This is a genomic window from Erwinia mallotivora, assembly GCF_000590885.1.
GTDB lineage: Bacteria > Pseudomonadota > Gammaproteobacteria > Enterobacterales > Enterobacteriaceae > Erwinia > Erwinia mallotivora.
Window position 1 is genome coordinate 115,344 of record NZ_JFHN01000053.1, and the last position, 57,671, is coordinate 173,014.

The 57,671-nt window shown below is 51.3% G+C and carries 50 protein-coding genes and 2 pseudogenes (2 of these 52 cut by a window edge); 16 read left to right on the forward strand and 36 right to left on the reverse strand.

The genetic code is table 11. From position 1 onward, the window contains the following. Positions 1 to 625, reverse strand: partial view of a uracil permease gene (gene uraA / locus BG55_RS13075; protein WP_034938318.1) — the start only. 659 nt of this gene lie to the left of the window's left edge; 625 of the gene's 1,284 nt are visible here — the first part of the coding sequence; it begins with the start codon at positions 623 to 625; the stop codon falls past the left edge of the window. 252 nt (positions 626 to 877) lie between these two features. Then, positions 878 to 1,504: a uracil phosphoribosyltransferase gene (upp, locus tag BG55_RS13080; protein ID WP_034938320.1), complete on the reverse strand. Its 627-nt coding sequence runs from the start codon at positions 1,502 to 1,504 to the stop codon at positions 878 to 880. A 233-nt stretch (positions 1,505 to 1,737) separates the two neighbouring features. Between upp and purM the strand changes: the two genes are divergently transcribed. From purM to tehB, 5 genes are all read left to right on the forward strand, one after another. Further along, positions 1,738 to 2,778 (forward strand): phosphoribosylformylglycinamidine cyclo-ligase, encoded by a 1,041-nt coding sequence (gene purM / locus BG55_RS13085; protein WP_034938321.1) that lies wholly within the window; start codon positions 1,738 to 1,740, stop codon positions 2,776 to 2,778. Then, positions 2,775 to 3,413, forward strand: coding sequence for a phosphoribosylglycinamide formyltransferase (purN, locus tag BG55_RS13090; RefSeq protein ID WP_034938323.1), 639 nt, complete (start codon positions 2,775 to 2,777; stop codon positions 3,411 to 3,413). The genes purM and purN overlap by 4 nt, the downstream gene beginning before the upstream one ends. 344 nt (positions 3,414 to 3,757) lie before the next feature. Then, the gene (gene ppk1 / locus BG55_RS13095) at positions 3,758 to 5,818 is read left to right on the forward strand and encodes a polyphosphate kinase 1 (protein ID WP_034938324.1); all 2,061 of its coding nucleotides are present in this window, start codon (positions 3,758 to 3,760) and stop codon (positions 5,816 to 5,818) included. A gap of 6 nt (positions 5,819 to 5,824) precedes the next feature. Beyond that, positions 5,825 to 7,357 carry an exopolyphosphatase gene (gene ppx, locus BG55_RS13100; RefSeq protein ID WP_034938326.1) on the forward strand — a complete coding sequence of 511 codons (1,533 nt, stop codon included), beginning with the start codon at positions 5,825 to 5,827 and terminating at the stop codon, positions 7,355 to 7,357. After that, a complete protein-coding gene (gene tehB, locus BG55_RS13105; RefSeq protein WP_034938328.1) occupies positions 7,354 to 7,959 on the forward strand; it encodes a tellurite resistance methyltransferase TehB in 606 nt (201 codons plus the stop codon). The genes ppx and tehB overlap by 4 nt, the downstream gene beginning before the upstream one ends. Here tehB and BG55_RS13110 read toward each other — a convergent pair. After that, positions 7,949 to 10,147 carry a sensor domain-containing phosphodiesterase gene (locus tag BG55_RS13110; RefSeq protein WP_235192757.1) on the reverse strand — a complete coding sequence of 733 codons (2,199 nt, stop codon included), beginning with the start codon at positions 10,145 to 10,147 and terminating at the stop codon, positions 7,949 to 7,951. The genes tehB and BG55_RS13110 overlap by 11 nt on opposite strands. Before the next feature lie 361 nt (positions 10,148 to 10,508). On the opposite strand from BG55_RS13110, the gene BG55_RS13115 reads away from it, so the two are divergent. From BG55_RS13115 to BG55_RS21455, 3 genes are all read left to right on the forward strand, one after another. After that, entirely contained in the window at positions 10,509 to 10,676 is a 168-nt protein-coding gene (locus tag BG55_RS13115) for a YfgG family protein (RefSeq protein WP_276551316.1), read from the forward strand. Positions 10,677 to 10,827: 151 nt separating this feature from the next. Next, a complete protein-coding gene (gene mgtE, locus BG55_RS13120; protein WP_034938331.1) occupies positions 10,828 to 12,264 on the forward strand; it encodes a magnesium transporter in 1,437 nt (478 codons plus the stop codon). Between the two features lie 93 nt (positions 12,265 to 12,357). Then, positions 12,358 to 13,428 carry a hypothetical protein gene (locus BG55_RS21455; RefSeq protein ID WP_152542770.1) on the forward strand — a complete coding sequence of 357 codons (1,071 nt, stop codon included), beginning with the start codon at positions 12,358 to 12,360 and terminating at the stop codon, positions 13,426 to 13,428. 320 nt (positions 13,429 to 13,748) lie between these two features. Here BG55_RS21455 and BG55_RS22860 read toward each other — a convergent pair whose 3' ends face one another. Both BG55_RS22860 and BG55_RS23520 read right to left on the reverse strand, forming a co-directional pair. After that, positions 13,749 to 13,922 carry a hypothetical protein gene (locus BG55_RS22860; protein ID WP_160170856.1) on the reverse strand — a complete coding sequence of 58 codons (174 nt, stop codon included), beginning with the start codon at positions 13,920 to 13,922 and terminating at the stop codon, positions 13,749 to 13,751. Continuing rightward, complete coding sequence (locus tag BG55_RS23520; RefSeq protein WP_368859602.1) at positions 13,900 to 14,073, reverse strand: putative T6SS immunity periplasmic lipoprotein; 174 nt, start codon at positions 14,071 to 14,073, stop codon at positions 13,900 to 13,902. The genes BG55_RS22860 and BG55_RS23520 overlap by 23 nt, the downstream gene beginning before the upstream one ends. Before the next feature lie 246 nt (positions 14,074 to 14,319). Between BG55_RS23520 and BG55_RS13130 the strand changes: the two genes are divergently transcribed. Continuing rightward, complete coding sequence (locus tag BG55_RS13130; protein ID WP_034938332.1) at positions 14,320 to 15,279, forward strand: zinc-dependent alcohol dehydrogenase family protein; 960 nt, start codon at positions 14,320 to 14,322, stop codon at positions 15,277 to 15,279. A gap of 241 nt (positions 15,280 to 15,520) precedes the next feature. Here the strand turns inward: BG55_RS13130 and BG55_RS13135 are convergent, their stop codons facing one another. Further along, positions 15,521 to 16,771 (reverse strand): type II toxin-antitoxin system HipA family toxin, encoded by a 1,251-nt coding sequence (locus tag BG55_RS13135; protein ID WP_160170857.1) that lies wholly within the window; start codon positions 16,769 to 16,771, stop codon positions 15,521 to 15,523. A gap of 37 nt (positions 16,772 to 16,808) precedes the next feature. Continuing rightward, positions 16,809 to 17,360, reverse strand: a complete 552-nt coding sequence (locus BG55_RS21460; protein WP_152542772.1) for a helix-turn-helix domain-containing protein — start codon at positions 17,358 to 17,360, stop codon at positions 16,809 to 16,811. Positions 17,361 to 17,689: 329 nt separating this feature from the next. On the opposite strand from BG55_RS21460, the gene BG55_RS13145 reads away from it, so the two are divergent. Then, complete coding sequence (locus BG55_RS13145) at positions 17,690 to 18,862, forward strand: hypothetical protein (RefSeq protein WP_034938334.1); 1,173 nt, start codon at positions 17,690 to 17,692, stop codon at positions 18,860 to 18,862. A 202-nt stretch (positions 18,863 to 19,064) separates the two neighbouring features. Here the strand turns inward: BG55_RS13145 and guaA are convergent, their stop codons facing one another. Next, positions 19,065 to 20,645, reverse strand: a complete 1,581-nt coding sequence (gene guaA / locus BG55_RS13150) for a glutamine-hydrolyzing GMP synthase (RefSeq protein WP_034938335.1) — start codon at positions 20,643 to 20,645, stop codon at positions 19,065 to 19,067. A 78-nt stretch (positions 20,646 to 20,723) separates the two neighbouring features. After that, positions 20,724 to 22,190, reverse strand: a complete 1,467-nt coding sequence (gene guaB / locus BG55_RS13155; protein ID WP_034938337.1) for an IMP dehydrogenase — start codon at positions 22,188 to 22,190, stop codon at positions 20,724 to 20,726. A gap of 169 nt (positions 22,191 to 22,359) precedes the next feature. Here guaB and xseA point away from each other — a divergent pair, with 169 nt between their 5' ends. Further along, positions 22,360 to 23,727, forward strand: a complete 1,368-nt coding sequence (xseA, locus tag BG55_RS13160; RefSeq protein ID WP_034938339.1) for an exodeoxyribonuclease VII large subunit — start codon at positions 22,360 to 22,362, stop codon at positions 23,725 to 23,727. Positions 23,728 to 23,868: 141 nt separating this feature from the next. On the opposite strand, the gene BG55_RS13165 is transcribed toward xseA, so the two are convergent. Continuing rightward, positions 23,869 to 24,279 carry a hypothetical protein gene (locus BG55_RS13165; protein WP_034938341.1) on the reverse strand — a complete coding sequence of 137 codons (411 nt, stop codon included), beginning with the start codon at positions 24,277 to 24,279 and terminating at the stop codon, positions 23,869 to 23,871. A 616-nt stretch (positions 24,280 to 24,895) separates the two neighbouring features. On the opposite strand from BG55_RS13165, the gene BG55_RS13170 reads away from it, so the two are divergent. Beyond that, entirely contained in the window at positions 24,896 to 25,909 is a 1,014-nt protein-coding gene (locus BG55_RS13170) for a M4 family metallopeptidase (RefSeq protein WP_034938342.1), read from the forward strand. Next, positions 25,906 to 26,241: a protealysin inhibitor emfourin gene (locus tag BG55_RS13175; RefSeq protein ID WP_034938344.1), complete on the forward strand. Its 336-nt coding sequence runs from the start codon at positions 25,906 to 25,908 to the stop codon at positions 26,239 to 26,241. The genes BG55_RS13170 and BG55_RS13175 overlap by 4 nt, the downstream gene beginning before the upstream one ends. Before the next feature lie 247 nt (positions 26,242 to 26,488). Here the strand turns inward: BG55_RS13175 and BG55_RS13180 are convergent, their stop codons facing one another. The 14 genes and pseudogenes from BG55_RS13180 to BG55_RS23260 all read right to left on the reverse strand — a co-directional run bounded on the left by BG55_RS13180 (position 26,489) and on the right by BG55_RS23260 (position 42,538). Next, positions 26,489 to 28,921, reverse strand: a complete 2,433-nt coding sequence (locus tag BG55_RS13180; protein ID WP_034938345.1) for a glucose/quinate/shikimate family membrane-bound PQQ-dependent dehydrogenase — start codon at positions 28,919 to 28,921, stop codon at positions 26,489 to 26,491. Between the two features lie 380 nt (positions 28,922 to 29,301). Continuing rightward, positions 29,302 to 29,514: a zinc ribbon domain-containing protein gene (locus tag BG55_RS21915; RefSeq protein ID WP_071995018.1), complete on the reverse strand. Its 213-nt coding sequence runs from the start codon at positions 29,512 to 29,514 to the stop codon at positions 29,302 to 29,304. A 166-nt stretch (positions 29,515 to 29,680) separates the two neighbouring features. Next, positions 29,681 to 31,168 (reverse strand): ribosome biogenesis GTPase Der, encoded by a 1,488-nt coding sequence (gene der, locus BG55_RS13185; protein WP_034938347.1) that lies wholly within the window; start codon positions 31,166 to 31,168, stop codon positions 29,681 to 29,683. A 253-nt stretch (positions 31,169 to 31,421) separates the two neighbouring features. Beyond that, positions 31,422 to 32,603 (reverse strand): outer membrane protein assembly factor BamB, encoded by a 1,182-nt coding sequence (bamB, locus tag BG55_RS13190; protein WP_034938349.1) that lies wholly within the window; start codon positions 32,601 to 32,603, stop codon positions 31,422 to 31,424. Positions 32,604 to 32,648: 45 nt separating this feature from the next. Continuing rightward, complete coding sequence (locus tag BG55_RS13195) at positions 32,649 to 33,269, reverse strand: YfgM family protein (protein WP_034938350.1); 621 nt, start codon at positions 33,267 to 33,269, stop codon at positions 32,649 to 32,651. 13 nt (positions 33,270 to 33,282) lie between these two features. Then, positions 33,283 to 34,572 carry a histidine--tRNA ligase gene (hisS, locus tag BG55_RS13200; protein ID WP_034938711.1) on the reverse strand — a complete coding sequence of 430 codons (1,290 nt, stop codon included), beginning with the start codon at positions 34,570 to 34,572 and terminating at the stop codon, positions 33,283 to 33,285. Between the two features lie 54 nt (positions 34,573 to 34,626). After that, the gene (gene ispG / locus BG55_RS13205) at positions 34,627 to 35,748 is read right to left on the reverse strand and encodes a flavodoxin-dependent (E)-4-hydroxy-3-methylbut-2-enyl-diphosphate synthase (protein WP_034938352.1); all 1,122 of its coding nucleotides are present in this window, start codon (positions 35,746 to 35,748) and stop codon (positions 34,627 to 34,629) included. 38 nt (positions 35,749 to 35,786) lie between these two features. After that, complete coding sequence (gene rodZ, locus BG55_RS13210; RefSeq protein ID WP_034938353.1) at positions 35,787 to 36,800, reverse strand: cytoskeleton protein RodZ; 1,014 nt, start codon at positions 36,798 to 36,800, stop codon at positions 35,787 to 35,789. Next, positions 36,790 to 37,518: a type IV pilus biogenesis/stability protein PilW gene (gene pilW / locus BG55_RS13215; protein WP_034938355.1), complete on the reverse strand. Its 729-nt coding sequence runs from the start codon at positions 37,516 to 37,518 to the stop codon at positions 36,790 to 36,792. The genes rodZ and pilW overlap by 11 nt, the downstream gene beginning before the upstream one ends. Before the next feature lie 82 nt (positions 37,519 to 37,600). Beyond that, a complete protein-coding gene (gene rlmN, locus BG55_RS13220; RefSeq protein ID WP_034938356.1) occupies positions 37,601 to 38,770 on the reverse strand; it encodes a dual-specificity RNA methyltransferase RlmN in 1,170 nt (389 codons plus the stop codon). 251 nt (positions 38,771 to 39,021) lie between these two features. Then, entirely contained in the window at positions 39,022 to 39,453 is a 432-nt protein-coding gene (ndk, locus tag BG55_RS13225; RefSeq protein ID WP_034938357.1) for a nucleoside-diphosphate kinase, read from the reverse strand. Between the two features lie 572 nt (positions 39,454 to 40,025). Further along, positions 40,026 to 40,743: pseudogene (locus BG55_RS13230) on the reverse strand (MgtC/SapB family protein). A 117-nt stretch (positions 40,744 to 40,860) separates the two neighbouring features. Continuing rightward, a pseudogene (locus BG55_RS13235) lies at positions 40,861 to 41,961 on the reverse strand (MFS transporter); the annotation flags it as partial. After that, positions 41,846 to 42,538, reverse strand: coding sequence for a hypothetical protein (locus tag BG55_RS23260; protein WP_235192759.1), 693 nt, complete (start codon positions 42,536 to 42,538; stop codon positions 41,846 to 41,848). The pseudogene BG55_RS13235 and the gene BG55_RS23260, both read right to left, overlap by 116 nt. A gap of 407 nt (positions 42,539 to 42,945) precedes the next feature. Here BG55_RS23260 and sseA point away from each other — a divergent pair, with 407 nt between their 5' ends. After that, on the forward strand, positions 42,946 to 43,794 hold the full coding sequence (gene sseA / locus BG55_RS13240) for a 3-mercaptopyruvate sulfurtransferase (protein ID WP_034938360.1): 849 nt from the start codon (positions 42,946 to 42,948) through the stop codon (positions 43,792 to 43,794). Positions 43,795 to 43,919: 125 nt separating this feature from the next. Here sseA and sseB read toward each other — a convergent pair whose 3' ends face one another. From sseB to trmJ, 5 genes are all read right to left on the reverse strand, one after another. After that, complete coding sequence (gene sseB / locus BG55_RS13245) at positions 43,920 to 44,693, reverse strand: enhanced serine sensitivity protein SseB (protein WP_034938362.1); 774 nt, start codon at positions 44,691 to 44,693, stop codon at positions 43,920 to 43,922. Between the two features lie 79 nt (positions 44,694 to 44,772). Beyond that, positions 44,773 to 46,056: an aminopeptidase PepB gene (pepB, locus tag BG55_RS13250; RefSeq protein ID WP_034938363.1), complete on the reverse strand. Its 1,284-nt coding sequence runs from the start codon at positions 46,054 to 46,056 to the stop codon at positions 44,773 to 44,775. Between the two features lie 152 nt (positions 46,057 to 46,208). After that, on the reverse strand, positions 46,209 to 47,372 hold the full coding sequence (locus tag BG55_RS13255; RefSeq protein ID WP_034938715.1) for an IscS subfamily cysteine desulfurase: 1,164 nt from the start codon (positions 47,370 to 47,372) through the stop codon (positions 46,209 to 46,211). Between the two features lie 110 nt (positions 47,373 to 47,482). Then, positions 47,483 to 47,980 carry a Fe-S cluster assembly transcriptional regulator IscR gene (gene iscR / locus BG55_RS13260; RefSeq protein ID WP_034938365.1) on the reverse strand — a complete coding sequence of 166 codons (498 nt, stop codon included), beginning with the start codon at positions 47,978 to 47,980 and terminating at the stop codon, positions 47,483 to 47,485. A 155-nt stretch (positions 47,981 to 48,135) separates the two neighbouring features. Beyond that, the gene (gene trmJ / locus BG55_RS13265; RefSeq protein WP_034938366.1) at positions 48,136 to 48,864 is read right to left on the reverse strand and encodes a tRNA (cytosine(32)/uridine(32)-2'-O)-methyltransferase TrmJ; all 729 of its coding nucleotides are present in this window, start codon (positions 48,862 to 48,864) and stop codon (positions 48,136 to 48,138) included. Between the two features lie 118 nt (positions 48,865 to 48,982). Between trmJ and suhB the strand changes: the two genes are divergently transcribed. After that, the gene (gene suhB, locus BG55_RS13270; RefSeq protein ID WP_034938368.1) at positions 48,983 to 49,786 is read left to right on the forward strand and encodes an inositol-1-monophosphatase; all 804 of its coding nucleotides are present in this window, start codon (positions 48,983 to 48,985) and stop codon (positions 49,784 to 49,786) included. Between the two features lie 52 nt (positions 49,787 to 49,838). Here the strand turns inward: suhB and BG55_RS13275 are convergent, their stop codons facing one another. Next, positions 49,839 to 50,840, reverse strand: a complete 1,002-nt coding sequence (locus BG55_RS13275) for a nickel/cobalt transporter (protein WP_034938369.1) — start codon at positions 50,838 to 50,840, stop codon at positions 49,839 to 49,841. After that, entirely contained in the window at positions 50,831 to 51,433 is a 603-nt protein-coding gene (locus BG55_RS13280) for a DUF1007 family protein (protein WP_034938719.1), read from the reverse strand. Before BG55_RS13280 ends, BG55_RS13275 begins: the two co-directional genes overlap by 10 nt. A 184-nt stretch (positions 51,434 to 51,617) precedes the next feature. Between BG55_RS13280 and csiE the strand changes: the two genes are divergently transcribed. Next, positions 51,618 to 52,886 (forward strand): stationary phase inducible protein CsiE, encoded by a 1,269-nt coding sequence (gene csiE, locus BG55_RS13285; RefSeq protein ID WP_034938370.1) that lies wholly within the window; start codon positions 51,618 to 51,620, stop codon positions 52,884 to 52,886. A 72-nt stretch (positions 52,887 to 52,958) separates the two neighbouring features. Here the strand turns inward: csiE and glyA are convergent, their stop codons facing one another. From glyA to BG55_RS13310, 5 genes are all read right to left on the reverse strand, one after another. After that, positions 52,959 to 54,212 carry a serine hydroxymethyltransferase gene (gene glyA / locus BG55_RS13290; protein ID WP_034938372.1) on the reverse strand — a complete coding sequence of 418 codons (1,254 nt, stop codon included), beginning with the start codon at positions 54,210 to 54,212 and terminating at the stop codon, positions 52,959 to 52,961. A gap of 339 nt (positions 54,213 to 54,551) precedes the next feature. Further along, positions 54,552 to 54,890: a nitrogen regulatory protein P-II gene (gene glnB / locus BG55_RS13295; protein ID WP_034938373.1), complete on the reverse strand. Its 339-nt coding sequence runs from the start codon at positions 54,888 to 54,890 to the stop codon at positions 54,552 to 54,554. Positions 54,891 to 55,032: 142 nt separating this feature from the next. Continuing rightward, complete coding sequence (glrR, locus tag BG55_RS13300; RefSeq protein ID WP_034938375.1) at positions 55,033 to 56,367, reverse strand: two-component system response regulator GlrR; 1,335 nt, start codon at positions 56,365 to 56,367, stop codon at positions 55,033 to 55,035. Continuing rightward, a complete protein-coding gene (qseG, locus tag BG55_RS13305; protein ID WP_034938377.1) occupies positions 56,364 to 57,107 on the reverse strand; it encodes a two-component system QseEF-associated lipoprotein QseG in 744 nt (247 codons plus the stop codon). Before qseG ends, glrR begins: the two co-directional genes overlap by 4 nt. A gap of 2 nt (positions 57,108 to 57,109) precedes the next feature. Beyond that, a protein-coding gene (locus BG55_RS13310) for a sensor histidine kinase (protein WP_034938378.1) crosses the window boundary here: on the reverse strand, positions 57,110 to 57,671 show its 3' portion. 866 nt of this gene lie beyond the right edge of the window; 562 of the gene's 1,428 nt are visible here — the last part of the coding sequence; the start codon falls outside the window, past its right edge — the gene reads right to left on this strand; it ends in the stop codon at positions 57,110 to 57,112.

Genomic DNA, 57,671 nt, shown 5'->3' on the forward strand with positions numbered 1-57,671 from the left:
CTTCTACCGCCGACCAGTTCACCATGCCCATGCCCCAGGAGAGGATATAGCCCACCAGAACCCCAATCAGGATCGGGATAATGGCGAGAAAGCCACGAAACAGCACCGAACCAAACACCGTCACCGCCAGCGTAACCAGCGAGATAAAAATGGTTTTACCCTCAACGGCCGCACCGGAAGCAGGCAACAGTCCGGCCATCTTTGCCGCCACGCCCGCCAGCTCCAGACCAATGACCGCCACAATAGCCCCCATCGCGGCAGGCGGAAACATCACATCCAGCCAGCCGGTGCCCGCTTTTTTGACAATCAGCGCGACCAGACAGAACAGCACGCCGCAGAGAATAAAGCCCCCGAGCGCTACCTCATATCCCAGCGGCAGCAGCAGTAACACCGGCGAAATAAAAGCAAAGCTGGATCCCAGATAAGCCGGAATTTTGCCCTTACAGATAAACAGGTACAGCAGCGTGCCGATGCCGTTAAACAGCAGCACGGTGGCCGGATTAATATGAAAAAGGATGGGAACCAGCACCGTTGCGCCAAACATGGCGAACAGATGCTGGAAGCTGAGTGGAATGGTTTGCAGCAGCGGCGGCCGCTCACTGACGCCAATCGCGCGACGTGTCATTGTGTTTACCCTTCTGTTTTGCCGAAAAAAAACCGACTCTCAGGTCGGCTTAAACTAAAAATTAAACTATCAGTCCTTGATGCAGGGCACCTTGTTGCTGATGGCGTACAGGCAATGCCGCCGGGCGCAAGCGAGATGACACAGCGCTGGCGCGGGACAACACGACAGGTGCAGCGCCTGTCAGCGCCTTTACCACGCCAGAACGGGCATTCTGAGCCCGGCGCAGCGTCAACATCCCCCGCCAGCAGACCATTATTTAGTACCAAAAATCTTGTCGCCCGCATCGCCAAGGCCCGGAATAATATAGCCTTTCTCGTTCAACCCCTTGTCCACGGCCGCGGTGTATAACTCCACGTCCGGATGCGCTTTCTCCAGCGCGGCGATCCCTTCCGGGGCCGCCACCAGCACCAGCACTTTGATGCTGCTGCAACCCGCTTTCTTCAACAGGTCAATGGTGGCAATCATTGAACCGCCGGTCGCCAGCATCGGGTCAACCACCAGCGCCATACGCTCTTCGATATTGGAAACCAGCTTCTGGAAATACGGCACCGGCTCCAGCGTCTCTTCATCGCGATACACGCCCACCACGCTGATGCGCGCGCTGGGGACATTTTCCAGCACGCCCTCCATCATGCCCAGCCCGGCACGCAGAATCGGCACCACGGTAATCTTTTTACCCTTAATCTGTTCGATGGTCACCGGGCCATTCCAGCCTTCAATCGTCACGGTTTCCGTCTCTAAATCGGCAGTGGCTTCATAGGTCAACAAACTTCCCACTTCTGAAGCAAGCTCACGAAAGCGCTTGGTGCTTACGTCATGCTCGCGCATCAGGCCCAGTTTATGTTTGACCAGCGGGTGTCTGACTTCCACGATCTTCATTGTTGTTCTCCCGGAGTGTTAAGCTTGAAAAAAAATCGGGCGATTATAGCCTTTTTTGGCTCCTGAGCCCTATCACTTAATCTCACTTCTGCACGTCCCGCCTCCACCGACAAAAACGACGCCCGGCACAACGATGCTGAAGAACGCACTCGCAAACGTTTGCCTGCACTGTTAGAATTGCCGCGCTTTATTTTCTATACCACCACAACCGCAAATCGCGTGGGGATTTCGCAGTGACCGACAAAACCTCTCTCAGTTATAAAGACGCCGGCGTTGATATTGATGCGGGCAACGCTTTAGTCGATCGTATCAAAGGCGTAGTGAAAAAGACCCGCCGCCCGGAAGTGATGGGTGGACTGGGCGGTTTCGGTGCCCTTTGTGCCCTGCCGCAAAAATACCGCGAGCCGGTTCTGGTTTCCGGCACCGACGGCGTCGGCACCAAGCTGCGTCTGGCGATGGATCTGAAGCGCCACGATACCATCGGTATCGACCTGGTGGCGATGTGCGTAAACGATCTGGTGGTCCAGGGTGCCGAACCGCTGTTTTTTCTCGACTACTACGCCACCGGCAAACTGGATGTCGATACGGCGGCCAGCGTGATTACCGGTATTGCTGAAGGATGCTCTCAGTCTGGCTGCGCGCTGGTTGGCGGCGAAACGGCAGAAATGCCCGGCATGTATCACGGAGAAGATTATGACGTGGCCGGTTTCTGTGTCGGCGTGGTGGAAAAATCAGAAATTATCGACGGCAGTAAAGTGCAGGATGGCGACGTACTGATTGCGCTGGGTTCAAGCGGTCCGCACTCTAACGGCTACTCACTGGTACGTAAAATCCTTGAGGTCAGCAACAGCAATCCGGAGTCGGTGATGCTGGAAGGTAAACCGCTTGCAGACCACCTGCTGGCCCCTACCCGCATCTATGTGAAAAACATCCTCAGCCTGATTGAGCAGGTTGATGTCCATGCAATAGCGCATCTCACCGGCGGCGGCTTCTGGGAAAATATTCCACGGGTGCTGCCAGAAAACACCCAGGCAGTACTGGATGAGTCCAGCTGGCAGTGGCCGGCGGTCTTTGACTGGATGCAGCAGGCCGGTAACGTCAGCCGCTTTGAGATGTACCGCACCTTTAACTGCGGTGTGGGCATGGTTATCGCTCTCAACCCATCTGATGCGGACAGAGCCGTGCAGCTGATGCAGGATGCCGGTGAGAAAGCCTGGAAAATCGGGGTGATCAACGCCTCTGACGCCACCGAGCGTGTGGTCATCAATCCATGAAACGTCTGGTAGTGCTGTTGTCCGGCAACGGAAGCAATCTTCAGGCAATTCTGGATGCCTGCCAGCAACAGCGGATCAACGGCAGCGTGGCTGCCGTGTTCAGCAATCAGCCCGCCGCTTATGGCCTTGAGCGTGCACGCGCTGCCGGTGTGCCCGCGTATGCTCTGCTCCCTGCGGAATTTGCTGACCGGGAGGCCTTCGACGCACAGCTGATGCAGGAGATCGATGCCTGTGCCCCCGACCTGGTGGTACTGGCAGGCTACATGCGTATCCTCAGCCCGGCTTTTGTTGCCCACTTCGCCGGGCGGATGCTGAATATCCACCCTTCTCTGCTACCGAAATATCCCGGCCTGCATACTCACCGTCAGGCTGTCGCCAATGGCGATCGGGAGCACGGTACTTCGGTACATTTCGTCACCGAACAGCTGGATGGTGGCCCGGTGATTTTACAGGCGAAAGTGCCGGTATTTAACGGTGATACAGAGGAAGAGGTTAAGGCCCGGGTGCAGCATCAGGAACATGCCATCTACCCACTGGTGGTGAACTGGTTTCTCAGCGGACGTCTGAAGATGCAGGATGATGCAGCCTGGCTGGATGGCAACAGGTTGCCGCCGGAAGGACATGCTCTGGACTGATACCGCGCCACGCGTAACCCTCTCCTGCACGTCACCACCACTTCAGAATGCAGGATGAGTATTTCATCTGAACCCGGAGCCCTTTACGCTGTGTCAGTTTGAAGAGCATAACGATTTTTCAGAAACAATCTGCAACCTTCCAGGGCGGACACTGACAGCGAAACCGCTGACCTCGCCCTCAATCCATCAGCATTCCACGGTGACAGAACATCGGCTCCCGCCCGAAGCCCGTATGTGGCTGATAAGGCATTCAACAATCGCCGTGGACATTGCTGCCATACTCTCGCCATAATGCTACGGAACAATGACCAGTTTCAGGCAGGTTCTGCTTAAACGGAGTAAAAATGGGTCAGGAAAAACTGTATATCGAAAAAGAGTTGAGCTGGTTATCGTTCAATGAACGCGTGTTACAGGAAGCGGCAGATAAAACCAACCCGCTGATCGAGCGTATGCGTTTTCTGGGCATCTATTCCAATAATCTGGAAGAGTTTTACAAAGTTCGTTTTGCAGATTTAAAACGCCGCATCCTGATCGGTGAAGAACAGGGCTCTCCCAACACCCCACGCCATCTGCTGAAAAAAATTCAGGCCAGGGTACTGAAAGCAGACCAGGAATTTGACGGTCTTTATAACGATCTGCTGTTGGAAATGGCCCGTAATCAGATCTTCCTGATTAATGAACGCCAGCTCTCCCCCAACCAACAAAGCTGGCTTCGTCATCACTTTAAACACCATCTGCGCCAACATATCACGCCGATTCTGATCAACCACGACACCGATCTGATTGAGTTTCTCAAAGACGATTACACCTATCTGGCGGTGGAGATCATTCGGGGTGAAGAGATTCGTTATGCGTTGCTCGAGATCCCTTCCGATAAGGTGCCGCGTTTTATCAATCTGCCGCCGGAAACCCCTCGCAGACGCAAACCAATGATTCTGCTGGACAATATTTTGCGTTATTGTCTGGGCGATATTTTTCGTGGCTTCTTTGATTATGATGCGCTGAACGCCTACTCAATGAAGATGACCCGCGATGCTGAATATGATCTGGTTACCGAAATGGAATCCAGCCTGCTGGAGCTGATGTCTTCCAGTCTGAAACAGCGCCTGACGGCGGAACCGGTACGTTTTGTCTACCAACGCGACATGCCGGACGCGATGGTATCCATGCTCAGCCAGAAGCTGAATATCTCTAATTATGATTCCATCGTACCCGGTGGCCGTTATCATAACTTTAAGGATTTCATCAGCTTTCCCAATGTGGGGAAAGCGAATCTGGTTAACAGGCCGCTGCCTCAGTTACGCCATATCTGGTTTGATCGCTTTCGTAACGGCTTTGACGCCATCCGTAACCGCGATGTGCTGCTTTATTACCCTTATCACACCTTTGAGCATGTGCTGGAGCTGTTACGCCAGGCGTCGTTCGACCCGGCGGTGCTGGCGATCAAAATTAACATCTACCGGGTGGCAAAAAACTCGCGCATTATTGATGCCATGATCCACGCGGCTTACAACGGTAAAAAAGTCACCGTCGTGGTCGAGCTTCAGGCGCGCTTTGATGAAGAAGCGAATATTCACTGGGCAAAACGGCTGACTGAGGCCGGCGTGCACGTTATCTTTTCCGCACCCGGTCTTAAAATCCACGCCAAGCTGTTTCTGATTTCCCGTCGCGAAAATGATGAGATCGTCCGCTACGCGCATATTGGCACCGGCAACTTTAATGAGAAAACGGCCAGGATATACACCGATTATTCGCTGCTCACCGCCGATGCACGGATCACTAATGAAGTGCGTCGCGTGTTTAATTTTATCGAAAATCCCTACCGCCCGGTGCACTTTGAACATCTGATGGTTTCACCACAAAATTCACGCCAGATGCTCTATCAACTTATTGATACGGAAATTGCCAATGCGCAGCAGGGCATTCCTTCAGGCATCACGCTGAAGGTCAATAACCTGGTGGATAAAGGGCTGGTTGACCGGCTTTATACCGCTTCAAGCGTTGGTGTTAAGGTCAATTTGCTGATCCGTGGTATGTGTTCGCTAATCCCCAATCTGGAAGGCATCAGCGAAAATATTCGCGTTATCAGTATTGTGGATCGCTATCTTGAGCACGATCGCGTCTACGTTTTTGAAAATGCCGGTGACAGTAAGGTATTTCTCTCCTCTGCCGACTGGATGACGCGCAATATCGACTACCGCATTGAAGTCGCCGTCTCGATTCTTGACCCCATTCTGAAACGCCGGGTGCTGGATATCATTGCCATTCTGTTCAGTGATACCCTGAAGGCACGCTTCGTGGATAAAGAACTCAGCAATCGTTATGTACCACGTGGCAACCGTCGTAAGGTTCGCGCGCAGCTGGCTATTTACGATTACATCAAATCTCTGGAACAACCTGACTAACTCACTATGCCAATATCCCAGAAAAAAATGCCTAAACCGCAGGAATTTGCCGCGATCGATTTAGGTTCGAACAGTTTTCACATGGTGATTGCCAGGGTGGTCGATGGTGCCATGCAGGTGCTCGGCAGGTTGAAACAGCGAGTGCACCTGGCTGACGGTCTGGACTACAACAACATCCTGAGTGAAGAAGCCATTCAGCGTGGTCTGGCCTGTCTGGCTCTGTTTGCCGAACGTTTACAGGGCTTCAGTCCCGCCAACGTCACCATTGTTGGCACCCACACGCTGCGCCAGGCGATCAACGCTGAGGAGTTTCTGCAACGTGCCGCCGAAGTCATCCCCTACCCGATTGAAGTCATTTCTGGCCATGAAGAAGCGCGCCTGATCTTTATGGGCGTCGAGCATACCCAGCCGGAAAAAGGCCGTAAGCTGGTGATCGATATCGGTGGTGGTTCGACTGAAATGGTCATTGGTGAAGATTTTGAGCCTCGCCTGGTGGAGAGCCGTCGCATGGGCTGCGTCAGTTTTGCGAACCTCTATTTTCCTGGCGGCGTAATCAGTAAAGAGAACTTTCGCCGGGCGCGGCTGGCGGCCAGACAGAAGCTGGAAACGCTGGCATGGCAGTATCGCCTGATGGGTTGGCAATATGCCCTGGGTGCTTCCGGAACCATAAAAGCCGCCTGTGAAGTTCTGCTGGCGATGGGCGAAAAAGAAAAGTTAATCACCCCAGAACGTCTGGATAAGCTCTACGATGAAGCCATCAAACACAAATCCTTTGATGCGTTGAGCCTGCCGGGACTGTCTGATGAGCGCAAGGCGGTGTTTATTCCGGGGCTGGCTATCCTTTGCGGGGTGTTTGATGCGCTGGCTATCCGGGAACTGCGCCTGTCTGATGGCGCACTGCGCGAAGGGGTGCTGTATGAAATGGAAGGCCGTTTTCGTCATCAGGATATCCGCAGCCGGACGGCGCAAAGCCTTGCTAACCACTACGCTATCGACAGTGATCAGGCCCGGCGCGTACTTGAGACGACCGAGCTGCTCTATGCGCAGTGGCGCGAGCAGAATCCGAAACAGGCTAACCCTCAGCTCTCTGCCCTGCTGAAATGGGCGGCGATGTTGCATGAGGTTGGGCTGACTATTAACCACAGCGGTCTGCAACGTCACTCGTCCTACATTCTGCAAAATACCAATCTGCCCGGCTTCAACCAGGACCAGCAGACGTTGCTGGCCACGCTGGTGCGCTACCACCGCAAGGCAATAAAGGTTGACGACATGCCGCGCCTGACGCTGTTCAAAAAGAAACAGTTTCTGCCGCTGGTATTTTTATTGCGCCTGGGCGCGCTGCTTAATAATCAGCGTCAGGCCACCACCACCCCCTCTTCACTGCAACTGGAAACCGACGACGGCCACTGGACGCTCACCTTTACTCGTGACTATTTCAGCCAGAATAACCTGGTGCAGCTCGATCTGGAGCGTGAGCAGAGTTACTGGAAAGAGGTGACCGGCTGGCAGTTGAAAATTCAGGAACAAACTGACGAATGAATGCCAGAGCAGATAATTACTACACGGAAAAATATCGGCTGACCGCCACGCACTCTGAAGTGGTGGAAGCGGTACGACAGATGGTTCCCGGACGGGCTTTAGACCTGAGTTGCGGTAATGGCCGCAATGCGCTGTATCTTAATCTGAAAGGGTTTGAGGTGAGCGCCTGGGATTGCAACCGAGACAGCCTAGCTCGCCTTGAGCAGATTATCAGGGATGAAGGGCTGAACGGCATCACCACCGCAGAAAAAGATCTCAATAACCTGCGTTTCAACGGCGCATGGCAGCTGGTTATTTCAACGGTGGTGATGATGTTTCTGCAGCCGACCACCATCCCACAGCTGATTGCCGATATGCAGGCCAGTACGGTTCGCGGCGGTTACAATCTGATTGTTGCCGCCATGGATACCCCGGACAGTCCCTGTCATGTCGGCTTCCCGTTTACCTTTAAATCCGGGGAGTTGAGCGCATATTACCGCAACTGGCATATTCTGAAGTACAACGAAGAGTTTGGTCAGTTGCACCGCACCGATGAGCATGGCAATCGCATCTCCATGCGCTTTGCGACTTTACTGGCGCAAAAAGAGCTGGTTAAAGACTGATGCCCTGATGATTTTTTTCCGATTTATCCGGGTTCTCACCGCTCAGGTCTTCCAGACTGAAGGGCTGACCAAAAAGTGGCCCCTGCAGGTAATCCACTCCCAGCTTGCGTAACACACCGGCGACTTCCTCAGTCGCCACGCATTTCGCCACCACCTGCATGTTCCTCAGTCTGGCAAGCGCACAGATTGATTCAATAATCTGGTTGTCGAGGCTGTTGTTCGCCATGTTGCAGACAAAGTTGCCGTCAATGGTCAGCATGTCAACCTGTACATCTTTCAGACTGGCGAAACTGGAGTAACCGCTGCCAAAATTATTAATCGCCACCCGGCTTCCCTGCTGTCGCAGTTGGGCTATGGAACGGTTTCCCCAGCTGTAGTCGGTGAGAATGGGTGATTCTGCCACCACCAGAATCAGCTGCCATGCTTCGACATCGAACTGCGCTAACAACGCTTTTACCTCGCCCGCCAGTTTGGGTCGACACAAACTGGCCGTATACAAATTGACTGAGACCCGCAGCCCCGGCATGGTTTCACGATGTCGGTCAATAAAAGCCAGCGTGGTAGCAATAACCCATCGGTTAATCGCCCAGTGCAAACCAAACTCATTGATCACCATAAAGAGTTCAGCGGGCTGCACCAGGCCGCCATTACGGTCCGGCATCCGCAGCGTGATTTCGTAATAATCATCACCCCGAATACCACAGTTTTTTTGCGCCATCAGCAGGAAACCATTCATCCTCAGCGCCAGCTGGATCTCATCTAACAATGCGATCTTTTTGGTGATCTGGTGCTGCACCGGCAGGTTGATATTTTGTTGCAGGTTTTCTGCCATGCCACTGGTCAGCGAGACTTCTGCCATACGTCCCATTTCCCCCAGCAATTCATAAAGGTGCAATACGGGTGGACGAACGCTGCAATAACTGACCCCCAACTGAGTATGGATGGGCAGGCCGTTCCAGCTCAGGTGATAATCTTTCAGCCTGGCCGCAATGTTTTCGATTCTTGCCGTATGCTCCCTGTCAGTCAGGCGCATAACCAGATCGAATCCCGGCAGTTGATAAACCTCCTCCCCCGGAAGTAACTCAGGCTTGAGATAGTTTGCCAGCCCACGTTTGTACTGAATGCGCACCCGTAAACCGTATGTCCGGGTGAGACGATCAAGATCGGGAATACTGATAAAACAGAGCGTGGAACATGGATGGCTGCTCAGTGCCTTATTCAGCGCCCGAAGATTGGGTAAGTTCATGACAGAATCATTCAAGGCTGCCGCCCTGACTCTGGCGATGGTACGCCGCTGTCGTGAACTGATGACGGAGATAAACAAAATGCTCAGGCTGAACACCAGCAGATTGGCCGACAGCACCGATAAATATCGGGGATCAACAGATATATTTATAAAACGATCGTGGAGCTGATACAGGACAATCAACAGTATCCCCCAGCTGAGCGAAGTAAACAGATAACCAAAACGCACCGCCGCCCAAAGCATCAGCGGCAGCAGTAAGGGTAGCCCGTAGTCGGTGTTCAGCAGATTATGCTGAGGTTCACTGACGCGGGTCAGCGCCACCAGAAAAAAAACGATCACCCCCCACCAGAGCAGATACTCCATCAGCCTGACATTGGGGGAAGACTGAGACCTGATGCGCAGGTAACAGAGATAAATAAATCGCGGGTTGCGAAGGCTGCGAATAAACAGATAGCAGATCTGAATCATGGTCAGACAGGTCAGCTGTAAGGACTGCAAATTGAGCAGCGTATGCAGGGAAAAAGGCTCACGCGAGAAGACGGACTGGTACAAGGGCAGCAAACCAAGAGAGGTCATCAGTTGCATCAGCGAGGTCAACAGGGTGGGCACAAAAAAAACCAGCCAGAATAAACGTGCCGGCATCACCTCCAGATTGCCATAATCCACACGCCATCTGCGCAACGTCTGCAGGCGATAACCCGTCCAGCCGCACAGCAGAGTCAGAAGGAATATGCCAACGATTATGATCGCCTGCATCATATCGTAACGGAAAAAATAGCTGCTGCTCAGACTGAGAATAATGCCCGGAACCGCTCTCCAGTCAAATACCAGCAGCATCGCTACCATCAGAGCCAACGGGAAATAGATCAGGTAGAAATAGCCGTCCGACATCCATAGCCTCACCGACAGCAGCATGGCGACAGGCATTAATAACAGAGGCAAAAGTAAAGCTAATCCCCAATTACTTCGGGAAAAACGGTTAAGCCATAGGGAGAGGTTCATTGAGCTGTTTACAGGTTTTCTGAGCTGGATATACCCAAACAAGGGTGGGTGTTCAGGCATGGCCAGATGGATAGTGCGCAATACTAAGCATAATGGGCTTATATAATTTGACTTAAGTCAATAACAGGTTTTTTTCTTTCGGAATGCCGGCTGTTCAGCCATCATTTATCATTGGCAATCTATCCTTTGTCAGCCATGTTGGCAGACGGCTGGCGGTTGACATTGACCCATTAGTCAAGCTGTGACTAAATGGCACTCTCGCCTTCAGGCTAATTTCGGGATTAACTGCGTGAACCACGCTATGCCATTCAAAAAACGCAAAACAACCAGCCGGATGACCCGCATTATATTACTGGTAAGCTTTATCATCTTACTGGGGCGACTGATTTATGTTGTGCCCGGTGCTATCGCTCACCATCAACAGAAAAAGCAGGATGTTGCCGCCCCCGTTACCGCCAGCAAAGAGTGAGGTTGACGGTCAGCATGTCTCACCTGGTTGTCCGTATCAGCACAACCTTTTTTGTTTCACCTGATTTAAATCATACTTAAAACCTGCTCCGCCAGCTGGTGGGACAGCCTCTAACTCCAGCGGCAGCCTTCGCAGGCACAAGGGAATTTTTATGTCTGTCATTCACTCACACGCCCAGCAACTCTCTGAAATCCGTGCCCGTATTCTTAATCTGTTGCTTAACGACAGTGACCTCGTTGATACCCTGCTACAACGGACTCCTGAAAAGAGTGAAACCGACAGCAAAGCACACGAGCAACACATTAAGGAGATAAAAAGCTATATCACCCTGCTTCATGCGGCTGACCTCGCAGACCTGCTGGAGGCACTGCCCGGGGATGAGCGCCTGGCATTGTGGCAGCTTATCGGGACCCGGCGGCGTGGTATGGTGCTGGTTGAAGCCTCAGAAAGTGTCTGGGAAAGTCTGACCGAAGAGATGAGCGACCGCGACCTGCTGCGGGCGATTGAACCCCTGGATATCGACGATCAGGTTTACCTTGCCAGATATTTGTCACGTGACTTAACCGGTCGGCTGCTGACATCGCTTGAGCCTGCGCAGCGCTCACGCGTACTTGAAGTGATGGACATTGACCGCGATCGGGTGGGTCGCATCATGGACTTCAAGCTGGTGACCATGCCTGCTGATGTCTCACTGGCGACCGTCCAACGCTACCTGCGGCGAAAAAAATCAATTCCTGACGGCACCGATAAGCTGTTTATTACCGATGAAAACAATATGTTGCTGGGCGAACTGTCACTGACTGATATTCTGCTTAACCAGCCAGAAATGTTGGTTGCAGAAGCAATGAATGATATGCCGGTGACATTCCGGATCGATGATAAAGCTGAAAACGCGGCGGGCGCGTTTGAGCGCTACAATCTGATTTCTGCTGCGGTAATCGATGCCAAAGGCAAACTGATGGGCCGGGTTACCGTGGAAGACGTCATCGACCTGGTCAACGAAGAGAATGACAGCAACATCCGTAAGATGGGCGGGGTGAATCCCGACGAAGATGTGTTTGCGCCGGTACAAAAAGCCGTAAAAACCCGCTGGACATGGCTGGCCATTAACCTGTGTACCGCATTTGTCGCATCCAGGGTGATAGGTTTGTTTGAAGATACAATCTCTCAACTGGTGGCGCTGGCAACATTGATGCCCATCGTTGCCGGTATTGGCGGCAATACCGGTAATCAGACCATTACCATGATTGTACGGGCGCTGGCACTGCATCAGGTTGAGCCCGGCAATTTTACCTTTCTGATTGCCCGCGAGCTGGGCGTGGCGTTGATCAACGGTCTGTTCTGGGGAGGGATTATGGGGGGCGTCACCTGGGCAATGTATGGCAATCCGTCACTGGGCGGTGTGATGATGCTGGCAATGATGCTGAACCTGCTGTTGGCTGCGTTGATGGGGGTGCTGATCCCGCTGATTATGATCAAACTTAAACGCGACCCGGCGGTCGGTTCCAGCGTGCTGATTACCGCACTGACCGACACGGGGGGCTTCTTTATTTTCCTTGGCCTGGCCACTCTTTTTCTGCTGCATTAAGAGAACCGCGCCATTTAACGGGGCAACCGCATTTCTGTGCCATGTTGACTCGCTGTCAGCAAGGTCATTGTGCTTATCTTTGAAGGTATTAACATGCGCGAAAACTTCAGCCAGGATACGATTGCAAAACTCGCAGCACGAGCTGGCTATGTCTGTTCCTTTCCGGGTTGTCATATTCCGACGTCCGGCCCTTCACTGGAGTCTGCCACTCAGACAGCCAATACCGGGAATGCGGCACATATTTGTGCCGCATCGCAGGGAAAAGGCGCGCGCAGACGTCTGGATATTTCAAAATTCGATAAAAGTCTGCTGTCAGACTACAGCAACGGCATCTGGATGTGCGAAACCCATGCCAAAACCATCGATACCGACGAGGTGCGTTTTACGGTGGAGATGCTGAATCGCTGGCGCGAACTGGCAGAACTTCGTGCCCACTTACAGCAGACAATCAAAAGCCCGCTCTGTGATTTTCTCCACAAGGGAAATGAGGTTCCACTGGCACAGGTTAATCGCTCTTTTATGCAAAACGACCTCGCTGCCATAAATGAAATCTGCGACGCGGTCGAGTTCAGTTATATTTATGACGTCTGGGGTAAAGACGTTGGCATTGCCATCAGGGACATCGCCGGTGAATTACTGATTAATGCCTTCAGGCATGGCGGCGCAACTGAATTCAAAATTGATATTAATTCCGATCGGGTATTGATCACGAGCGATGACAGGCCGTTCAGTTTTGAACAGTTACTCACCGATCCTCAATGTCATGGAGGACAGCAGGCTGCCGCATCGCTAATGAAGCGAGGTGACCGTCTGGTGACTGCATATCGCCGGGAAAATAACAGTAATATTCTGGAAATCACCTTTATTACCTCGCAGGAACAGATCATTAAGAGCAACAGTTGTGCTATCAGCTTCACCGACTTCTTTTCAGATCTGTCGCGTCGTAGTGAGCTACCCGATGTCTATATCAGTTGCGAAACCATCTATATTGTTGTGCCTTCGGGTTTTCATATTATTCCCAGCACAGGGCTTGAAATGGGCAGGCATTTAAAGGAGCTGGCGCAAACCGGTAAGAAAATGGTGTTAATTTGCTCCAGAACCTCAGAGGATGTTATCTCAAAGCTGGAGTCTTTCGTTCCGGGCCTTGAGGTCAGGCAGATTTGAAGCGCCGTAGCCAGAGCGATACAGCCCCTTCAGTAATCTGTGTATGAGAACAAGGTGACCCGTTTACCGGTCACCTCTCAGCTGTACAGGTGGAGTGCGGTAACTATCCATTGATGACTAAACAGCGGTGATAAAAGCAGGCTGACGTAGTTTCAGCTTTTGTTTTCGAGCTGGAGTAATGATCGCAGCGTTTATATTCTGAGACAGCCACTTTCTGCCACGAAGGCAGAAGAATTTATCTTATCAACAGATAAACTCGCTGAGAGACCGGTTAATATCCACCACCTTTAACGTCTCTTTATCCCGCCATAAATAAAATGTCACGCTATCGCTATTTCCGCTTCTGGCAATTTCACCTTCTCGTATTGAATTAACGGAAGCAACATACTCCTTACCATCCATAATTCAAAACCAAAAACAGAAATACATTTATCTGAATATATTTCAACAGCATTTTTCGCTATAAATTCCTTATCTAAAAAAAGGCTTGCCATTACCGATTTTCTTAATGGTTAATGACGATGTTTTTTCTCGTTCAGAATCAGGTAATTTGACACATAGCTGGTTATCAACGGTTGTGATATCAGCCCGATGAATTTGTGACCGTGGATCATTTATGTGACAGGATGTGATAAGTAAAACCAAAAAAATGCGCTTATGATTTTCATCTTATCGCCCTCTTATAAAATTGATGGGATAATGTTTTTCTGTAAAAAAATAACGTATCTCCACCCTGATAACCGGCCTGATGGCCGATTTATTTTCTCAATCCATTTACACCATAAGTCTTTAACAAAAATAATCAGCAATGCTCGTCAATAATTAAACTTGAATACTCACCACAGACCTCATTTAATAACCGTTTTATCCACCCTGTGTAAGGCTCCTGAAATGCGTAACGATGCCATCTGCTACAACGAGTTTGGTGTGCCAGAAAAAATCCTGAAACTGGAGAACAGAGACTTCAAACCCTACAGGCAGGGTGTGTTGCGAGTGAAAATGCTCTTTTCACCGGTTAATGCTTCCGATCTTATTCCGGTGACGGGCGCTTATCATCACCGGATCACACTTCCCATGGTTGCAGGTTATGAAGGGGTCGGTTATGTCACGGCAGCACCGGACTCCCACAGGTATCTTACAGGGCAGCGAGTACTACCGCTGCGTGGAGAAGGGACATGGCAAACACTGGTCGACTGCCCTGCTGAATACGCAATTCCTGTACCCGAAGAGATCAGTAACGAACTGGCAGCGCGGGCATATATCAACCCCGTTGCCGCATTAATGATGCTACGTCTGCATCCTCCTGCTGACAGACATATACTCCTGACCGCTGCCGCCTCAGATTGCGCACTCCTGCTCGGACAATGGGCGCTTCGCCTCGGCGCAAAAAAGGTAACAGGGATTCATCGGTCACCGCTTCACGCGAAAAGATTAAGTGAATGCGGCATTATCCCTGTTTCACAACACGACAGTGCAGCGGTGCAAAAAGCTATTGCAGCTTCCGATCTGGTTTTTGATGCCGTAGGTGGAGAACTTGCTGAAATTATCTTGCAACAACTTGTCTCGTCCGCAACGTTCGTTTGCTACGGATTGTTATCCGGCAAAACTTTCCGCCAGCGAGATCGTTTCCCGACTGTTCACTGGTTCCACATTCGAAATCAGCTGAATAATGTTGATGTGACTCAATGGCATGCCATGTTCAGGGATATATGGAAACTTATGAAATCAAGCTACTACAGTGAAGTGGTAAAATTTCCCTTCGACCACTGGGAAAGCGCAATAAATTATTACCGCCATTCAGGGCGTCAGGCTAAACCGCTTTTACAATGGGGACATATCCCGAATATCTGAGTCGACTTTCGCTTTCCGGACGTCATCGTTCTTCAGTTTTTTTAACCGCTCTGAATTCGCTGCATTTGAGGACAATAATCACCTCGGTGGAAAGGCCCGGTCCGCTAACCGGGCAAGGAAAAGCCCACACACAGGTGGGCTCAGCTATCATTTGAAATCGGTCAAACTTATACCATACCGCGAAAGCTATTTTTTATGGTGCTGACAACCGAGGTGATATAAGTATGCGGAAATTTGATCATCAAAGACCCAAAGCTTCCTTCACCTGCGGGCTTTCAAAGGCTGGTGCAAGCATCTTAATGTCTTTTGCCGTCATTCCCAACGCCGAAGCAAGAGGACGCCATCTATCTCTAATAATTTCCGCCATGACCTTAAGAGCCTCGCAAGCTTCATCGGTGTCGATATTGAAAAGCTGCGCCGCATCCAACACCTCCAAAATATTGAGTTCATTCCCGTGGATATCACTTATCGCGGTCTTTAGGGTGCCACCAGGTGACGGGTCGGGATTAATATCATAGGCGGGGGATAGAGCCCAGCGATTAGCTGTTCGGATGAAGCCGTGATTACGCAGATGATCGTCTGTATTCTGGATCAGCACAGAATAAGCCATTCGTGTCCAGAGCTCGACCAAATCATCACCAGCACCATTTATCATCATCTGCTCAGCTATAGAGACATAGTTTGATGGCTCGGTTCCCGCTAAGCCCATAAAAGTCTGTGCGGTAATAAAATGGATACGACGAGGGTTTTTAGCATCTTCATAAGACCGATCAAAACGCTTAATCAAGGCCACAGGAAATTGGCCAGCTACGACAAGTAGTCTGGCTTCAGAAACCGTCATTCCTATTTCCCCCGCGAGACGAAGAGTAAGAACTTCGGCACGCGCCATATCATATTCATCACCCTGCTTAGGCAACTTCGCTATCCAGATAGTCTGGTCCTCATCACGCACATTTACTTTTGGTCTCGCGCCGCCTAATGAGCCTGCCGCATCAAGCAATATTTGTCCGGCAAGCAATTTTGCCCGGTTTTCTCGATAATGAGTAGGATCTGCTTCTAAGGCGCGAACCTCATGAATCATAGTCTCGAGTTCAATGAGTCTTGGTATAGAATAGGCCTTTTCCCCGGTCCGGGGCTGGGCCAGAGGAAGCGCGTCCCATGCATCGCTCTCATAAAAACGAAGTGCTCCCGAACGCAGGAAATCATCGACCCCAATCAGGTACTCAAAATCATTCATTGCACGACCACCATTCGCTACACGCATAATAGCGCGCCCCCAGGAATCAGGCGTGCTATCGGCGATCGGCATCACAAGGGGAGATGAATTTCCTTGCAGGCTGGCCGACGCGACTATCTGGCTGCGCAGCATGAAGGGAGAGAGATCATAGCCCTCCGGATTATCGATCCAATTCGGCGCATAGGTGAAAACGGAGTTCTGTCGCACCCCGTCGACGTTAAAATCCAACTGCCCTACCAGACCTTGACCATCCATCCAAACGTAAAGTCTTTGCCTCATATCAATTCTCTAATTATGAGCCGGAAGAGTCTCGTGTAGCTTTTAAGCGAGAAAGCAATGATGAACTACGTCCTGAAGGGCTGACTACCAACGTCCCCTGATTGCCCAGCGCTTTTGCTTCAACACCAGATTTTGTCGATTTGTTAACGGTCGCTGTACCTGCCGCTCGTTGCATCTTCCCGGCCCCGGACCGGATCGTGACATTCGCACTAGTATCTTTACGGGGCGGCTTTGCGCCTTGCATAACATTTTCACGTAGCATAGAGAGACCAATGTCATCATTGCGCATGTCGATCAAATTACTCAAGAGGTCAAGTTTCCCAAGAATGGTGAGCACCATTGCGAGAGTGTTGAGTGAGATACCGGCACCATTGCCCCTCTCAAGTCGGTGTAAAGTAGAACGAGAGATTCCTGCGGATTTTGCAAACGTATCAGCAGGAATGCCTCTTACTCTACGTGCAAATTCGATGTCTTTGCCCAATTTGACCAAAGCTGTTTCGGTTGAAGGGCGTATAACCGAGCCTTTTGTCCGACGAAGCTTACTCATGTTTTTTTCTTCGGGCATTGCAACCTCATTCAGTAACGTCTCATCTGTGATACAAATAACTATAACATCGAAGGAGTAAACCTTGCAAAATAAGGCTAACCTTCTCTTCATTCGTCTCACTTGTGAGTCTGTGGCTATCATGCCGCCGTACCAAACTGAAAACACTCCTGAATATGTGGGGTCAAATTCTATTCGAGAGAAACTCATTGTGAGTAACTGTTATATCAACTCCGTAGGGGTATACTATCTTATTGAATCGATGAGGTTTATACGTATCTGTGATGCAGCAACAAACTGCTCCAGTTACTATTCCACTTTTAGCGATAAAGTTTGAGGACTAAACCTTAGTGAGAATTCATTACTTCGTCCCATTCAAACGCAAAATCATCATTGACGATCATTGGGAAATCCCAATGCAAGGCGGGAAGCTCCGCATCATTGAAGAGAGTGGTTACGCCAAAGCTATTGAACTTACTTTCGAAAAGCAGCCTCTGGAATATGCACCGAGCTTTCAGAAACGAGCCACTTATGAGGCTATGACAACGATAACCGGGCACGATGAACTTATAGCATTCGTGAAACGTCAACTCGATAACACAGCCACATTTCTCGAATGTTTTCATGATATTGAACTCATGACAGAGGAAATTGAGGCCAAATATGAAGGAGAAACCCCGGAAGAAGAAACGCGACTATCCATAAAGAGTATATCAATGGGCAGACATGATTCTGCATTGCCTCTCAGTTTCGATATGTTTACGCGGGCGCTTATGGCTGCTGAGAAATATGATGGTCCGAGATTTGAAGTTGCCTTTGTAAAAAGCGCTCGCAAAATGCTTAAAAATCAGGAATTCATAAATTCCTTCCGCTACTCATTCCTGTTGATCGAGTCACTGTATGGGAATGGTCAATTTAAAACACCAAGCTTGCAAGCTGCGCTAAAATCAAACCAAGAATTTCGTAATATTGTTGAGCTTGCCATCAAAGATCTGATTCCAGCAAAGAATGATCGGAATTCAGATTCGGCAAAGCTCATTTCGACGAAACCAAATGCAGATGACATTATTAATCATCTAGTCGAAAAGCGAGGTTTCTATTTTCACGGAAACATTAAACGGAAGGACGCCTGGAACCCCGATGAACAAGACTCGGCAGAATCCCTGGCGCTTCTCGCAATAGGTATTATCACAAAAATTACTATGAAGGCGGCGGAGCCAATATTCGTTGCAGAACTAGGGAAACGCCACTTTGAAGACGCAATACAGGCAGGAGCCAAAATCGTGTTTGAAATAAAATTCAGATTCCGTGAACCCGAAGAAAATTTCGACAGGCAACATCAAGTCAACATAACTATGCCAGGAACCAAAGTGACCCCTCGTACAGCTTTCGCTGTCGCTCAGCATTTTCTACATGTATTCCAGCATAATCAGCCTGTATCGGCTTTATGTGAAGCTGAATGCAAAATACAGGAAACCGGGGAAAAGGTATTTAACCTCACATTTCATTCCAAAGAAGAGTGAACTGAAAAGTCTGCGCTAAAAATATAACCACGGAAGCTATAAATAACATTATATCAAAAAAATATACAAATTATTATTCAGAATAATGACATCAGTTTTTTCCGCATCGCATGCATTCAACCTGCCAAAAAATGCCATTAATGATGAATTAACCATTAATGGCATGATTTTATCAAAAGAAAATCAGGTTGTTATAAAAAACCTACTCCCACTCAATGGTCGCTGGCGGCTTACCGCTGATGTCATACACCACGCGGGAAATGCCGTCGATCTCATTGATAATACGGTTAGAGACGCGGCCCAAAAACTCATAGGGCAGATGCGCCCAGTGCGCAGTCATAAAGTCGATGGTTTCCACCGCGCGCAATGACACCACCCAGTCGTATTTGCGTCCATCGCCCATCACCCCGACCGAACGCACCGGAAGGAAAACGGTGAATGCCTGGCTGACTTTGTCATACAGCTCCGCTTTGCGCAGCTCTTCGATGAAAATGGCATCGGCACGACGCAGCAGATCGCAATACTCTTTTTTCACCTCACCCAGCACGCGTACACCCAGCCCCGGCCCCGGGAACGGGTGGCGGAACAACATGTCGTAAGGCAGCCCCAGCTCCAGACCAATCTTACGCACCTCATCTTTGAACAGCTCTTTCAGCGGCTCAACCAGGCCCAGCTTCATCTCTTTTGGCAGACCGCCAACATTGTGATGCGATTTGATTACGTGTGCTTTACCGGTGGCAGAGGCCGCAGACTCAATCACATCCGGATAGATTGTTCCCTGTGCCAGCCAGGAAACGTCCGTCAGCCGGGTGGCCTGCTCATCAAAGACCTCGACAAATACCCGCCCGATGGTTTTGCGCTTGGCTTCCGGTTCGTCAATACCGGCCAGCGCATCAAGGAAACGCGCCTCGGCAGGAACGTGAACAATGTTCAGACCAAAATGATCGCCAAACATATCCATTACCTGCTCGGCTTCGTTCAGGCGCAGCAGACCGTTATCGACAAAGACACAGGTCAGGCGATCGCCAATCGCACGGTGCAGAAGCATTGCCGTCACCGAAGAGTCCACCCCGCCTGACAGGCCGAGGATCACCTTATCGTTGCCCACCTGCTCACGCAGACGCTCCACCGCATCTTCGATAATTTTTGCCGGTGTCCACAGGGCTTCGCACTGGCAGATATCGCGCACAAAGCGTTCCAGCAAACGCAGCCCCTGACGGGTATGAGTCACTTCCGGATGGAACTGGACGCCATACAGACGCTTTTCTTCGTTGGCCATAATGGCAAACGGACAGGTTTCGGTGCTGGCCACGGTAACGAATCCCGCCGGGATCCCCGTGACTTTATCGCCGTGGCTCATCCACACATCCAGCAGCGGCTTGCCTGCGGCGCTGAGAGAGTCTTCGATATCGCGGGTCAGCGCACTTTCGACGCCAACTTCAACCTGCGCGTAGCCAAACTCACGCTCGCTGGAGCCAGAAACTTTACCGCCCAGTTGCAGTGCCATGGTCTGCATTCCGTAGCACACACCCAACACCGGAATACCGGCATTGAATACGTATTCTGGCGCACGCGGGCTGTTAAGTTCAGTGGTACTTTCCGGGCCACCAGAGAGAATAATGCCATTCGGGTTGAACTGGCGGATCTGCTCTTCCGTGACGTCCCACGCCCACAGCTCACAGTAAACGCCCAGCTCACGCACACGGCGAGCAACCAGTTGCGTATACTGCGAACCGAAATCGAGGATCAGTATGCGGTGTTTATGAATGTTTTCCGTCGTCATTGGGTATTCCAGAGCAATAACATATTGAGGGTTCAGGATTAAAACGCCCGGCAGTGCCGGGCATATAAGCAGGGGTTATCAGGAACCCATACGGTAGTTCGGCGACTCTTTGGTGATGGTCACGTCATGGACGTGGCTTTCCGAAATACCGGCACCGCTGATACGGACAAATTCCGCTTTGGTGCGCAGGTCGTCGATAGTACCACAGCCGGTCAGGCCCATACAGGAACGCAGGCCCCCCATCTGCTGGTGAACAATCTCTTTCAGACGCCCTTTATAGGCCACTCGCCCTTCGATCCCTTCCGGAACCAGCTTGTCGGCGGCATTATCAGTCTGGAAATAGCGGTCAGAGGAGCCTTTTGACATCGCGCCCAGCGAGCCCATACCGCGATAAGATTTGAAGGAACGTCCCTGATAAAGCTCGATCTCACCCGGCGACTCCTCCGTACCCGCCAGCATGGAACCCACCATCACCGCAGATGCGCCCGCCGCAATCGCTTTGGCAATATCACCGGAGAAACGAATACCGCCATCAGCGATAACCGGAATGCCGGTGCCTTTCAGTGCGCTGACAGCATCAGCCACCGCAGTGATTTGTGGCACACCCACGCCCGTTACAATACGGGTGGTACAGATAGAACCCGGGCCAATACCGACTTTCACCGCGCTCACTCCGGCTTCGACCAGTGCCAGCGCACCAGCCGCCGTTGCCACGTTACCGCCCACAATTTGCAAATCGGGGTATTTGGCACGCGTTTCACGAATACGTTGCAATACCCCTTCGGAATGTCCATGAGAGGAGTCGATCAGCAACACATCCACGCCTGCCGCCACCAGCGCATCGACACGCTCTTCGTTACCGGCTCCGGCGCCCACCGCCGCACCGACGCGCAGACGGCCATGCTCATCTTTACAGGCGTTTGGCTTACGCTCGGCTTTCTGGAAATCTTTCACGGTGATCATGCCCAGCAGATGAAAGCTTTCATCTACCACCAGCGCTTTTTCAACGCGCTTTTCATGCATTTTCTGCAACACGACTTCGCGCGCTTCACCTTCACGCACGGTGACCAGTCGCTCTTTTGGCGTCATCACGGCGGAAACAGGCTGGTTCATATCGGTAACGAAACGCACGTCACGACCGGTGATGATGCCCACCAGCTCATTGTCGCCGTTGACCACCGGGTAACCGGCAAAACCGTTCTGCTCAGTAAGGCGCTGAACTTCGCTCAGGGTCGTGGTGGGCAGCACGGTTTGCGGGTCGGTCACCACGCCGCTTTCATGTTTTTTCACCTTGCGAACTTCTTCCGCCTGGCGTTCAACCGACATATTTTTATGAATAAAACCCAGGCCGCCTTCCTGCGCCAGAGCAATAGCCAGACCGGCTTCGGTCACGGTGTCCATTGCAGCGGAGAGCATGGGGATATTCAGACGGATGGTTTTGGTAAGCTGGGTGCTGAGGTCGGCGGTGTTGGGCAGAACGGTCGAATGAGCAGGAACGAGCAAAACGTCGTCAAATGTCAGGGCTTCTTTAGCGATTCTTAGCATGGCAATATCTCAACCTCAGGGTGAATGAGAACATATAAAATATTGCCGCGGCATTATACAGGCCGTAACCGATTGCCTCCAGCTTTATTTCTGAAAACTCTTGATCCCTGTCACCAGCCATGTAGTATCGGTCAATTAACCCTATGATTTAAAATTTGATCTTAATCACATGTCGCTACCGTCTTCAGCAAATATTTTTACCGTCAGCCGTCTCAATACCACGGTGCGTAAACTGCTGGAGATGGAGATGGGGCAAATCTGGTTAAGCGCTGAAATTTCGAATTTTTCCCAACCCTCTTCCGGTCACTGGTATTTCACCCTGAAGGATGATGCTGCTCAGGTGCGCTGTGCTATGTTTCGCAACAGCAACCGCCGGGTGACCTTCCGTCCACAAAATGGTCAGCAGGTGCTGGTACGCGCGACCATCACTCTGTATGAACCACGTGGCGACTATCAGCTGATCGCTGAAAGTATGCAGCCTGCGGGTGAAGGGCTGTTGCAACAGCAGTTTGAGCAACTTAAGCAGAAACTGCTGGCTGAAGGTTTGTTTGACCAGAGATACAAACAACCCCTGCCCGATCCCGCCCGTCAGGTTGGCGTTATTACCTCGGCCACCGGAGCTGCCTTACGTGACATACTGCACGTATTGCATCGCCGCGATCCGTCACTGCCGGTAGTGATTTACCCTACCCCGGTTCAGGGTGTGGATGCGCCGGATGCGCTGGTCCGTGCGATTGAACTGGCTAACCTGCGTGGGGAATGTGATGTACTGATTGTCGGGCGCGGCGGCGGTTCGCTGGAAGACTTATGGAGCTTTAATGTCGAACGGGTGGCGCGGGCGATTTTTGCCAGTCGTATCCCCATCGTCAGCGCCGTAGGTCACGAGACAGATGTCACCATCAGTGATTTCGTCGCCGACTTGCGTGCGCCCACCCCTTCAGCGGCAGCGGAGCTGGTCAGTCGCAATCAGACGGAATTGCTGCGTCAGTTGCAATCGCTGCAAACCCGGCTGGAAATGGCGACAGATTACTATCTTGCTGAACAGCGTCGTAAATTTGCCCTTCTGCATCATCGTTTGCAGCAGCAGCATCCTCAGCTGCAACTGGCCCGCCAGCAAACGACGCTAATGAAGCTGCAAGGTCGTCTTGCCGAAGCGATACAGCGCAAACTGCGTCAGGCGGATCGTCAACTGGAACGTCCCGCGCAGCGCCTGGGAAGCTTCCAGCCTCAGAGTAAAATTCATCAGGCTCAGCAACACATGCAGCAGCTATATTATCGGCTGCAACAGACTTTACAGCAGCGTTTACATGCCGATAAACAGCGTTTTTCCACGCTGGCCGGTCAGCTGGAGGGCGTCAGTCCACTGGCCACGCTGGCTCGTGGCTTCAGCGTGACCACCGCGACTGACGGACAGGTGATTAAAAAAACCCGGCAGATAAAACCAGGCGAGATTCTGAAAACCAGGCTGGATGATGGCTGGGTGGAAAGCGAGGTCACCTCGGTGAAACCGTTGAGAAAATCACGTAGCACCAGATAAATATCACGATAAACCTGTAAAAAATCATCAGCAGTCGTTAAGGCTGGAGTTTTTATATTCTCTCCTGAGATCCCCGCCCGCAGAGGGCGAGGATTTGCATCGCAATCAGGTTATTTAAGCATCTCTGAACATTCTTTAAATTTAAAGACCTGTTTTTTCGAGCGCAGGGTTTTTATTGTTTATCTCAAATCCCGATTTCTTCAAATTTTCCTTACTACTATTCGCACTGTAATTTAAATTTACTTTTTCAATTTGAGAAAAATCCGGCGCGGTGTTTTTTGAGTTAACTTTTTTTTCATTTAACTCATGAATTTCATTGTTCAAAACTACAACCTTTTTTTCAAGCGTTCTTATATTAACCAACAGCATACTATTTTGCATTCTCAGTCTGTGGTTTTTTACTACCATTTCTTCGTTTGAATTGCAGACTTCACATACATTGGCAGTTACAGGCTGTTGGTCTACGACAACATATTTTTTTTCAACCTCCGCTGGAAAAACATCCCTGTTCTGGATAACTTTGCCACAGCACCAGAAACATTCACCAATCATAATAACTCCATTTTTAACATCACGTTGAAATAAGTATAATATTACCGCATATTCTCAGAATATTTTGCAAAGCTGATATTTACAAAATTTAATTCTCAACTGAGAATTTTATACTTAATACTCCACCTGGTTCTTCATATCTATCAGGAAACGTTTTTGCGATATATTTACCCTCAGAATTTTCCATCCTGGATTTATAATTAGTGGAAAGACTTTACCCCTGATCAATTCCTGCTAAAAAGCACGAATAAAACTCAGTTTAAAACCGCATACGCATCGCTTTCCTGCGCAATATACAGCGAAACCTGATGGCTGAAGATCCAAAAAAACGTCATTCGCCTGGCTTCTGGTGGCTGTTCTATGATTTAAAAATATGATTCTGAAGGGTATTTAACTCTGACCTCCCCTTTTACGTTATTAAATCTCTCAGTCATAACCGACAATAGTCACCTGTATTATGATGCAAATTAATATCCACTCTTGCTCGGCAAATTCTGATAATCCCTGAACACGGGCACAGGTCACTGATTAAAGTTTAAACACAAAAACTCTGATCAAAAATGGCCTCAATTTCCTATACTCAAACCACATCCTCTGAGAATCAGGGAGTTCTGGTATGAAGCATAGTGTTATTCCCCCCTACATCCTGCGCAAAATTATCGATAATGGCTCGGGTCAACAGCAAAGCTGCGCACGCAATACCCTGACCCATGTTCAGACTTTGATGGCCGAAAACTGGGTAAAACCGGGCGGCGTCAGTACGCCACAAGCCGGTCAGGTTCAGCGTGAAATTTACGACGCCGGACATACTCAGACGCTACCTGGCAAGCTGGTGCGTAGCGAAGGTCAACCCGATAACGATGATGTCGCCAGCCGCGAAGCCTGGGATTATTTGGGCGTAACTTATGATTTCTTCTGGCGTGCATGGCAACGTAATTCTCTGGATAACAAAGGCCTGACGCTGAAAGGGACCGTTCATTACGGCAAGGATTATCAGAATGCATTCTGGAATGGTCAGCAGATGGTGTTTGGTGACGGTGACGGGGAGATTTTTAACCGCTTCACCATCGCGCTGGACGTTGTGGGTCACGAACTGGGGCACGGCGTTACCGAAACCGAAGCCGGATTGATCTATTTCGGTCAGGCTGGCGCACTGAATGAATCGCTCTCTGATGTATTTGGTTCGCTGGTGAAACAGTTCCATCTTCAACAAACTGCCGACCAGGCCGACTGGATAATCGGTGAAGGGTTGCTGGCAAAAGGAATTAATGGCAAGGGACTGCGTTCGATGTCTCAACCCGGTACGGCTTATGACGATCCCCTGTTAGGTAAAGATCCGCAACCGGCAGATATGCAAGGCTACGTTCAAACCCGCGATGACAACGGTGGCGTCCACCTGAACTCAGGTATCGCTAACCGGGCATTTTATCTGGCGGCAAAAGCTCTGGGCGGCTATGCCTGGGAGCAGGCGGGCTATGCCTGGTATGATACCGTTTGTGATAAAACGCTGCCCCAGGATGCCGACTTTAAAACCTTTGCCCAGTTCACGGTTAAACATGGGCAGACACGCTTCAACGCCTCTGTCGGACAGGCCATTGAGGATGGTTGGAAGCAGGTTGGCGTATTATGAGCAACGCCCTTCCGGAACTGAGTGACGACGCGGTGATTGACGTAGCGCGTGAAGGCGGTTTCGCTTATATCCCCAAGCTGGCTGCGGCAAAACGTATCACTCTGGCTCAGCTCAGTGCCTCCGAGCGTGAACATGTCTGCAACGTGTTACGCCAGTCTCTGCCATTAGGAGAGCCGCAAGGTGAGCAGGGTTGTGCCGGAAGCGGCGACAGGCGTTACTATCGCGTGGCTATCAGCTACGCCACGCAGCAACAGTCCGGTAGCATCGTGATTGTCATTCCGGAAGAGCTCGCCCCGGCTGAACTGGTAGAGCTGTGGCAGAACGGTCAATAAAAACGTTGTGATATCAATAAAAAAGGCCCCCTGATGCGCTGCGCTGGCAGAGTCTGATTTTCAACTTTTCCAGTACAGCCCATCAGGGGGCCTTTCATCACTTCCTGAAAATATTCTTTCCTTTCAGAGCTGACTGAGTTTCCCTCTTGGGTTACGGCCAGTCAGCAATCTGTTTTCAGAGGCATCAGCCTGTTGTTTACGCATAGCCACCTTCTGCGAAGATGGCTATGCCATTACCACGTCGTGCTTATTTATCCAGCGCAAAGGCGATAACGTAGTCACCCCTGTCCGGTGACTGACGGGCACCGCCTGCGGAGATCAGAATATACTGCTTACCGTTTTGCGGTGAAACATAGCTGATTGGGCCACCCTGGCTGCCCACTGGCAGACGCGCTTTCCATACCTCTTTGCCCGTGGCGCTGTCGAAAGCACGCAGATAATAGTCCTGGGTTCCGGCAATGAAGACCAGTCCACCCTGCGTCGCCAGCGATCCGCCCAGAGAAGGCATCCCGATCGGCATTTTGGCATGCATTTTAATACCAAAAGGTCCGGTATCCTGCACCGTGCCCAAAGGCACCTGCCAGACAATTTTCTGCGTTTTCAAATCAATCGCAGACAGGGTGCCAAACGGTGGCTTCTGGCAGGGAATGCCCAGTGGCGACATAAAGCGGTTTTTGTTCACCGCATATGGCGTACCCTTCATCGGAACCACACCCATACCGGTATTAACCGCTTCGCCTCCATTGCTGACCGCGCCGTTTTTCGCCGGTGCCGCAGGCACCATCTGCTGCCACAGCCCAAGACGCATATCATTAACGAACAGGTAGTTGTGCTCTGGATCCGTCGACATGCTGCCCCAGTTCATGCCGCCCAGAGAGCCGGGATAGCTGAGTGATTTATCGGTGCCCGGAGCAGTGTACAGGCCGTTGTAGCGCATTGACTTGAAGCTGATGCGACAGGCCAGCTGATCAAACGGCGTGGCCCCCCACATATCCGACTCTTTCAGCGTCTCATTACCAATCTGCGGCATGCCAACCGAACGCGGCTGAGTTTTGGAATATTGCTCATTGGGAATATTAGCCAGCGGAACCGGCTGCTCTTCCACTTTGGTCAGCGGCTGCCCGGTCTGACGATCCAGCACATAGATCTGACCGGATTTTGTGCCAATCACCACCGCCGGTTTGCTGCTGCCATCTTTCAGCGGGAAATTAACCAGGCTTGGCTGCATCGGCAGGTCAAAATCCCACAGATCGTTATGCACGGTCTGCCAGACCCATTTTTCTTTGCCGGTAGTGGCATCAACGGCCAACACTGACGCGCCATATTTATGATCAAGACGGGTACGATTGACGCCCCAGAGATCAACCGATGAGCTCCCCATAGGGATAAACACGGTATTCATATTGGCATCATAAGACATCGGTGCCCATGAGTTAGGCGTGCTGCGCGTGTAATGCTCACCCGGCATCAGTTGCGCATTAGGATCGTCTTTACCCGGATCAAACGCCCAGCGCATTTTGCCGGTGATGACATCAAAGCCACGCATCACGCCGCCAGGCATATCTGTGCTGACGTTGTCCGCTACCCGGCCTCCCACCACCACGGTGCTGCCCGCAAGCGTGGGTGCTGAAGTCAGCACATAGCTCGGATCTTTAGCATCACCCATGCCTTCGCGCAGATTGACGGTGCCGTTGTTACCGAAATCGGCACACAGCTTGCCGCTGTCGGCATCAATAGCCATCAGGCGTGCGTCAATGGTGTTCATCAGAATACGACGCTGGCAGGCCGCATCAGCAGCGAGGCTGATCGGGGCCGGAGGAACGGAACCCGGCGCACCAGGTTGGGTCAGCGGCTTAGTGGCATCAAAATATGCCAGCCCACGGCAACGCATCCAGACCGATGACTTGGCATTGATCTCTGCTTTCCAGATCTGTTTACCCGTATCAGCAGCGACGGCAATAACATTGTTATGCGGAGTACAGAGGAAAACGGTGTTGCCCACCTGCAACGGCGTTTGCTGATCTTCCGCGCCATTACCATCGGGGCTGAGAGGGATATCACCCGTGTGATAGGTCCAGGCGACTTTCAGGTCTTTAACATTGTCGCGGGTAATCTGGTCCAGCGCGACAAAACGGCTGCCGCCAGGCATGTTGCCGTAATTATCCCAGTTTTTTTGCTGCTGATCTTTTGCCACCGGCACCAGAGGCAATGTCTGACCATCCTGCACCGTCGGATGGGGCTGAAACATCTGTACAAGGGTGGCCACCATACCAACCAGTACCACCGCAGCCACAGCATAAGCGGGCACGGCAGCAGAGGTTTTACCTTCATGTCTGCGCAGGGCGGGCAGTGTGATCATCGCCAGCAGCAGGAATCCGGCCAGCGTCATCAGGCGGGAAACCAGCGGCCAGAAATCAAAGCCGGCATCCTGCACCGCCCAGATAGCCGAGCCAATAAATACCAGTAAGAAGATGGAAACGGCAGATGATTTACGGCGGAAAAACTGTATAGCGGAAATAACCGTAAAGATGCCTGCAATAACAAAATACGCGCTGCCGCCCAGTGAAATCAGTTTGCCGCCACCGATTACAAAGAACAGGCCGGTTGCCAGAAATAACAGGCCCAGCACAACGCACCATAAGCCCAGCCATTTCGACGACCGTGCATTCATTTGGGACATGGCAAAAATACTCCTTAAGAAGAATAAGGCTCAATTGATTGTTTAAATAACGGCAAAAATTGTACCATGCGGTTCATAATCCAATAAACATAAAATTAACAAACCGTAAACTTCTCGCCATTTTTAGCTAAATCAGGCAAGAGGTATTGCACCGTCAATAAACAGTTCAGTCAGATAAATATCCATTTTTACTGAAGATTAGATGCCCTTTTTAGCAGACATCTGATCTTACGCCATTAAATTATAGATAGTTTCTTAAAGGGCGAAGATACTGGATGGCAGAATAATAAAAATGAAATTAATCAGTCGATAATTATCGTCGGAGAGGGGAAATCAGACGAATGGCTTAACCACTCATCGTCATCCGTCGTCAGTGAAAATTATTGTTGCGCGATATAGCGCACCCGTTTTTTTGATATCAGGCCGTGTCCATGCGTACAAAAGAAATCTACGGCACCACAGGCTTTTAAAACCTGCAATGGCCGGGCGCATTCAGGACAGATGGGTTGTAATTCAATACTGTGCTGACAGCACAGACATCGCCCCTCTTGCAGATTAAGGGGCTGCTGACAAAACGGACATATCATACTCATGATGAACTCCTGTCGTCGTTAAGACAGAGTACCCGCGAAACAGCGGGCTTTAATTTAAAAAAAACCACTGCCATTAGCAGGCGAAAAAACGTCAGCCATCAATTAATCCATTCGCAGCGAAGCTATCTGACTGGCAACAAAAAGGGGCCAGAAAGGCCCCAATATATCAACGTTTGTTTTTTTTCAAATGGCTCATCAGACGCTTGCGTTTACGTTGCTGATTCGGTGTCAGCAGGTTACGTTTACCTGCAAACGGGTTGTCACCCTCTTTAAACTGGATACGTATCGGCGTACCCATCACATCAAGCGAACGACGGAAATAATTCATCAGATAACGTTTGTATGAGTCAGGCAGATCTTTAACCTGATTACCGTGGATTACCACGATCGGCGGGTTGTAACCCCCTGCATGGGCATATTTCAGCTTAACCCGACGTCCACGAACCAGCGGTGGCTGATGATCATCTGCCGCCATATTCATGATGCGAGTCAGCATTGAGGTGTTCACCCGGCGGGTTGAGCAGTCGTAAGCTTCAGTAATGGATTCAAACAGATTACCAACGCCGCTGCCGTGCAACGCAGAAATAAAGTGCACGCGCGCAAAATCGATAAAGCCCAGACGATAATCCAGCGCCTCTTTGACTTCATCACGTACTTCCTGTGACAGCCCATCCCACTTGTTGACCACGATCACCAGAGAGCGTCCGCTGTTCAGGATAAAGCCCAGCAGCGAAAGATCCTGATCGGAAATACCCTCACGGGCGTCAATCACCAACATGACCACGTTAGCGTCTTCAATCGCCTGTAGGGTCTTTATCACCGAAAATTTCTCAACGGTGTCGGTAATTTTGCCACGCTTACGTACCCCGGCAGTATCAATCAGGATATATTCGCGGCCATCTCGTTCCATCGGGATATAAATACTGTCACGGGTGGTTCCCGGCATGTCGTAAACCACCACCCGATCCTCCCCCAGAATCCGGTTGGTCAGCGTGGATTTCCCCACGTTAGGACGCCCGACAATCGCCAGCTTGATCGGCAGATCCAGCGGATTGAAGTCATCTTCTGGCTCGGCTGGTTCCTCGCCGCTCTCTTTTGCCGCCAGCGCAGCCCAGTAAGCTTCGTTTTCGTCTTCTTCAGTCACTTCCCGCGGATCGATTTCGTCCATCCAGGGCAGCAAAACCATCTCCAGCAGGCTGGTCACACCCCGCCCGTGCGATGCGGCGATAGGATGGATGTCACCCAGTCCCAGCGACCAGAAATCCACAACTGCCGAATCCGGATCCAGCCCGTCAGTTTTGTTAGCAACCAGAAAGGTGGGTTTCTCACGGGTACGCAGATGTCTGGCTATCCCCTTGTCCGCGTCCATCAAACCGGCACGCGCATCGACCATAAACAGCACTACGTCAGCTTCCTCAATCGCTAACAGTGACTGCTCGGCCATACGCACTTCGACCCCCTCTTCCGTACCGTCGATGCCGCCGGTATCAATGCAGATAAATTCCCGGCCTTCAACCTCAGCCCGACCGTATTTACGATCGCGGGTGAGTCCGGGAAAGTCTGCCACCAGCGCGTCTCGCGTGCGTGTTAAACGGTTAAACAGGGTGGATTTTCCCACATTGGGACGCCCGACCAGCGCGACCACAGGTACCATATGAAGCCTCATAGCAAAAAATAAACGCCTGACAAAAAGACGGTACTGCCGAAATCATGAACAGAACGGTGAAGTTATCTGTCCGGGCAATTAAGTAAGTCGCGACAGAGGCAGACAACGGCCATCAGTGACGATTGCGATAATTTTGGCTGTACCACCCGCAGGCTGACGGCGTAAAGAATACCACGCCCCGGAAAAAACGAAACGGCCCCTGAATTATCAGGAGCCGTGGCAGACCTCATGCTTGATGCAGTTAGCGAGTGAAGGCGTAAACTTCGCCACCCTTCGCCTGAATCAGCAGTTTGTCGCTGGCAACAACGGGTTCCGTCTGAAAACCAGAGCTGTCGACTTTCTGCTGAGCAACAAAGCGTCCATCGGTGGTGTTAAGCCAGTGCAGGTAACCTTCGCTGTCACCCACCACAATATAACCATTGTAGAGCACCGGCGAGGTCAGATTACGGTGCAGCAGATCGCTCTGACGCCAGACGGTGACCCCACCTTCAGTGCTGAGTGCGACGACACGGTCATCCTGATCGACCAGATAAATACGTCCCGCATCGACGATCATATCGTGAACCGAACCAATTTCACGTTTCCAGATTATCTGACCAGAACGCAAATCCAGAGCCGCGAGATTGCCATTGTAAGCCAGCGCATAAACCACCCCGTTAACGATAATTGGTGTGGTGTCCACATCCGCCAGGCGGTCAATTTCGGTTGCACCGGTTGGCTGAGAGATACGCTGCTGCCAGATTATCTGGCCCTGATTCATCATCACCGCACTGACGCGACCATTATCACCGCCTACGATAGCCGCACCAAAAGCCGTGGCCGGAGCCGACTCTCCACGCAGTGAGAGCGAAGGCACATCAAGATTCACACTCCACTTCACCACGCCGCTGGCTTGATCAAGCCCCTGCAACATGCCATTGCTGGTGTGTACCAGTACCAGGCCATCGCTGACAACCGGCCGGGAGAGGACTTCACCCGCGGCTTTGGTCTGCCAGGCAATCGATCCATCTTTAGTATTCAGCGCATAGACCTGACCACGTTCACTGCCAAGGTAGAGATGCTCTGCATCAACGGTCACGCCGCCTGACAGTAAGGCAGACAGATTTTTGGAGAAAAATCCGGTCTTCTCAGACAGGTTAACCTTCCACTGCTCTTTACCATCAGAGGCATTCAGCGCTTTGACTATACCAAAGCGGTCAGCAGCATAGACGCTGCTCTCAGACCACGCAGGATGGAGGTTAGAGTAGTAATCACCTACACCATCACCGACGGAGGCACTCCAGATTTTTTGCGGAGTGAACTGATTTTCAACTTTTGGCAGTGGAGACATTTTAACGACGTCTTCTTCACCGCTGAACCATGAACATCCGCTGAGTAGGGTAACTGAAATCAGTCCCGGCAGAAGTATCTTACGCAATTCCATGAAATCCCTCTTGTGCCTGTAGCGGCTGTTTTACCCGTGGTGAATTTAACCCGGAAGATTATTCATTTTCATTTGCAGCATCTCTTTTAATGCCGGAGACGCATCAGAAGCGATGCCTTTATTCCAGGCATCACGGGCACCGTTGTTGTCACCCTTGCTCAGCAGCGCTTCGCCGCGTACATCCGCCACGATAGCCGTCCAGCCATCCCCTTTCACCGCGTCAAGGGTTTTCAGCGCTTCCTCTGGCTGCTTCAACTGCAACTGAATACGGGCCAGGCGCAAATTGAGCACGGCCTGAAGGTTAGCGTCTTTGGTATCTTTCAATCCGCTCTGCAACTGCGCGGCGGCCTTGTCCAACTGATTGTTGTCAACATAGCGTTTTGCCAGTTCCAGTGAGGCTATTGCCCCATAGGTATTCGGATTTTCACTGGCAAACTTTGTCGCCGCATCCAGTGTTTCTGGTTTGCTGTTATCGAGCCGGGTGGCTACCTGTTGCCATGCCGCCGATGCCTCGATATGACGGTTATCCTGATGGCTGCTCCAGTAACGCCAGCCTGCCAGCGCGGCAACACCAATTACCACGCCAATCACCAATGCTTTGCCATTCTGGGCAAAAAAGCCCTTCAGCGCATCGACCTGTTCGTTTTCGTTGCTATACACTTCCACGCAAACCTTCTCCTTAAATAGCGGCTGTCTGCTGCAACAGCGTGGTCAGCCTGGCAGAGGCATCACCCTGACTGACTGTCTGCTGCTCACCGTTACGTAAATCTTTAATCACCACTTCACCGTTAGCCACTTCCGCCTCGCCCAGTACCAGCGCAATGCGAGCGCCCCATTTATCAGCACGGGCAAATTGCTTCTTGAAATTACCGCCACCAAAATTCGTCATTATCTTCATTGAGGGGGCGATATCGCGCAGCTGTTCGGCCAGTTGCATCGCAGCGGACTGCACACCCTGACCTGAAGCGATAACATAGACATCGACAATGCGTGACGGTTCAAATTCCGGATTCACCGCCTGCACCAGCAGGACTAAACGTTCCATTCCCATGGCGAAACCAACGGCCGGTGTGGCGCGACCACCTAACTGCTCGACGAGACCATCATAGCGTCCACCACCACACACCGTGCCCTGCGAGCCCAGACTGCTGGTGACCCACTCAAAGACTGTACGATTGTAATAGTCCAGACCGCGAACCAGCCGCTGATTGATGGTATAGGCAATACCTGCGGCGTCCAGTAACTGACACAGACCGGCAAAGTGCTCACGAGAATCCGCATCCAGATGGTCAGCCAGCTGTGGCGCGTCGTTCAGTAACGCCTGCACCTGTGCATTTTTACTGTCCAGCACCCGTAGCGGATTGCTGTACATGCGGCGTTTACAGTCTTCATCCAGCACATCCTGATGCTGTTCCAGAAAAGCAACCAGCGCATCACGGTAGCTGGCCCGCGCCTCCAGCGAACCAATCGAATTAAGCTCCAGACTGACGTGCTCCGCAATGCCCAGAGCTTTCCACCAGCGGGCGGTCATCATAATCAGTTCGGCGTCGACGTCCGGTCCTTGCAGACCGAAAACCTCTGCGCCAATCTGGTGAAACTGACGATAGCGCCCCTTTTGAGGACGCTCATAACGGAACATCGGCCCGCTGTACCACAAACGTTGTTCCTGATTGTACAGCAGACCGTGTTCGATACCGGCACGCACACAGCCTGCCGTCCCTTCCGGCCGTAGCGTCAGGCTTTCGCCATTACGGTCGTCGAAGGTATACATCTCTTTTTCAACCACGTCGGTCACTTCACCAATAGCGCGTTTGAATAACGGGGTCTGCTCTACAATCGGCAGGCGGATTTCGCTGTAACCATAGCTGGCCAGAACCTGCCTGAGAGTCTGCTCAATACGTTGCCAGACTGCGGTATCTGCCGGCAGGTAATCGTTCATGCCACGAATTGCCTGAATATTTTTTGCCACTGCCTTTTTCTCACCATGTAAATTGAGCATGGACCCGTTGGCCCATGCATCAGATTATTTTTCAACCTGCTGAACATCAATGCGACGGGATTCATCCATCATTGCCGCCTTGGCACGGATACGCGCCTCCAGTTGGTCAATCATGTCATGGTTGTCCAGGCGCTCGCGCAGGCGCACGCCATCTTCATAGAATCCGCTTTTCTTATTGCTACCGGTCACGCCCAGCGTGGAGACCAGCGCTTCGCCCGGCCCGTTAACCACGCAGCCGATAATGGAAACATCCATCGGCGTGATAATATCTTCCAGCCGCTGCTCCAGCGCGTTTACCGTGCCGATAACGTCAAATTCCTGACGTGAGCAGGTAGGACAGGCAATAAAATTGATGCCGCGCGAACGGATACGCAGCGACTTGAGGATATCAAAGCCGACTTTCACCTCTTCCACCGGATCCGCAGCCAGTGAAATACGCAGCGTATCGCCAATCCCTTCTGACAACAGCAGCCCAAGGCCGATGGCGGATTTTACTGCGCCTGCTCGTGCCCCACCGGCTTCGGTAATCCCCAGGTGCAACGGCTGTTCAATCTGCTTTGCCAGCAGGCGATACGATTCTACCGCCAGAAAGACATCGGACGCTTTCACGCTGACTTTAAACTGATCAAAGTTGAGGCGATCAAGGTGATCCACATGGCGCATCGCTGATTCCAGCAGGGCCTGTGGCGTTGGCTCACCGTATTTTTCCTGGAGGTCCTTTTCAAGCGATCCGGCGTTAACGCCGATGCGGATCGGAATATTGTTATGGCGGGCGCAGTCAACCACCTGGCGGATACGCTCTTCATTACCGATATTGCCGGGGTTAATACGCAGACAGTCCACCCCGTACTCAGCGACCTTCAGGGCAATACGGTAGTCAAAATGGATATCTGCGACCAGCGGCACACCGACCTGCTGTTTAATCAGACGGAATGCTTCGGCGGCATCCATGGTGGGAACGGAAACGCGAACAATGTCCACGCCAACGCGCTCAAGCGCCTTAATTTGATTAACTGTCGCCGCGACATCGGTGGTGCGCGTATTGGTCATCGACTGGACGGCGATGGGTGCACCATCGCCAACAGGCACCTTGCCGACGTAAATTCGCTTCGATTTGCGACGGATAATGGGTGCTTCGTTATGCATATTCTTTCTCCGGAATTACCCGCGACCGGTAAGATGCTTTAGTTTGCACCAACGGACAGGCGCGCAACCTGGTTGGAACGGATGAATCGGCTTAAATCGACTGGCTGTCCCTGATACTGGATCTGCACAGCGCCCGGCGCACCGATTTTGAGGCGATACGGCGCGGTCCCCGCGAGGCTGAGTTTACCACCGCTACGTTGCATTCCGCTGAACAGTTTCTTGCCTGTTGCATCGCTCACTTCCAGCCAGCAATCTTTAGTAAAATTCATGACCAGCGCATTGGCATCGGTAGCTGGCGCACTGACGCCGGCAGCACTGGTTGGCATCTGTGCAGCGGTATTACTGTCAACCGGGGCCTGAGACGGAGAGACCACCGCAGGCTGCGTGCCAGCGCCCGCAGAGGAGGTCGATGGCGCATTTGACGTTGAAGAGGATGCCGCCTGATTAGTAGCGGGAACGGATGGCGCTGAAGCAGACTGATTTGCCGTCGGTACAGAAGGTGCAGCAGGTTGCGCAGTTGAGGTATTCGCTGCGGAAGTGCTGTCAGCACTGTTAGTGTCTGTCAGGGGAATTGACTGACTGTTATCCGCGTGGGTGCCAGCGTTCTGATCGGACATCGAAACCAGATCGTCCTGCGCTGCTTTGTGGTTCTGCCACCACCATGCGCCGGTAAGGCCCACCACCACAAATAACACCAGCCAGGTGAAGATCATCAGCCAGCCATCACGTTTTTTGCGCCGTTTGCCCAGCGCAAAGCCCTGCATTGGCTGAACCTTTGCAGCGCGTACAGGAACCTGTTTAGCCATCATTGGCAACAGTTCCTCTTCCGGCACATGCACCAGACGCGCATACGAGCGGATGTAGCCGCGCAGAAACGTTGAAGCCAGATCGGCCGGGGACTTATCCTCTTCAATGTCTCTGACGGTGGAAAGTTTCAGGCACAGGCGTTCTGCAACGTTCTGCTGAGTCAGGCCCATGTTTTCACGGGCTTCGCGCAGGCGATCGCCCGTTGAGTTTGGTGCTGATTTGTCTTGAATGGCTTCAGTATTCATTAGCTAAAAAATGCAGGTACTGTATCGATTGTGGAAAATTTCGCGCCAGCTTCTCCCCAGCCTGTCTTAGGGCTTCAGGGTGCCTGGCCTGCGCGGCGAAGCGAATCTCTAGCCACAAGCTTTCTGCCGAGGCAGCAAAGTTGCGTTGATAAACATCTAACAGGAGCCGCGAGCTATCGCGCTCATTCTTTCCAAATCGCCTTTCGGCTTCTGCCAGCAGTGCCAGCCCTCTGAGCGAATCGTTTTGCGTCGCTTGTATTAACGCCGCTTCAGCCTTCTGCATCTCTCCTGCACGGAGATAGCAATATCCGGCATTTTCGATCGCATCGGCATGACCCTCGTTTTCAGATAATTCTGCGGCCTTACGGAACTGCTGCTGAGCCGCATCATACTGCCCTAAACCACAGAGAAACGCACCGTAATTATTGATTACATCACGGTTTTGTCCTGCCAGGCGCACCGCTTTTTGGTAATACTGGCCTGCCGTTCCATCGTTGCCCAGTCGCTGTTGATAACGCGCCATCGCCAGCTGGCAGCGGTAATCATCCGGTGCCAGAGAGAGCGCCTGCGCAAGGTTACGCCGCGCCGGTTCAAGGTCATCGCGGGCAAGATATTCCAACCCCAGTTGTAACCTTGTGAGTGCCAGCTCACTATGATGTGGTGACTGGCTACATGCACTCAGCAAAAAAGCCAGCCAAACCGGTAGTCCTTTACCCATACGGCCTCCTGATTGACTTGCGAAGTATCCTACGCCAATCGAATCAGGGCTGACAGTCGCCAGCTGGTTAAAAATCAGGCTTTCAGAGCGCTTTCACAGAAATCGTCTCACCCGCCATTTTTTTACGCATCGTCCGCCGGGTACGGTCAATAACCTCACCCGCAAGCTGACCACAGGCAGCATCAATATCATCACCGCGAGTCTTACGCACAATAGTGGTAAAACCGTAATCCATCAACACTTTAGAGAAACGGTCAATACGACTGTTTGAACTACGACCATAAGGTGCCCCAGGGAAGGGGTTCCACGGGATAAGGTTAATCTTGCACGGGGTATCTTTCAGCAAGGCGGCCAGCTCATGGGCATTGTCCGTGCTGTCGTTGACATGATCAAGCATCACATACTCAATAGTCACCCGGCCCTGATTGGCATTCGATTTGGAGATATAACGACTGACCGAGCCCAAAAATGTCGCAATATTGTACTTTTTATTGATGGGCACAATTTCGTCACGAATTGTGTCATTCGGCGCGTGCAAAGAGATCGCCAGCGCCACGTCGATCATATCGCCCAGCTTATCCAGAGCCGGAACCACGCCGGACGTAGAGAGCGTCACGCGACGTTTAGACAGCCCGAAGCCGAAATCGTCGAGCATGATTTCCATTGCCGGGACCACATTATTCAGATTCAGCAGGGGCTCTCCCATGCCCATCATCACCACGTTGGTAATGGGGCGTTGTCCGGTGACTTTCGAGGCGCCAATAATTTTAGCCGCGCGCCAGACCTGGCCGATAATCTCCGAAACGCGCAGATTACGGTTAAAACCCTGCTGAGCCGTGGAGCAGAATTTACATTCCAGCGCGCAACCCACCTGGGAAGAGACGCAGAGTGTCGCGCGATCTTTTTCCGGAATATATACCGTTTCAACCTGCTGGCCGCCCACGGTGATGGCCCATTTAATGGTTCCATCAGCAGACCGCTGCTCTTCTGCCACCTCAGGGGCACGAATTTCTGCTAATGCTTTTAATTTGCCGCGAAAAACCTTGTTGATATCGGTCATCTGATCAAAATCATCGCAACAATAGTGATAAATCCACTTCATCACCTGGTCAGCGCGAAAAGGCTTTTCACCAAGGCTGACGAAAAATTCACGCATTTGCTGGCGATTCAGATCGAGCAGGTTAATTTTGGCTTTTTCTGGCGCGACAACCACAGGAGATACGGACGACAAAGTCACATTGTGTTCAGACATAATTTTCTCTGGCCTCGTTATTACACGTTATGGCGCTGGGGGTAAGGTACAGCTCTGAAAGAGTCTGTTGCTGATTGCGGGTATATTATTCAGGCAAAATCAGCGATGACAAACACGGTCAGAAATAAATGAAACGCCCCTGAAGGACGTATCCTCATCAGGGGCGGGTATTCTACAGGTGAGCTAAAACAGGTTAAAGCGCGTCAGCAAAATTATTTGTAAACACGCCGTCAGCGCCTGAAGCCAAAACCTTATCGGGTACGTGGGCAAACTTCGCCTTCACCAAAGAAATAAGCGATTTCACGTGTTGCCGATTCAACGGAATCGGAACCGTGGGTCGCATTTTCCGTAAAGCTGTCAGCGTAGTCAGCACGCAGGGTGCCAGCCAGTGCGTTGGCCGGATTGGTTGCGCCCATCAGATCGCGATGACGCTGCACAGCGTTTTCGCCTTCCAGCACGGAAACAACAACCGGACCAGAGGTCATGAATTCAACCAGACCATCAAAGAAAGGTTTACCCTGATGCTCAGCATAGAAACCTTCCGCCTGCTCTTTGCTCAGGTGCAGCATTTTGCTGCCAACGATTTTGAAACCCGCGCTTTCAAAACGGTTAAAAATGGCACCAATTACGTTTTTTGCCACCGCGTTCGGCTTTACGATAGAAAAAGTACGTTCAATAGTCATGTGGACCCCTGTTTGATGTCGAGTGTGACCAGCGAAATGCTCTCCGGCCCTGAAAATGGCGCCGATTATAGGGCGCATCGACTGGCTTGCCTATCAGAGATTCAACAAATTTCTAAACAATCTTTACCGGTACGCCTAAGACTTAACAAATCACAAACATCCGGATATCAGGATGATACGAAGAAGACAGGCGTCAGCGCGTTATTGTCCAGGTGTCAAAACGCATAAATCTATCCAGATTGATTAAACAATGAGAACTCCCTGAATTTTTTATATTCACATTACCTGTAAATCCGCCGATAAAAATGATATCTATTTTTATTATCAAAAATGAAAATAATAAGGGTTAAAATCACCATCAGCTTTTATATTACTGATATACACCAGTCCATCTTAAAGCGGCTTCTGACATTTAGCCAACGCATTACACATATGTATCAACAGTCTTTTTATATTTTTAAATTGTAAGAATGAGGAAAATTTGTCAGCTAAAAATATAACATCATTTATAGCCAACCTGACACCATCCATTAGTTACAGCTGATCGATTTATTATCAATTGCGAGGAAAAATTAACGCTCGAGAGCAACGGAAAAAACTCCTTCAATATTTTTTAGCATAGAATAAAGACTGAAAACGGTTATTTTTTTACTCGTCGACACCCTCATATGTAAAACAATTTTCCCTTTTTTTTCCATCGATAATATTAATGCTGTCTATATTACATTTTCTATCTCGCATACATGAAAAAATCAACGGAATGGTTTGGCTGTCTTGCATAATCAGATTGACAGATACTTTATGCACATGACCATCATTGTGTTTAAAACGGCCAAGAAAAGAACTGAATCGAATTGCAATCAAAAATAGTATCGTACCAAACACCGCATAAAGGTAAAATGCAGAACCGCAGGCTATGCCGACACCGGCAGAGGCCCAGATGATAGCTGCGGTAGTTAAACCAGAGATGCCATCCCCCTGCCTGTGCATGATGACACCCGCTCCAAGAAACCCAACACCACTAATAACCTGAGCCGCAAGCCTCATCGGATCGGTTCGTATATTAGTGGACATTTCAGCATAATGTTCTGCTGACTGAATTGAAACCTGGGTTAATAAACAGCTTGCAACAGCAATAATAATGCATGTTTTTATTCCCACAGGTTTGTTTTTGGATTCTCTCTCCCAACCAATAACAGCACCGAGGATAAAAGAAATACTGAACTTTAAAAAAGGCTCCCAGTTATTTATAACATCTGAAAAACCATCAATTAACTGAGCCAGAGACATGAACAACACTCCATGATAAGCAAAAAAATAATGTGCAACATCAAAATGCTCAATATCAGTTTTGACTGTTATGAGTTGTATGCTGCACTTTATTTAAAAATTACTAAATCTTTGAATTTAAGCGGCAGATGAATTCACCTTTTTTTTCGAACCATCTTTGAAAAAGATAAAAAAGCATAAAGAGACTATCGCAGAAATAATCATCGGATATATCCAAAAGCCCTTCCATTGCGACATTTCCTGGACGTCATTTAATACCACTGTATTGTTGAAAATCTTTCCACATACGGTTGATGCAAACATCAAACCCAGTCCATTGGATACAATGAATCGCAAACTTTGTGCTTGTGCTTTAATCTTTTCTCCAGCTTTGCTATCCACGTAGATATCACCTGCCGTAAAGAAAAAATCCCAACAAAAACTTTGCAGCATTAATGCTATTAAAACATAGATTATATGATTGTCTGTTGCTGAGTGAGATAGCAAAAAGCATCTTATTATCCAACAAACCGCGCCTAAAAGAATAACGTTCTTAAAACCAAATTTCATCAAAAAAAATGAAAGAACAAACATGAATATAATTTCAAAAAAAGTACCTATTTGTAACATTGACGCTGCATTATCAAACCCCAAAGATTTTAAAAATACGGGTATATAAGCGGAGTAGGCCGTCTTGGGTATCATCAGGAAAAAGGTGCTGAGCATAAATACACTGAAATTTTTATCTTTGAAGAGCGACAGCGCATCCAGACATAACATATCTGCAATTTTAAACTCCCCTCCTTTATCCTTAGGCGGAGTATTGGGTAAGGAAAAACAATATAATCCCAGACAAGCTCCGGCCACACTTGCGATATACCAGGTCATGATACTGCCTGAAAAACCAAGCTGTCCGAGTATAAATCCTATGGTTATAAAACCCAGAGTTCCAAACACGCGAATAACTGGAAAGGTTTTAACACCACTGGCATGACGGAAACTTATACTATTTGCCAATGCAGCAGTAGGATAGAAAAGGAGGCCCACAATAAAAATCATAACTAAAAACATAGTATTATTGTGAGACAATATGTATTTTGGTATTAAAAGCAGAACTGCGGCATTAATCAAATGTAATGTACCCATAACTTTTCGGGAACTGAAAAATTTGTCTGCAATCATTCCAACAATTAAAGGTGACAATATAGTCGCAAGCCCCAAACCGCCGTATATCGCTCCATCCGCTTTTATTTTGAATTTTCGGTACAGGTGCGGAATTGACAACAGGGAGAAAATTAAAGTAAGAAGAGGTTAAATCAGAATTAATTAAATTTTCATTATTTTGTTCTGTATTTAATAATATAGCATCGTGCGCATTGGACAGGGGTGATAATTCTGATTGATTTTCCCTTCCAGAATGAGGGCCTGTTTTTCTGGCACTGTCTCTTCCGCTTTTCTGTGAAAAATTATTTTCATTTCGCTCACTATGGCGATCTAAATCCCTTTCTGCCCGATATTTTTCGTATTCCGTGTAGCGCATTAAGGCATTTTTATTGTTGTTTTCCAGTGTTATTTCTTTTGCCCTGGCGGGTGTAATGGCAGGGACACTATGAACAAAAGTCAACGAGGTTAATAAACTAATAGCTGCCTGCGCCATATTGTGTCTGTTCCTGTTCCCACTGTGCAAACCTGGCTGTCTGGCAATATTCTGAACATGTTGATTAAAGGGTATTTTTTGTTTCTGTCGACTTGCTTTCCAGTTTTCATTGTTTCCGACAGACTGACGATAGTACTGATGTGATGATATTTTTGCCATAATTTATATTCCATCCCCTGGATTATTGATGACTTACAATGACTACAAAAGTCATTAAACATATTAATGAATCTGGAGGGGCAATACTTTCAATAAACGATTCAATCTGCTCAAAATATAATTCGCGTCGATACTTTCATTTGCAGCCGAACACTCCCTGTTCAGGCTGAAATCCTCCCCTGTTCAGGCATGACCACAGAAAGAAAAAGCAGACCAGTTTATCACTGTATACCTCTTTCTTTCCGAGCCTTCACCGTCCTGGCTTACTGAAACTCAATCCAACCTCGATCGCCACACAGCAACAGCTACTGTTTCTTGATGAAAGCGCTCAATATCACTACGAAGCTCTTGTGATACCCCCCAGGATCGTTAAAACTCTTGATGCTGACACTGACGACGAGGCCACAATGACAACCTCTTTCTTTATTACCGCCGACTGGCTGGCGGAACATTATGCCGATGAAAATATTCAGGTGCTTGATGCACGGATGCTGCCACCGGGTCAGGAGAAAACGCGTGATATCCATGCTGAATATCTGAGCAAGCACCTTCGCGATGCGCCTTTCTTTAATATTGAAACGCTCTCCGACCACAGCAGCCCTTATCCACACATGCTGCCTCGTGCTGAATCTTTCGCCGTCGCCATGCGTGAACTGGGCATAAACAGTGACCGGCATCTGGTGGTATACGATGAAGGGAATCTGTTTTCCGCACCGCGAGCCTGGTGGATGTTGCGTCAGGCAGGCGTGGAACAGGTTTCAATCCTTGCTGGTGGCATAAAGGCCTGGGAAGCTGCGGGTCATCCGCTGGCCAGTGGCGGAGTCAGCCTGCCGGAAGGCGAATTCACCGCCAGTTTCGATCCTCAGGCAACGGTGAAAGTTACTGACGTACTGCTGTTCAGCCACGAGGGCGGAGCGCAGCTGGTCGATGCCAGAGCAGCCAATCGCTTCAGGGGAGAAGTGGATGAACCCCGTGCCGGTTTACATCGTGGTCATATCCCCCGCAGCCTGAACGTGCCCTGGAATGAACTGGTGGAAAACGGGCAGCTGAAACCTGCCGCCGAGCTGAGGGCCATTTTGCAACACCATGGCGTCAGTCTCAGCGAGCCGGTCATCGCCAGCTGTGGTTCTGGCGTAACGGCCATCGTGCTGATACTGGCACTGAATACGCTGGGGGTCAGAGACGTCAGACTTTACGACGGCTCATGGGCTGAATGGGGAAGTCGCGACGATTTGCCCATCAGCCTGGGTGAATAAACGCCAGCTGCCTGGGCAATTTCTCCGGCAGGCTGGCTGTTTTCAGTCCATCCAGCCGGTCGCGATTGGCGCAAGGTCGCAAACCATCACGCACGGGTAGCGTGCGTGACTGCCGCAATAAAGGGCTATCGCGCGACGCCCGCCTTGAACTCCCGCAGAAAACTTCCCCAACGACGCTCATAAAAAGGCGTGATATGGGCAATGAAAAAATGACTGATACCTGATTCATGCTCCAGCACCTGACAGATATCAATCGGCTCATCAGTCAGCAAGGTATCCGTCGCCACACTGCCCGCAGCCTGGATAATCGTATCGATATCACTGTCAGCCTCAATACCCATCAGCAAAACCGGCTGCTCGCCGGAAGATTCGCGGATGTGCGCGATAAAGGCCCGGCGAACCTGTCGGTATTTTGCAAACAGCGCTGTCAGTGACTCAATCATTTGCGCCGGGGGTTCAGTTACTTCAGAAAGCAGCAACGGGGTGCCCCCTTCCAGCACCTGGTGCTGTGTCAGCGCATTGCCGTTTTCTGCCATCAGGTGTGCAATTTCCTGGGGCAAAAACTCTTTCCCGGAGGGAAGTTCAGGGTTCAGGAACAGGGTTTCTCCCTGAGTAAGCGCAAAGAGTGTGCGAACCGGCATCACCAGGAAAGGTTGTTCCTCACCGGCGACCTGTTGCATTACGTTGGCGGAGGTGAAAAAAGGGATCACCGAACTGCCGTCCTCTCTTTTCCAGTGCTTCAACTCCACAGCAGAGGCGTTAAGCTCTCCTGGCTCAGTCGTTTCACCCGGCACCCAGACGCTGGCTGCCATCAGTAAGGTAAAAAATTCCGGACGGTGTGCCGGCTGCGTCGCCGCCAGCTTTAGCACCTCTTCCAGGCGCTGATTACTTTCATTCATCGATTGATTCCGCATATCACGCCAGCTGTCAACGGGCGCGGCAAAGCGCCCGAGCGACAACGTTGGTCCAAACAGCTGATTATTTCAGTAGCATACTGGCGACGGTGCGCACACCCAATCCTGTCGCCCCGGCTGACCACTGATCCACTGCGCCTTTACGATAGGTGGCAGAGCAGTCGATATGCAGCCAGCCCTGCTGATAGTGCTTCACAAAATATGACAGGAACGCAGCGGCAGAGCTGGCACCAGCCGTGTGCGACGGAGCGGCAATGTTATTGAGATCGGCAAAGTTTGACGGCAGATGACCACGATGAAATTCTGCCAGTGGCAGACGCCAGAAAGGTTCATTTTCACTGGCAGCCGTACTCAACAACGACTGCGCCAGCCGATCATCAAAACTGAAAAGCGCATGATAATCATTGCCCAGTGCAGTTTTTGCTGCACCAGTCAGGGTCGCAGCATCGATCAACAATTCTGGCTGCTGTTCACTGGCATCAATCAGGCCATCAGCCAGCACCAGTCGCCCTTCAGCGTCGGTATTCATCACTTCAACCGTTTTGCCGTTGCGATAATGAATGATGTCACCCAGACGGAATGCGTTACCGCTGACCATATTGTCAGCGCAGCAGAGATAAAGCTTAACGCGCTTTTTCAGTCCTCTGGCGATGGCCAGCGCCAGCGCACCGGTCAGCGTGGCGGCACCGCCCATATCTGATTTCATCGAATCCATCGATCCGCTCGGTTTCAGACTGTAGCCACCCGTGTCGAAAGTGATGCCTTTACCCACCAGGCAGGCAAATACCGGGGTGCTCTCCTCGCCTTCCGGGTTGTAATCCAGTGCCAGCAGCGCCGGACTGCGGGTAGAACCACGCCCTACGGTGTGTAAGCCCAGATAACCTTGCTCACGCAGATCGTCCCCTTTGGTGATGCGGTAACTGATTTTATCACCGGCCACCTCGCACAGCAGATCAACCGCACGCTGGGTCAGTTGCTCCGGGCTGAGATCTTCAGCAGGCAAATTGATGGTGTCACGTACCCAGTCAATAGTCTTCAGGCGACGGGCGAATTCGCTGCTGTCCGCCTCATTCAGTTTCGCCCACTCTACTTTGCGCTCGCCTTTAGGCGCGCGATAACCCTGCCAGAATGCCCAGCTTTTCTCCAGATCCCAGTCGCCGCTCAGGCTGACGGCACGGATCCCCTGAGCGTCAATTTTACGCGCCGCGCGCTGAATGGTGGTCAGGGCATCGCCACCCGTCAGATGAATGGTCAGGCCATCGTCATTGCTGGTGAGAATGGCTTTATCGCCCCAACGGGGGTCGGCCTCTGCCGTTGACAGTGATATTTTCATTGGCGTAGTTGTCATCGCATGGCTCCTTATTTGTTCTTAAACAGAGTCCGTCGTAAAACGGCCGGACACTACAATAAACCTTTTTTCGTTATTGTCTGCGCAGACTGAGAAAATTGACCCGCCTGCGGTTAAGAGAACCTTTCCTGCCGTGCTGATGGCCGGGTGATTCAGACGCCTGACAGGTCACCACGCAGGCGGCTGATGGCGCTTTTCACCGCGTGGACAGCAAAGTCAATGTCCTCTTCGTTGGTGAAACGGCCCGCAGAAAAACGGAGTGAACTGTGTGCCAGCTCACTGGAGAGGCCCATGGCACGCAACACATAGGATGGCTCCATACTCGCTGAGGTACAGGCAGACCCCGACGACACCGCCAGATCCTTGAGTGCCATCAGTAACGTTTCGCCGTCCACAGAGCCAAAGCTGACATTCAGAATGCCCGCCACGCCTCGCGACAAATCGCCGTTCAGTGTTACGCCATCAATCTGGCTGATGCCCTGCCACAGTTTGTTGCGTAAGGCAGTGAGACGCGGAATTTCCGCAGCCATTTCTTCTTTGGCAATGCGATACGCTTCCCCCATCCCGACAATCTGATGGACGGGCAGCGTGCCGGAACGCATTCCGCGCTCATGCCCCCCACCGTGAATTTGTGCAGCAATATGGATACGGGGTTTCCGACGGACATACAGACCACCAATGCCTTTCGGGCCGTATAGCTTATGCGCAGAAAAAGAGAGCAAATCAACCGGAAGCTGGCTGACGTCGAGAGGCAATTTGCCGACGCTCTGGGTGGCATCAACATGAAAGAGAATGTCCCGGCTGCGGCAGAGCTCACCGATTGCGGCAATATCCTGCACAATACCCGTCTCGTTATTGACGTGCATGATTGATACCAGCACGGTGTCGTCGCGCATGGCCGCCTGTAATTGTTGCAGGTCGATTAAACCTTCTGGCCGTGGGGCAAGAAAGGTGACGGTAAACCCCTCACGTTCCAGCTGAGCACAGGTGTCCAGCACCGCTTTATGCTCGGTCTGGCTGGTAATAATATGACGGCCTTTCTGCTGATGTTGCTGCGCAGCACCTTTAATCGCCAGGTTATCTGATTCCGTTGCACCAGAAGTGAAGACGATTTCACGCGGATCGGCACCGATCAAATCGGCTACCTGGTTACGTGCGACATCGACCGCTTCTTCAGCCTGCCAGCCAAAACGGTGTGATCGTGAAGCGGGATTACCGAAGGTTCCGTCGAAGGTGAGGTACTGCATCATTTTTTCAGCAACGCGGGGATCGACCGGGGTGGTCGCTGCGTAATCAAGATAAACCGGTACTTTCATTGCCATTGAACTCCGTGCATTAACGTCATTCAATGCTGTCTGCGGCGGACCAGTTGCCGCCGTCCATAAACACCGATGCGTATGGACGACGGGGTTCAGCCCTGATTTATTCAGGCACGCAGATTGACGTTAATGGTTTCATGCATGCGGCCGGTTGGCACGCGGGTTTTTTCGCTATTGTTCTGGCGGTCGGCTACGTCCAGGATCTCCTGGTTGTTAACCAGCTCAGCCAGCGTGATGTTATTCAGGAAGTCGCTGATGCGCTCGCTGAGGTCGCGCCACAGAACGTGAGTCAGGCAACGCTCTCCACCCTGGCAGCCTTCTTTACCCTGACATTTGGTGGCATCGACAGACTCATCCACGGCAGTGATCACCGCGCCAACCGCAATCTGACTGGATTCTTTACCCAACAGATAACCACCGCCGGGACCACGCACGCTGGCCACCAGGCCGTTTTTACGCAGGCGTGAGAACAGCTGTTCCAGGTAAGACAGGGAGATGCCCTGCCGCTCGGAAATATCAGCTAACGGCACCGGCCCTTCATGGGAGTGAAGCGCAACGTCGAGCATAGCAGTAACGGCATAGCGGCCTTTGGATGTCAGTCTCATGGCGTAAACAACCTCAGTTTTACCCAGCTGTTGGGTGTTAACAAAAAGATAGACGCAAGTCTGACATTCCTGAGTGATTTGGTCAACTATTTAACCTGGTAAAACACTCAACTATTTAACCTGGTAATTTACTCAACTATTGTGGTGCGCTGCACTCACTTCTGCCCTTTGGGTTTTTCCAGCGACGAGAGCATACCCCGCAGGATATTCAGCTCATCCCGTTCCGGACGGGCACGGGTGAACAGGCGACGCATTTTGCTCATTACCTGTCCCGGACTGCCTTCGCGGATAAAACCACTGCCCGTCATCATCTGTTCCATATGCTGGTAAAAACGTTCGAGATCTTCAACCAGCGGATAGGGAGAGGCGTCATACTCGGGCTGGGCTGCTTCCTGCCATTGCAGAAAGGCCATACGGACTTCATAAGCAATAATCTGCACCGCCATTGCCAGGTTCAGTGAACTGTATTCAGGATTTGCCGCTATCGCCAGGTGATAGTGGCACTTTTGCAGCTCTTCATTGGTCAGGCCAACACGCTCGCGGCCAAACACCAGTGCCACAGGTGCCTGCTGGCCCTCCTGCACGCTTTTCACCCCGCATTCACGTGGGTCAAGCATTGGCCAGGGGAGAGAACGGGAACGTGCGCTGGTGCCAACCACCAGGCTGCATCCCGCCAGCGCTTCATCCAGTGTGTCAACAATATGCGCCTCGCCAATCACATCGCTGGCACCAGCAGCCAGCGCAATTGCCTGGGAGTCGGGCTTAACCAGAGGATTAACCAGATAAAGGTTGCTTAAACCCATTGTTTTCATAGCGCGGGCGACGGAACCCATGTTGCCGGTGTGAGACGTTTCCACCAGCACGATTCGGATGTTATGCAGCATAGTTATTCAGATCTGAGAGATAATTTGACGATGCTAACATATTTTAAGGACATTTGCCGTTCCTGCTGTTATAATCCGCGCCGTTTTCCCGTTCTTTAACATCCAGTGAGAGAGACCAATGCATCCGATGCTCAACATCGCCGTGCGCGCTGCGCGCAAGGCCGGAAATTTAATTGCCCGGAGTTACGAAACCCCGGACGCCGTCGAAGCCAGCCAGAAAGGCAGCAATGACTTCGTTACCAATGTTGATCGCGACGCCGAGCGCCTGATTATTGAGGTGATCCGCAAGTCTTACCCGAAACACACCATTATTACTGAAGAGAGTGGTGAACTGGCCGGGGAAGACCAGGATGTGCAATGGGTTATCGATCCACTGGATGGCACCACCAACTTCATCAAACGTCTGCCCCACTTTTCTGTTTCTATTGCGGTACGCATCACAGGCCGTAACGAAGTCGCCGTGGTTTACGATCCCATGCGCAATGAGCTGTTCAGCGCGGTACGTGGTCAGGGCGCTCAGCTCAATGGCTACCGACTGCGCGGCAGCAGTGCCCGCGATCTGGATGGCACTATCCTGGCGACCGGCTTTCCGTTCAAAATGAAGCAACATGCCACACCTTACATCAACATCCTGGGCAAACTCTTTACCCAGTGCGCTGATTTTCGTCGTAATGGTTCCGCCGCGCTTGATCTGGCCTATGTTGCCGCAGGCCGGGTGGATGGCTATTTTGAAATCGGTCTTAAACCCTGGGATTTTGCCGCCGGAGAACTGCTGGTGCGTGAAGCCGGTGGTCTGGTCACCGACTTCGTTGGCGGACATGGCTATCTGACTTCGGGCAACATCATTGCGGGTAATCCTCGCGTGGTGAAATCGATGCTGGCCACCATGCGTGATGAGCTGAGCGAAGCGTTAAAACGCTGATCCCTCCTCCGCTTGCCGTCGGGCCGTTGGCATTGCCACAGGCCCGGCTGCATTAATTCAATAATACTGGCCGGATACCGCCGGATATCGCCGGTTGGGCCGTCAGCCACAACAACACGCCCACCCCCATCAGCACCATCCCTCCCGCCAGGGAGAGACACGACCAGCCCACTTTCCGCCAGCGGGCCTGTGGCATATTCCGACTCAGTTTCACTGCCAGCGCACGGGACACCTGCACCAGCAGGGCCATTGCGGATACCGTCATCGCTGTGCCCACCGCCATTGCCAGCGCTGAAAGCACACCCCACAGATAGACACCGATCACTTTTGAAAATAACAGCATCATAATCGCGCCGGAGCAGGGCCTGAGCCCCATTGACAGCACCACGATTATTTTGGTTCTGCCACTGACCGCCTTGTCGAGCATCCCGCTGTCAGGCACATGCTGGTGGCCGCATCCACAGGTCGCGCTGTGCTGATGGTCATGTGGCACAATCCGCCGGATAGTGAGAGTTTGCGTTGTCCGCAGCACCCGAATAATTTTTCCCAGTGCTCGCCAGCACAGCCAGGCTCCCAGGCCAGTAACCAGCAGATAGCTGGCCTTCTCCAGCCAGAAGCTACTGAGATGAAGCTGACGGGATGACAGTTGCAATATCACCAGCATTACCGTAACCAGTGCAATCGCCACCCCACCCTGCACCACGGCAGCAGCCAGGGTCAGTTGCAGACTGGTTTTTACCTTCGTCGGATGCGTTGCCAGAAAGGTGGCGATAACGACTTTGCCATGACCCGGCCCCAGCGCATGTAACACGCCGTATACCAGGCTGAAGCCCATCAGCGTCAGCCCGGCCTGATGGGGATGTGTGGCGACCTGTTGCAGCAGGATGGTCATTTGCTGATGCAGCGATTTCTGCCAGAGAATGCTTTGCAACAGGATTTGTGGCCAGTGCAGCCAGGCGGCCACGCCGGTCATCAGCAGAAGCACCAGCAGCAGTATCAGCGGCCAGAGATGTCGCCAGCCAACAGATTTTGACGGCAGAATAGTTACTGACATGTCAGAGTCACCGTCTGGGCAAACTGCCTGCCAAGATCCATCTCTGCCGGCGGCGCATCGGCCTTGTCCAGCGACAGCGCGTAAGCTTTCATTGAAGCATCGGCTTTTGGGGTGTGCAGAGTCAACTTACACTGCTGCGCCAGGTCGGCGGGAAGGTGCAAAAATTTTTCAGAATCGTAATACATATCAACAAAGTAAGTCGGATCAAAAGTGGAAAACGTGTAGCGCTGACCGGCCAGTGGCTGCGGTTGGCCCAACGGTAAAATAAACTCCAACACGGCTTTATGTCCCTCTCTGAAAAGCTGATATTCCGGAGGCAGGTTGTAAAACTTCACTGCCTTACCTTCATGCCAGAACTCGCTGAAATAGTGCTGACCAAGCACATTAGCCATTACTTCAGCCGCCAGTTTTTTCCATACGGGCGAACCCGGTTGCGCTTTACCTGCATCGTAGAGCAGGTCGGCAGAGGTTATCTCATCCATGACCCAGTGCATTTTCAGTCCGGTCAGTTGGTTACCTTTGTGTACCGGCGTCAACTGCATCGCAATAAAGCTGTGGGGATGGCTCCATGCCAGCGGCGTTGTCAGCAGCATAACTGCCGCGATCGCCCGTCTGAAAAATACGTTATAACATAACAAATCTTATTCCTTCCTGTTATCTGGAAAAAAATTCTGTGACCTGTCCTGAAAGACGTGAATAAATCTGACCGACCCGAAATCATCCCGCTACTGTCGGACTATCCTTAGCGTTGTCTTTCTTTCACCTGGATTGCAGACGATGAGTTTATCCCCCCAAAATCCCTCTGCTTTCTCCCGTTCTCAACGTCACTGCCATCTGCTGTTATTACTTTATCTTCCGGATACCACGGTCACCCTGGCGTCACTGTGCCAGTTGAATCAGGTGGAGCAATCCGTCACCCGGCAAGATATAGCGGAGGTGGCAGCAGAAATCCAGCGCTATCACCGTCTTGTCCTCGACCAGGATACGCGGGGAGACTATCGGATCGACGGTAAGGAGCTGGATCAACGATTGTGCCTGCTGCACTGGCTACGCCGTGCAATTCGCCAGTCACCGGATTTTATTCAGCACTATTTCGCGCCTGGCGTTAAACGGCAGTTGAAACGACAGGGTTTCGCAAAAGCGCTGTATGACGATCGTAATCTCCAGGCGCTGGTCGGGCATTGCGCCAGGGGACTGTCACGGGATTTCAGCGATCGCGATCGCCAGTTTCTTCCGCTTTTTATCCAGCATTCACTGGCGCGCTGCATTGCTACGGAATTCAGTGACGCTCAACTGGCGTGGCTGTCAGTTCGTCCTGAGTATCAGCTTGCTCTGGAAATAGTGCAGCACTGGCAGAAACGCTGCAAAACCACCCCGGACGCCAGCGAGGCCAGTTTATTCGCTTTGGTGTTCAGTCAGTTGTATGCACCCGTTGCAGATAAGGTCCATCATCCGCACGAGCATCAACTGCTCTCTGCGGTTCGCAGGATGATTGAACGCTTTCAGCAGCTTTCAACGCTGCATTTCAGTGACGAACAGGGACTTTGCGCCCAGCTTTATACCCATCTTGCCCAGGCGCTGGAGCGTAATCTGTTTGCTATTGGCATTGACAACAGTCTGACAGAAGAGGTGGTGCGCCTCTATCCACGATTGCTACGAACCACGCGTGAAGCGGTGTCAGAGGTTGAACTGCTTTATAAGCTGCGCTTTTCACAGGAAGAGCTGGTACTGATTGCGGTGATTTTTGGTGCGTGGTTGATGCAGGAAAATGCATTACAGGAAAAACAGGTGCTGTTGCTGACCGGAAAGGATCGCCAGCTGGAGCTGGAAGTTGAACGCCAACTGCGTGAGCTGACCTTACTACCGCTGAATATTAAATATCTCGATGTGGAAACTTATCAACGAGACAGTGCGCCCAAAGGCACTGCGCTGGTCATATCACCCTACGCCACGCCATTGCCACTCTATTCCCCGCCGCTGATCCATGCTGAGCTTCCGTTACAGAATCAGCAGCAGCAGCGGATTAAAAACTTGCTGGAGTCGTAATGTGTAATCTGTTCAGCGCCATGATCAAACAGCGGGACAAAATGTCCCGCTGATATTTCGGCTCGGTGCGGTTTACGCGTAAACCGGGAAGCGTTCGCAGATTTCAAGCACCTGCTTTTTGACGCGCTCCTGAACACCCTGATCGTTGATATTATCGAGGATATCGCTGATCCAGCCAGCCAGCTCACGCACTTCGGCCTCTTTAAAGCCACGACGGGTGACTGCCGGAGAACCAATGCGAATGCCAGATGTGACAAACGGGCTTTTTGGATCGTTCGGCACGCTGTTTTTGTTAACCGTGATATTGGCACGGCCCAGAGCCGCATCAGCCTCTTTACCGGTCAGGTTTTTATCAACCAAATCAAGCAGGAAAAGGTGGTTATGCGTGCCGCCGGAAACGACATTGTAACCACGCGCCAGAAACACCTCTACCATCGCTTTGGCGTTTTTCGCAACCTGCTGCTGATACACTTTGAACTCCGGCTCCATCGCTTCTTTCAGCGCTACCGCTTTACCGGCAATCACATGCATCAGCGGGCCGCCCTGACCACCAGGGAAAACCGCTGAGTTCAGTTTCTTATAAAAATCTTCGTCGCCACCTTTCGCCAGAATCAGACCGCCACGTGGACCCGCCAGCGTTTTGTGCGTGGTAGTGGTGACAATGTGAGCGTGTGGAACCGGGTTTGGATAAACGTCTGCGGCAATCAGGCCGGCAACGTGCGCCATATCGACAAACAGGTAAGCACCGATGCTGTCGGCAATTTCACGCATTTTTGCCCAGTCACAAACGCCAGAATAGGCAGAGAACCCGCCAATAATCATTTTCGGTTTGTGCTTCTGCGCCTGTGCAGCCAGATCGTCATAATCGATTTTACCGCTGTCATCAATGCCATAAGGCACCACATTATACAGTTTGCCGGAGAGGTTGACCGGAGAACCATGAGTCAGATGGCCGCCGTGTGCGAGGTTCATCCCAAGGATGGTATCGCCGGGTTGCAACAGGGCAGTGTAAACCGCGAAATTAGCCTGTGAACCGGAGTGCGGCTGGACGTTAGCATAGTCAGCGCCAAACAGCGCTTTGGCACGGTCAATCGCCAGCTGTTCGACAATATCAACATATTCACAGCCACCGTAGTAGCGTTTGCCCGGATAGCCTTCGGCGTATTTGTTGGTCAGCTGAGATCCCTGTGCCTGCATCACTCGCGGACTGGTGTAATTTTCCGAAGCAATCAGTTCAATATGCTCTTCCTGACGCACTTTCTCCTGCTCCATTGCCTGCCATAATTCGGCATCATAATCGGCAATATTCATATCACGCTTTAACATCCGCTTCTCCTGACTCTGCTAACTACTGTTCGGCTTTGAATGGCCCATAGGGGCGAAGGCAAACAGTGTAAACCGTTTTGCCTGCCGACTGCCAGCCGCAAAGCATGCTTTTTACGCAATCGTTTGGCTCCAGCCGTGGCAAGCCTTTGATGCTATTTTTCAGCCGCCTGGCGTTCAGGACATTTGATCATCCACTTGATGCGAAATTTTCATCATCGTCATGAAAAGCGCAGTGACAACACCCTTAATGTTCAAGGGGTATTGTCACTGCCTGTTAAAGCAAAAAGGGCAGATATCCTCAGACACCTGCCCTTTTTTAAATCCGGCCTCTGGCCAGAATCAGATCGCTTCTTCGTCTTCTTCGCCGGTACGAATACGCACCACGCGCGATACGTCGAAGACGAAAATCTTACCGTCACCGATTTTCCCGGTCTGCGCCGTACGAATGATGGTGTCCACACAGGTATCAACCAGATCGTCTGCAATGACGATCTCAATCTTTACCTTTGGCAAAAAATCGACCATATATTCAGCACCGCGATACAGCTCAGTATGCCCTTTCTGACGGCCAAACCCCTTCACCTCAGTGACGGTCATACCGGTGATACCCACTTCCGCCAGCGCTTCGCGTACGTCATCGAGTTTGAACGGTTTAATAATTGCATCAATCTTTTTCATGGCTGACCCTTTTTACACCCCCCTCGGCCGGAAGGTAATTATCACAGTATAAGTGCAGCGGACAGCGCCCGCAGCGGGGGTCTGTCTCCATTTTCAGGACGCCTAAGCTACCATATCCTGTGAACTTAGCGGCAGGAAAAAACTACACTTTAAAATCAGACGCATCCAGTTCATGGCGCGACAGTAACTTATAAAACTCCGTGCGATTGCGTCCGGCAAGTCGTGCAGCGTGCGTGACATTCCCTTTAGTCATCTGTAACAGTTTACGCAGGTAATTCAGTTCAAACTGGTTTCTTGCTTCAGCAAAGGTGGGCAGAGCGGTGTTTTCACCCGCCAGCGCCTGCTCAACCAGCGCTTCACCGATCACCGGCGCAGAGGTCAGTGCCACACACTGCTCAATAACATTGACCAGCTGACGTACATTACCCGGCCAGCTGGCAGCCACCAGCCGTTTCATGGCATCGGTGGAAAAGCTGCGAACGAAGGGTTTATGCCGCTCCGCCGCCTGCCTGAGCAGATGGTTTGCCAACAGCGGAATATCTTCCGCACGCTCGTGTAGCGCCGGGATTTTCAGATTGACCACATTCAGCCGGTAAAACAAATCTTCCCGAAACTCTTTCTTTTCCATGGCCTTGGGCAGATCGCGATGGGTGGCGGAAAGAATACGCACATTGATGTCAACATCGTGATTACTGCCCAGCGGGCGCACTTTTCGTTCCTGTAGCACGCGCAACAGTTTGACCTGGAGCGTTGGCGGCATGTCACCAATTTCATCAAGAAATAACGTACCGCCCTCGGCGGCCTGAAACAGGCCTTCACGGTTGCTGACCGCCCCGGTAAATGCCCCTTTCGCATGACCAAACAGCTCTGACTCCAGCAGCTGTTCTGGCAAAGCACCACAGTTAATGGCAATAAACGCGTTGCCTGCTCGCGGGCTGGCGGCATGAATAGCCTGAGCCAGAATCTCTTTGCCCGTGCCGCTCTGCCCGTTAATCAGCACGCTGACATCTGACTGAGCAACCATTCTCGCCTGCTCCAGCATACGCAGCATCAGCGGGCTGCGGGTCACAATGCTTTCCCGCCAGGCATCATCACTGGCTGGCGCGCGGTGAGCCAGCGCCTGGTCGATAGCGCTGTACAAGGCATCGCGATCCACCGGTTTGGTGAGAAAACTGTACACGCCCTGCTGGGTGGCCGATACCGCATCAGGAATAGAGCCGTGGGCTGTGAGAATGATCACTGGCATGCCGGGCTGGATCTTCTGAATTTCACTGAACAGCGCCAGACCATCCATTTCGTCCATCCGCAGGTCGCTGATCACCAGATCGGTCTTCTCACGCGGCAGGATGCGCAACGCTTCCGGTCCACTTTCCGCCGTAAGCACGCGAAAACCTTCACTGCCCAGTCGCATTCCCAGAAGCTTGAGCAGGCTGGGATCGTCATCCACCAGCAGCAACGTTGCCGATCTCTTTCTCATGGCTGGCTGGTATCCTCTGTGCTGTTATGCGGTGAAAGGTTTTCTGTCGAGCCGCTTTTTTCCGGATGACCGTTATCCGTACTGTCAGCAGAGCGACGCGACGACAGCTGACGTTCAATATCGGTCAGCCTCTCCAGTTTACGGCGGGTGAGGTTCAGTTCTTTGTTCAAGGTAAGCTGCTGCTGACGCAGGGCATCAAGCTGTGCATCGCTTCCCTGTTGCAGATGATGATAGCGCATACGCTCTTCTGACAGCTGTAACTGCCCCATCTGGTCGTCCCACCAGAGCTGCATCAGCGGCCGGACAGCGGCCGGATAACGCTGGCTGAAAGTATCCAGCCGTTGCAGATATTCCCGGCGTTCCAGCGGCGTGACGTTGCCGTTGGCCAACAGCACACCCTGTTTAAAAGCGCTCTGCCAGTTATCATCCGGCCAGTTACGCGCCTCACTTCGAGCGTCGGCTGCTGAGAGCCTGGCGGCACAATCCATAGCCCGCAGCCAGTAAAGCGCATTCCCGGTAACAGCCTCATCATCAGCAGGCCAGATGCGATCGCATGGCACCTGCTGGTAATCGAGAACTTTGCTTTCCGGTTCGATCAGGGTGCGATGTTTAGCCGCTGTCGGGGGAACGGTACTATTGCTGTGACAGGCGGTAAGTAATGTCGTCAGAAACGCCGCCGTGATAGCTGTTGCAATGCGAGGAAAACACTTCACGGCGGCAGAAAAGACATGCGTTGTCATTATTATTCATTCCCGGCGATGGTATTGAGTTCAATTCTGAAGCAAACATCCGCCTCATCGCTGCTGACCAGTTGAAGATCGCCCTGCAAACGATGCAAACAATCTTTGGCAATGCTAAGCCCAAGCCCGCTGCCTTTCACTGCGCCTTTGCGCTGCTGACTTCCCTGGAAGAAAGGTTCGAAGATCATTGCCTGTTCGGCCAGAGGGACTGAAGGACCGGTATTAGCCACCTCGATAATCACCTTGCGGCCCGTCTGGTAACTACGGATCCAGATGGTACCCGATTCAGCGCCGTAGTGTATCGCATTCGAATAGAGATTATCGATGGCTCTGGTCAGCAAATCAGCCTCTGCCAGACAGACATGCGCCAAGAGCGCAATCTCAGTGCGCATTTTTTTTGCCCTGGCAGTCAGGCTGTGTGTGGTAACGATATTGTCCACCAACGCCGCCAGTTGCACCGGCTCCATCGCGATCTGGGCTTCTGACAGTTTGCGGTTGTAATCCAGCAGTTGTTCGATCAGCCGTTGCAGATGTCGGCTGCTCTCATCCAGAATGCTGACCACC

Coding starts and splice junctions, on each gene's coding strand:
- upp (WP_034938320.1), bottom strand. CDS start 1,504: ATGAAGATCGTGGAAGTCAGACACCCGCTGGTCAAACATAAACTGGGC.
- purN (WP_034938323.1), top strand. CDS start 2,775: ATGAAACGTCTGGTAGTGCTGTTGTCCGGCAACGGAAGCAATCTTCAG.
- ppk1 (WP_034938324.1), top strand. CDS start 3,758: ATGGGTCAGGAAAAACTGTATATCGAAAAAGAGTTGAGCTGGTTATCG.
- ppx (WP_034938326.1), top strand. CDS start 5,825: ATGCCAATATCCCAGAAAAAAATGCCTAAACCGCAGGAATTTGCCGCG.
- tehB (WP_034938328.1), top strand. CDS start 7,354: ATGAATGCCAGAGCAGATAATTACTACACGGAAAAATATCGGCTGACC.
- BG55_RS13115 (WP_276551316.1), top strand. CDS start 10,509: ATGCCATTCAAAAAACGCAAAACAACCAGCCGGATGACCCGCATTATA.
- mgtE (WP_034938331.1), top strand. CDS start 10,828: ATGTCTGTCATTCACTCACACGCCCAGCAACTCTCTGAAATCCGTGCC.
- BG55_RS21455 (WP_152542770.1), top strand. CDS start 12,358: ATGCGCGAAAACTTCAGCCAGGATACGATTGCAAAACTCGCAGCACGA.
- BG55_RS22860 (WP_160170856.1), bottom strand. CDS start 13,922: ATGGCAAGCCTTTTTTTAGATAAGGAATTTATAGCGAAAAATGCTGTT.
- BG55_RS13130 (WP_034938332.1), top strand. CDS start 14,320: ATGCGTAACGATGCCATCTGCTACAACGAGTTTGGTGTGCCAGAAAAA.
- BG55_RS13135 (WP_160170857.1), bottom strand. CDS start 16,771: ATGGATGGTCAAGGTCTGGTAGGGCAGTTGGATTTTAACGTCGACGGG.
- BG55_RS21460 (WP_152542772.1), bottom strand. CDS start 17,360: ATGCCCGAAGAAAAAAACATGAGTAAGCTTCGTCGGACAAAAGGCTCG.
- guaA (WP_034938335.1), bottom strand. CDS start 20,645: ATGACGACGGAAAACATTCATAAACACCGCATACTGATCCTCGATTTC.
- guaB (WP_034938337.1), bottom strand. CDS start 22,190: ATGCTAAGAATCGCTAAAGAAGCCCTGACATTTGACGACGTTTTGCTC.
- xseA (WP_034938339.1), top strand. CDS start 22,360: ATGTCGCTACCGTCTTCAGCAAATATTTTTACCGTCAGCCGTCTCAAT.
- BG55_RS13165 (WP_034938341.1), bottom strand. CDS start 24,279: ATGATTGGTGAATGTTTCTGGTGCTGTGGCAAAGTTATCCAGAACAGG.
- BG55_RS13170 (WP_034938342.1), top strand. CDS start 24,896: ATGAAGCATAGTGTTATTCCCCCCTACATCCTGCGCAAAATTATCGAT.
- BG55_RS13175 (WP_034938344.1), top strand. CDS start 25,906: ATGAGCAACGCCCTTCCGGAACTGAGTGACGACGCGGTGATTGACGTA.
- BG55_RS13180 (WP_034938345.1), bottom strand. CDS start 28,921: ATGTCCCAAATGAATGCACGGTCGTCGAAATGGCTGGGCTTATGGTGC.
- BG55_RS21915 (WP_071995018.1), bottom strand. CDS start 29,514: ATGAGTATGATATGTCCGTTTTGTCAGCAGCCCCTTAATCTGCAAGAG.
- der (WP_034938347.1), bottom strand. CDS start 31,168: ATGGTACCTGTGGTCGCGCTGGTCGGGCGTCCCAATGTGGGAAAATCC.
- bamB (WP_034938349.1), bottom strand. CDS start 32,603: ATGGAATTGCGTAAGATACTTCTGCCGGGACTGATTTCAGTTACCCTA.
- ispG (WP_034938352.1), bottom strand. CDS start 35,748: ATGCATAACGAAGCACCCATTATCCGTCGCAAATCGAAGCGAATTTAC.
- rodZ (WP_034938353.1), bottom strand. CDS start 36,800: ATGAATACTGAAGCCATTCAAGACAAATCAGCACCAAACTCAACGGGC.
- pilW (WP_034938355.1), bottom strand. CDS start 37,518: ATGGGTAAAGGACTACCGGTTTGGCTGGCTTTTTTGCTGAGTGCATGT.
- rlmN (WP_034938356.1), bottom strand. CDS start 38,770: ATGTCTGAACACAATGTGACTTTGTCGTCCGTATCTCCTGTGGTTGTC.
- ndk (WP_034938357.1), bottom strand. CDS start 39,453: ATGACTATTGAACGTACTTTTTCTATCGTAAAGCCGAACGCGGTGGCA.
- BG55_RS23260 (WP_235192759.1), bottom strand. CDS start 42,538: ATGGCAAAAATATCATCACATCAGTACTATCGTCAGTCTGTCGGAAAC.
- sseA (WP_034938360.1), top strand. CDS start 42,946: ATGACAACCTCTTTCTTTATTACCGCCGACTGGCTGGCGGAACATTAT.
- sseB (WP_034938362.1), bottom strand. CDS start 44,693: ATGAATGAAAGTAATCAGCGCCTGGAAGAGGTGCTAAAGCTGGCGGCG.
- pepB (WP_034938363.1), bottom strand. CDS start 46,056: ATGACAACTACGCCAATGAAAATATCACTGTCAACGGCAGAGGCCGAC.
- BG55_RS13255 (WP_034938715.1), bottom strand. CDS start 47,372: ATGAAAGTACCGGTTTATCTTGATTACGCAGCGACCACCCCGGTCGAT.
- iscR (WP_034938365.1), bottom strand. CDS start 47,980: ATGAGACTGACATCCAAAGGCCGCTATGCCGTTACTGCTATGCTCGAC.
- trmJ (WP_034938366.1), bottom strand. CDS start 48,864: ATGCTGCATAACATCCGAATCGTGCTGGTGGAAACGTCTCACACCGGC.
- suhB (WP_034938368.1), top strand. CDS start 48,983: ATGCATCCGATGCTCAACATCGCCGTGCGCGCTGCGCGCAAGGCCGGA.
- BG55_RS13275 (WP_034938369.1), bottom strand. CDS start 50,840: ATGTCAGTAACTATTCTGCCGTCAAAATCTGTTGGCTGGCGACATCTC.
- BG55_RS13280 (WP_034938719.1), bottom strand. CDS start 51,433: ATGCTGCTGACAACGCCGCTGGCATGGAGCCATCCCCACAGCTTTATT.
- csiE (WP_034938370.1), top strand. CDS start 51,618: ATGAGTTTATCCCCCCAAAATCCCTCTGCTTTCTCCCGTTCTCAACGT.
- glyA (WP_034938372.1), bottom strand. CDS start 54,212: ATGTTAAAGCGTGATATGAATATTGCCGATTATGATGCCGAATTATGG.
- glnB (WP_034938373.1), bottom strand. CDS start 54,890: ATGAAAAAGATTGATGCAATTATTAAACCGTTCAAACTCGATGACGTA.
- glrR (WP_034938375.1), bottom strand. CDS start 56,367: ATGAGAAAGAGATCGGCAACGTTGCTGCTGGTGGATGACGATCCCAGC.
- qseG (WP_034938377.1), bottom strand. CDS start 57,107: ATGACAACGCATGTCTTTTCTGCCGCCGTGAAGTGTTTTCCTCGCATT.